The sequence below is a fragment of the Tatumella saanichensis genome (assembly GCF_000439375.1).
In the GTDB taxonomy this organism is placed as follows: Bacteria; Pseudomonadota; Gammaproteobacteria; order Enterobacterales; family Enterobacteriaceae; genus Tatumella; species Tatumella saanichensis.
Genome location: NZ_ATMI01000002.1, coordinates 1 through 57,671, shown reverse-complemented (window position 1 = coordinate 57,671; position 57,671 = coordinate 1). Strand labels below are relative to the sequence as shown.

Below are 57,671 nucleotides of genomic sequence, written 5' to 3'. Positions count from 1 at the left end.
ATGGCTGCGCAGGTAATGACCCTGTGCCGTATAAAGAATACTGACCGGTGACCAGGCAGCACAGGTGGCGACCTGAGTGGGTAACATGACCAATCTCACCCCTGCGGATTGCGCCGCTGCCGCTTTCGCGGTATCCATCACTTTTCCGCCACCGACCGCCAAAATAAGATTAGCCTCAGCAGTGTGCAGTGCACCCTTTACCCGCTGAATAGCCTGCTCGGTACAGTAGCCATCCAGCCACTGCACCTCACTGACGATCCCTTGCTGTTGCAAACTAAGCTGTAATGGCTGACTCACCGCTTGCCACGCTGAGGGAGTGGTCAGGATCAGGATGCGGCGGGCATAAGGCTGTAGGTAGTCTCCAACCCGAGCGGTAAGTCCTGCTTCCCGCAAATAATGCCCCGGTGATTTAATGGCTAACACATGACTGTCCTAATTTCTAAAATAAAGGTTTGCCTGACATGGTAAATATCCCCCCACGGTGATCGCGAGAGTCAGCCGAGAATAATAAGGCAGTGTTAATCTGACTGAAAGATAAAATCCGGACTCAGCAAGCTAAATAATGTCTTAGCAAAGCATTAATTTATATATCCGTTTTTTTATAACTTCTGATAGCCTGACCCAATAAATAAGCACTACTTCCACTGAATAATAACGGGGGCAATGATGCCGCTGACTTTCCGTCAAGTCACAGAGCAGGAAGCAGAAACCTATCAGGCACTGATCCTGGCCGCTTATGCTCCGACGAAAGCGCTCGGTATCCATTTTGATGCCGCCAGTACCACTCTGGAAAAAACCGTGCAACATCTGCGTGATCATGGTGTTTATGCGTTGTATGACCATGACATCATGGTCGCCTCGGTAACGCTACGTTACCCTTGGGGGCCATTACCGGGTCCCTTTGGATTGCCCCATATCGGCTGGTTTGCGGCACACCCTGACTTTCCCGGCCAGCACTACGGCAAGCAAATTCTTCAGCGACTGGAACAGGAGATCCTGACAGATCAGCTGCGAGCGCCGGCCGTGTCCCTTGGAACGGCAACCAGCCATCCGTGGCTAAAAAACATGTATCAGAAACGTGGTTTTATCCCTGCCCACACTGCCGACTTAGGCAAAGGGCATATCACCCTTTATATGACCAAAATCCTTAATCAGGCCGCCTATCAGCGCTGGCTAGCCGCACAGCCTAAGGCTGCTGAGGCGAGTCGACAGGAGTAACTATGACCCTTGCAACAGACTCGGACTTTGCTACCCGTCTGATCGCCTTTCGTCACGAACTGCACCGCTTCCCCGAACTGTCGAATCAGGAATTTGAGACCACTGCCCGCTTACGGGCTCAACTGGAACACCATCAGATTCGAATCCTCGATCTCCCTCTGAACACCGGATTGGTCGCAGAGATTGGCGATCCGCAAGGACCGCTGGTGGTGCTACGTTCGGACATAGATGCCCTGCCTATCGAAGAGCAGTCTGCGGTCGACTACCGTTCACAAAATCCCGGAGTAATGCATGCCTGTGGACATGACTTTCACAGTACCGCAGCCCTCGGAGCGGCGATATTTCTAAAAGAACAGGAAGCACAATTACCCGGCCGAGTACGGATCCTATTCCAAGCTGCCGAAGAGACCGGTCAGGGCGCGCCGGATGTGATCCGCAGCGGTGCACTGGAACAGGCTCGGGCTATTTTCGGCTTACACAACGATCCGACCCTACCCGCCGGGGTGATCGGCTGTAAAGCTGGGGCACTGACCGCTGCGGTCGACCGTTTTAGCATTACCATTCACGGGACCGGCAGCCATGCAGCTCGGCCTCAAGACAGCAATGATCCGGTGATCATTGTCGGGCAGGTGATCACTGCCCTGCAATCGGTGATCAGCCGTAATGCACCCTCCGCAGATAATGCGGTACTGTCAGTAACCCAAGTTCACAGTGGCAGCACTTGGAATGTGATCCCCGATAACGCCTGGCTTGAAGGCACGGTTCGGACCTTTTCCCCGCCGACCCGCCAGTTGATCGAACAGCGTCTACGGACACTGCTGGCCGGGATCGCCAGCGCATTTGGGGCAGAGATCACTGTCGACTGGCAAGCGGGTCCGCCACCGGTGATTAACGATGCCCACTGGGCAGAGGTCGCGTTATCCCAGGCCAGCCAAAGCGGATTTGAGGCCAGAGTGGTGGAAGCCAGCCCTATCGGCGAAGATTTCGCTTTCTATCAGCAGCAACTGCCGGGTGCCTTTGTGATGGTGGGCACCGGCCAGCCCTATGCCCTGCATCATCCCGCCTTTGTGGTCAATGATGAAGTGCTGCTGCCGACTGCCCGCTACCTGGCTGATCTGGCGAAAAATGTCCTAACCGACCCTCTGGTCAGAGAACCATGAGTCTTAGCGAAACGCTGGCCGGTTATCTACTACAGCGTCAGCCGGATGAGACTGCACGCCAGAATGCCCGGCGTGGTGTGTGGGATTTTATCGCCGCTTGCTGGCCAGTTCTTACCGGCCAGGTACCGGATTCCGGTTTACCCAAGCTGCGACAGCTTTATCCCGCAACCCATCCGGCCTCCAGCGCGCTGCTGCTCGGATATGCCGGCCATGCGTTGGATTATGATGATTTTCATGCCGGCTTTCACGGACACCCGTCAACGGTCATCCTGCCCGCACTGTTCGCTTGGTGTGAGTCTCGCGACGATTTTCCGCTGCATGCCTTTCTCGATGCCTATATTAGCGGTGTCGAAATGGCTGGCAGACTCGGCTTGGCTGTCACCTCACAGCACTACATTGCCGGACACCATAACACCGCTACCCTCGGTACCCTCGCGGCCACGGCAGCACTGGCAAGGCTCAGCGGTGCTACTATTCCGCAAACCGAGATAGCGCTGGGCATTGCCGCGACCCAGGCCAGTGGGCTACGGGCACAGTTCGGATCGCAGGTCAAAGCCCTCCATGCCGGTTGGGCGGCAGAGCGCGCTGTTCAGGCAGTGCAGCTGGCATTGGCCGGTTTTGAAGGCCAACAGCATGGGGTGATAGAAGCCTTTCTGCAGACCGCTAGCGGCGGTCAGGCGCAGCCCTTGCGGCTCACTGAACATTGGGGAGACCCTTGGCGCATCACATCTCCAGGGCTAGAGTTCAAACCATTTCCGGTGTGCAGTGGCACTCATAGTGCTGCCGAAGCAGCCCGCCAGTTGCGCAGTCAAGCATTAGCTCAGGGCTGTGACCTGCCACTCTGGCTGGCTTCCCTGCGCCGCATTGAGATTGCTTTTCCGCCCGGCGGAGACATTGCCCCCTCAATCCGTCAGCCGAGCAACGGCATTGAGGCCCGCTTCAGCCTTGAATATGTCACCGCGGCCATGCTGATATACGGCGAATTGAGGTTATCGGATTTTGCCGAAGGGCCGGTTAATCCGCAGATCATGGCACTGGCAGCCCGTGTAGAGCGCTGCCCAGATCTCAGCGCTCCGCCCGATGCTGTCGATCCGACACAGCGCTTTCATCAGATCACACTGTTATGCAATGACGGTACCTCACTGATCCAGCGTCGTACCCGTCGCCAGTCGCTGGCCGACCCGGTGGACGTGGCGCAAAAATTGGCTCAGGCGTTCCAGAATGAGCCAACTGCCATCCGGGAACGCCTGCTTCAGGACTGCACCCTCACCGACAGCGGGCAATTGCAGCGTCTGACGATAACATTAGCTGAGACGCTTAAACGGCCCCACGTGGAGGAATGAACGCCTGCACTGCCGGGACGTCACCCTGATACTTTTGCAGTCTGACCACCGTCAATTGCCCACTACAGCCCTGAGCCAAGGATGAAGTGCCAATATCCCGGGTCAGTACATTCGGATTACCGTGCCGACAAAATGGCCGCTCAGCCCGTGGGTCGATGGGATCGTACCAAGCACCGGTCGGTAGCTGCAGTACCCCACGGCGGATCCCATCACTAAGGCGAGCACAGGCCAGCAGTCTGCCACGGGTATTGCTTAATTCGATAATATCGCCCTCTTGAATTCCATAGTTATGGGCATCAGCCGGATGTAAAGTGCAAACTTCTCGCTGTTTACGTTTACCCCGCTGGCTATAACGGCCGAAATCAAGCTGACTGTGCAGACGAGTCGCAGGCTGATTAGCCACCAGCCAAAAAGACTGCCCGGGTATTGCCTGCTCAGTTGGGGCCAGCCAAACAGGATGTCCCGGACAATCCGCATAACCAAAGCGAGCAATCGTATCAGAATAAAGTGTTATTTTTCCCTGCGGCGTCGGTAACGGAAACCTCAGCGGATCTTCACGGAATCGTTTCATCATCATGCCGCTGTCAGTATGCTGAGGAAGTTGCAGGACCCCCAGCTCAAAAAAGGTGTCAAAGTCTGGAAGGCTCACCGAATGTGCCGTCAGTTTTTCCTGCAACTGCCGATACATCAGTTCCAGCCACTGCCTGACGGTACGCCCTTCGGTATACGCATCCTCACGTCCCAGATAGCGGGCTATACCACGAAAGATTTCATAATCATCTCTGGCCTCACCCGGCGGCTGGGCAACCTGAGCCATGGCAATAAGATGACGATCAGTGGGTGCACCGCCGATATCTTCTCTCTCCAAGGTCAAGGTGGCAGGCAACACAATATCGGCATGACGTGCCGTCGCCGTCCAAACACTTTCATGCACTATCAAGGTTTCAGTACGGCAGAAAGCACGCCGCAGACGAGCCAGATCCTGATGATGATGAAACGGATTTCCCCCCGCCCAATACACCAGCCGAACATGTGGATAAGTGAGTTGTTGACCATTGTAGTTAAACGTCTCTCCAGGTGAGAGCAGCATATCGACAATTCTCGCTACTGGAATAAACCGGTCAACGCTATTATGTCCTTGAGGGAGAGAGGGAAAGCTGACTAGATTATGAAATTTTCCGTAATGTCCCAACGCGCCAAGTGCATAGGTAAATCCCCCACCTGGTAGCCCCGGCTGCCCTAACGCAGCAGCCAACACCAACCCCAACCATACCGGTTGCTCACCGTATTCAGCCCGTTGTAGTGCATGGGCGACGGTCACCAGCACACGTTTGCCGGCAAGTTGACGGGCGAGCGCTTCAATCTGCAACGCATTAATTCCACAAATCGCCGCGGCCCAATGTGCATCACGGACGACTCCATCTTCACGCCCCGTAATATAGCTCACCACCTCCGGCCAACCGACGCAATACTGTGCCAGGAAATGCTCATCCGTCAGTTGCTCCGAAATCAATACCGATAATAGGCCCAGTATCAACGCGGCATCCGTACCTGGGATGATTGGCAGCCACTGTCCTTTGGCTTCCGACGGTAAATCACTGCGTAACGGACTGATAGAGATAAATTCGGCACCACGCGCTGCGGCCTGTTGCATCCACCCCCGCTCACTGTGTTCGCTAATACCCCCACTGGCAACCTGCGAATTTTTCAGAGCCAGTCCACCGAAGGCCAGCACGATATCACTGTGCTCGGCAATCTCCTGCCAACTGACGCCACGGCGAGCAATTTCGTCCATCGGCCCGATAATGTGTGGCAACAACACGGCTGCTGTTCCAGAGCTATAGCTGTTTACCGAACGAACATATCCCCCCAGAGTGGTATTCAAAAAACGGTGAACTTGACTCTGGGCATGATGAAAGCGCCCCGCACTGGACCAGCCATAAGAGCCACCAAATACTGCTTCCGGCCCGTAGTGTTCACTGACTCGGCGCAATTCGTCCCCCACCAACTGATGCGCTTTCTCCCAGCTGATCGGCAGATACTCATCCTCGCCACGGCGATCATCGGCTCCAGGTCCTTGCTCCAACCAGCCACGACGGACCATCGGTTGTGTCACTCTGACCGGATGCTTGAGCACATCGGTCATGTTTTCCAATAATGGACTGGGGTCAGGGTCCCCGGCAAAAGGGGTAATAGTCAGTTGATCGCCACTTAATGCAGCATGAAAAGCGCCCCAATGAGCGCTGTGCATTTTATTACGGTGAGGCATTACGTGATTTCCTACTAAAGGCGGTTACAGTACCCTATCGATAAAGGCTCTGACGCGGCTATTTTGCGGATTTTCCAGCATCTCTTGTACCGGACCGCTGGCCACGATATTACCGTCCTCCATAAACACGATATTATCCGCCACTTCACGGGCGAAACCGATCTCATGGGTCACAATCACCATGGTGATGCCGCTATGGGCCAACTGTTTGATCACTTGCAACACTTCACCGACCAGTTCCGGATCAAGGGCAGAGGTCGGCTCATCAAATAGCATCACTTCCGGATCCATCGCCAGTGCCCGGGCTATCGCCACCCGCTGTTGCTGGCCGCCGGAAAGATTCTGCGGCCATTCATCCTCACGCCCGGCTAGGCCCACCTGTTTCAGCAGATCTTTTGCCTGACGAATACTTTGCTCACGGGGCTGCTTTCTCAGACGGATCGGTGCATCAATAATGTTCTGTAACACGGTACGGTGTGGGAACAGATTAAACTGCTGAAACACCATACCAATACCACGACGTTGGCGGGCAATCTCACGTTGGCTCAGCTCGTGCAGGCTATTGCCTTTCTGGTAGTAGCCCACTAGCTCGTCACCGACCCTCAGGCTGCCGCCATCCGGTTTTTCCAAATGATTAATGCAACGCAGCAAGGTGGATTTACCGGAACCAGATGGCCCGAGGATCACCGTGACCGATCCGGCGGGGATATCCAGATCCACCTGATTAAGAATGACTTTTCCGGAAAAAATTTTGGTGAGCTTATGTAGCGAAATAGCTTCAGCCATGGGAGATTTCCTGAACAGATTTGCGAAGCTTTAACCGTGATAACCCTCGCACCAACGCTGGCGTCGGTCTACGGGTCACTCCGCGGGAAAAGTAAGCTTCAATATAGTATTGCCCTACCGAAAGGACTGATGTCATCAGCAGATACCAGAGCGTGGCCACCAGCAATAATGGGATCACCTGGTAGGTGCGCTGATAAATAATCTGTGCTGAAAACAGCACATCCTGCAGCGAGATGACGGACACCACCGCGGTGGTTTTCAACTGACCAATCACCTCGTTACCCGCCGGTGGCAGAATGGCACGCATCGCCTGCGGCAACACCGTATAACGGAAAATCTGCGACGGCCGGTAACCAAGAGCACGGGCCGCTTCGACTTGGCCCTGATTGACACTCTGGATCCCAGCGCGAACAATTTCTGCTGCATAAGCAGACTGATGCATCACCAAGGCGATCACTGCCGCAGTAAACGGACTGATCAGGGTATTTGATTGGACACTCCACAGCTCACCGATACCTGGCAGCGATAAGGATAAGGTCGGGTACAGTGCGGCGATGTTGTACCAGAGAAACAACTGAACCAGCATTGGCACGCCGCGGAAAAACCACGTATAGGCCCAACTGACCGTACTCAGCACCGGATTTGCCGACAACCGCATCAACGCCAATAGCGTGCCGAAAAAGAAACCCAAAATCACTGAGATAGCAGTCAGTTGTAGGGTCATAACGACCCCCTGCAAAATCGAGGAACCGGTAAAATTCTCGGCGATCACCCGCCATTCAAAGCGCGGATTTTCGACCATCGAATGTACCATCGCAACGACAACTAATAGTACTAGCAGAGCACTGAACCAACGCCCGTAATGGCGTTTAGCGACAATCGTCAGTTCCGCTGTGCGCTCCGTTGCGTGTGTCATTGAAAAATCTCTTCATTACGCAATGACTGTTTAACCGCACCAAAGCCGATCCCCCAGCGATCAAGGATCTTCTGATAACTACCGTCTTTAATCAGAGAGTTTAGTGCTGCCTGAACCGCCGGTTCGAGCGGTGAATTTTTCGGAAAAGCCACCGACACCGGCGCATCATTGACCGTCAACACACCACTGATAGTCGCCGGTGGGATCTGTTTCACCTGCCAACTCAGTCCTTCATAAGGCCCAAGGAACATCGGTACTCTGCCACTGACTACCGCTTGGACCCCAGACGGACGATCGGGGAATACCGCCACCTGGATTGGTTTTTTATGCTCGGTCTGACACTGTTTGCTGGCGTTTTCCAGTCGAGTTATCTGTGTCGTACCGGCGCCTGCACCCACAGTCAGGCCACACAGGGCATCAAATGAGGTAAAAGGCGTGATATGGGAGGACGTTAACGCAATAACCCCGAGGCGGCTAGCATCATAATAACTGACAAAATCCACCAATTTCAGTCGGGTTTTGGTGGCATTAATGTTCGATAACGCCACGTCATAACGTCCCGTGGCCAAACCAGGGATAATATTGTCAAAACCACCGCTGTCACGCCACTGCACCTTAATACCAAGGCGTTCAGCGACGGCATTCATCACATCAATCTCACGTCCTGCTAAGGTTTTATTATCACTCTCAAAGAAGGTCGTCGGTGGCGTGTTCGGGTTGGTCGCGGCGACGATATATCCCCGTTTAGCAACCTCTTCCGGCAACAATTTATGTAAGGCCGGATCAGCAGAGACTTGAAAGCTACTGTGAGAGGGAACAGATAATTCTGCAGCATTGGCTTCAGAAAGGCTGGCTAATGACACCAGTACGGCAATCGTTTTTAAATAGACGTTCACGCTATGCTTACTCCTGATTTGCTGCACAAAGAAATCGGACAAGAAAAACAAACGTACAGCACAGAGCCTTACTGGGAGTGCGTGGGAATACGCCCTCTTCGGCCCTTGAAACAGGTTACGTTTAGTATCAACAACATTGTGTTTTAAGAAGAATTAGATCGCAAATTCAAAAAAAAGCTAACAAAATCGAATAAGTTGCTATAGAAAGGCAGCAGAAAAACGAGAATAAAAGAAGGGGTAAATCAGGAAACAATTAGCCTTAACTAACCTCTCGGATCGGTGCCCCACAGCGCCAGGCCTGATAATTTTCGATAAGCTGCTGCACCGCCATCTGCCGAGCGTCGGTGGTGCCCCACGCGATATGTGGCGTGATCAACAGGTTGGGAATATCGTCCGCCAATAAGGGATGGTCCCGAGGCGGTGGCTCTTGGCTCAGTACATCCAGTGCTGCGCCTCCCAGTCTACCGCTCCGCAATGTTGCGGCCAGCGCCGGTTCGTCGATCAGCCCCCCGCGGGCGGTATTAATCAGTAGCGCTCCCGGTTTCATCATCGCCAGCCGCTGGCCGTTGATCATACCGGCCGTCTCATCGGTCAGCGGACAGTGTAATGATAAGATATCCGCCTGTGGCAACAGGCTGTCCAAGGGAAGTTTATCGGGCGTACAGGGGCGGCCAGGCAATGCCGCAAAGCGGACACTCAGGCCAAACACCCGTGCCATCTCCGCCACTTTATTGCCGAGCTCACCCTGACCAGCAATTACCAACTGCCGACCATTTAGCCCATTTAGCGGGTAATCGGTCAGGCAAAAACGGGGGGAGTCACTCCAGCGCCCGTCGCTCACCAAGCGGTGATAAGGGGCAACATGGTTAGTCAGTGCCAGCAACAGCGCCAGGGTATGCTGTGCCACCGAATGAGTGCCATAGCCACGACAGTTACACACCGTGATCCCCTGCCATCGTGCCGCTGGCAGGTCCACCGCATTGGTGCCAGTCGCTGCCAGTAAAATCAGTTTCAGAGCCGGTAACTGTTGCAGGATCTCCGCAGACAGGTGCAGTTCACTGATCAGCACCACTTCGGCTTCTCGCAGGCGCTCAACGATCTGCGAGGGTGCGGTCTCAGCGTAGAGGATCACTCCCGGAAAGGCAGCCTGTAACACTTGAGGATCGAGATCGCCAAAATCTAAAGATGCATAATCGGCAAACACATAGCGCCCAGACGATAACACGGCCATAACCCCTCCCACTCATTTCATTACTGCATAAAGGACGGGTCACTCTCCGTCAGCAACCGTTTCATTTCTTCAAAGTGCTGGCGGGAAAAGTCAGTGATTTTTTCCCAGTCCTGCGCCGTTTTTTCGGCCACCTCATCAGACAGTACCCGCAACGGTTTGCCCGTTGACCAGGCCGTCACCAGGATCTGGCAGGCGCGCTCCAAGGTATAAATATCATCAAAGGCTTCACCGACATTTTGCGCCGTCACCATCACACCGTGGTTACCCATCAGCAAACGGCTGCGACCTTGCAACAGTGCGGTCAGTCGCTGACCTTCCGCCTCGGTATCGGCCATGCCACCATACAGGGTATCCACCGCCACCCGACGGAAGTAACGGGCGGTATTCTGGTCTACAGGTGGAATTTCCGGATTTTCCATGCACGACACCGCAGTGGTATAAATCGGATGCAGATGTAACACCACTTTCGCTTCCGGCAGGCGCTGATGGATCTGACCGTGGATAGCCCAAGCCGTCGGGTCAACATCTTGTCGCTGACCATCTGCCGGGTTATCCGCATCCAGCAGTAATAAATCGCTGGCTTTGATGCGTGAAAAATGGACCCACTTCGGGTTAATCAGAAATTTTTTGCCGTCTTCAGAAACCGCTGCACTAAAATGGTTCGCCACTGCTTCATGCATATTTAATTGTGCACAAATACGGAACACCGCCGCCAGATCGCTGCGCAGTTGCTGCTCATCAGGTAACGCCATCTCTTTTCTCCATTTCGCAGAAAAACCGTCAGCCCACAAAGGCTGACGGAAAAGACTGAAGGATTACTGCGCCGTAGGCATCAGTGATTTAATATCATTCGCCGTCGGTGCGGTAAATTTATATTTCGCCAGCAGTGCTTGGTATTGCGGGGTCTGACTGAACTTGTGCAATCCTTCGGTGATCGCCTGCTTGACTTCCGGATCGTCTTTACGCACGCCGATACCGAGCAATTGCGGATACAGCAGCTTGTCAGAACTGATCACGACACGTCCTTTCAACTTATCTACCGCCGATAACGCCACCGCCACATCGGTGATCTGCGCATCGGCAGCATGGGACAACAGTGCCTGAGTAGCCTGTGGATCAGTGCTAAACTGGCTAATAGCGATCGGCTTCAGGTTATGTTTCACACAGTAGTCATCAGAGAAGTGTTGCAGGTTTTGCAGGAACGAGGTGCCGGCCTGTACCGACGCACGGTGACCACACAGATCTTCCGCCGTTTTAGGTTTAAAGCTACTGGAGGCCAGCACCACAATGCTCTGACCGGTTTTCAGGTAAGGGATCATATCCACCACTTTGAGACGTGCCGCAGTGATGTACATCGCCGAGTTAGTGACATCGAATTTTTTACCGCGTAACCCAGGGATCAGGTTTTCGAAACGGGTATCTTCAGTCACCAGTTGGCGCCCCATTGAGTGGGCGATACCACTCAGCATTTCAATATCAAAACCTGCCGGTTTGTCATTCTTCATATACTCATACGGGGCAAAGGTCACATCTGAACCGGCGACGATTTTACCTGGTTGCAAAAAGGCAGCGTGTGCGCCTGCCGCAACCATTCCCAATGCCACTGCTGTTAACTGAATTACTTTGATTTTTTTAGTCATCATCATCTCCGGATTAACCTGCCAGCGTAACGTCTTTAAGAAAATCAGCGACCCTTGCGTTGCTGCCGCTGCGTAACTGTGCCGGGGCAGCATCGACCACTACCCGCCCCTTCTCCATAAATACAATCCGGTCTGAAACCCCGAAAGCAAAGTTCATTTCGTGGGTAACGATCACCATAGTGATCCCTTCACGGGCTAGGCTTTCGATAACCCCTAACACTTCATTCACTTTCTCTGGGTCCAGCGCCGAAGTCGGCTCGTCAAACAACATCACTTGCGGACGCATCATCAAAGCCCGGGCAATCGCCACACGCTGCTGCTGACCGCCAGAAAGCTGATGCGGATATTTACAGGCATGTTCTAGCATCCCCACTTTATGCAGCAATGCACAGGCATGGTGCAGCCGTGAGGCACTGTCCCCCGCTTTATGGTAAGCCGGTGCCAACAGCAGGTTATCCATCACCGTCAGGTGCGGGAATAAGTTAAAGCTCTGGAACACCATACCGATATTCAGACGCAGTTTATGATCCTCGCTGAAGACCGCTGGGGCCGAGCCCTGCTGTTTTAGGCGGATAAAGGGCTTACCATTCATATCGATTTCACCCTGATCCAACTTTTCTAAACCATTGAGCAGACGGATCAGCGTGGTTTTCCCCGAACCGGAAGGGCCGATGACCGATACGACTTCACCCGCATTCACGCTCAGGTCAACCGCACCCAGCACTTCCACGTTGTTGTAGGCTTTATGCAAACGCCGCGCTTGTAAGGCCGCCACATCCTGATTCGCTGCCGTCGGACTGACCAGCGTCAGGGGCTGTTGTGCTAATCGCTGCCACTCCTGCGGCACCGATTGCCCTTTTTTGCGGGTCACATCAAGGTACTTTTCCAGTTGTTTCAATAGGAAATCGAATACGGTCACCACCAGGATGTAGTAGAACGCCACCGCGGTCATGGTTTCCATCACGAGGAAGTTTTCCGAGTACAACCGCTGTCCCACCAGCAGGATTTCGGTCAGCGATACCACCGATACCAGTGAAGTGAGTTTCACAATTGAGATATATTCGTTAGTTAACCCCGGTAAGGCGACGCGGATCGCCTGCGGGATAATGATCTTCCACTGGATCCCGCCGTAAGCCAGTCCCAGCGCTCTACCCGCTTCGTATTGTCCCTTGTTGATCGACAGCAGCCCACTACGGTGGATCTCCGCCATATAAGCAGTTTCACTCAGCACCAGCGAAATCAGCCCCGCATAGAAAGGATTACTCAGCACTACCGAGGTTGCAGGCACCGCCTGCGGCATGTTGTAGACAAAAATCAGTAATACCAACAGCGGTAAGCTGCGAAAAAACCAGATATACAGGTTCGCCGCACCACGCAGCAGCGGTTTACCGGATTGCTTTGCGAGCGCCAAGATAAAGCCCAGCACCATACTGATCCCCCAAGCCAGCAGGCTTAGGCGGATCACAGTCCAAGTCGCCCACCAGAAGTCAGTGTCTTTGAACAGGCTGAATAAATAATTCCAGTCAAACGTCATAGTCAGGCCCTTAGGTCATCGTTGAGCTCAGTCCCATCTGCCATCATTCAGAAACGGGAGAGGATCCTTTGAGCATTCATCCTCGGGGCTTTTGCTGACTATGAAAATTATTAAATATGTTGGCCCTGACACTAAAAAAACTAACCGCCAGATTTTTACCACTCGTCGCGATCCCAGCACCGTCACCAAGCTCAAGGTACACTGGGGAAAGGGGCGATACCCATTCTGTTTGCATGGTTTTTATGGCATGGCTCTTGCTTAGTCATAGGAAAGAGTGATGACTCATGAGGACCTATGGCTAACTATACCCTGCGTCAGTTGAAGTATTTTATTACCACCGTAGAGTGCGGCAGTGTCGCGGAAGCCTCACGTACCCTGTATATCGCCCAGCCCTCAATCTCTACAGCGATAAAAGGACTGGAGGACAGTTTCGGCGTACAGTTATTTATCCGCCATCATGCCCAGGGCGTCTCTCTGACACCCTCGGGGGCACGTTTTTACCGCAAAGCGCAGAAGCTGCTGCGCATGGCCCATGAATTTGAGCAGAATGCGCTGGCGGATAACGATATGGTTGCCGGTCAGATCGATATCGGCTGCTTTGAAACCGTAGCCCCCCTGATCCTGCCACGGCTGATTGCTGGCTTTAAACAACGCTATCCAGGGGTGGAGTTTATCCTGCGAGACGGTGAGCAACACGAACTGGTACAAGGCCTGACCGCCGGCAGCTTTGACTTGGCTCTGCTGTATAAACATGAACTGGATAACAGTATTACCACCGAACCGCTGATGCCGCCATCGAAGCCCTACGTGCTACTACCGGCGGATCACCGTTTTGCCGGCCAACAGTCGGTATCGCTGAAAGATCTTGCCGCGGAACCGATGATCCTGCTGGATGTACAGCCAAGCCGAAACTATTTTGTCGGCCTATTTACTCAAGCGGGTCTGACGCCGAACATTGTCTTCAGTTCACCCTCAATTGAAATGGTACGCGGTATGGTTGGACAAGGCTTTGGCTATGCGATCCTAGTGACCCTGCCACACAGCCCTTACAGTTATGACGGTCACCCACTGGTGACTCTGGCGATCCGCGAAGAAGTGGAAGGATCCGGGCTGTCTGCGGCCTGGCTGACGCGCACCCAACTCACCAAACCGGCACGGTTGTTTGTCGATTTCTGCAAGGAAATGCTGTCTCAGGAAGTCTGAGACAGATTTAACGAGCGGTAGCGTCATTCAGGTAGGTTGCCGCATCCAGGCACACAGGTTCTCCAGCATCTGACTACAGCTCTGAAGTTGATCGATGGCGACAAATTCATCCGCTTTGTGGCCCTGATCCATACTGCCGGGACCACAGACCATAGTGGCCACTCCGGCCTCATCAAACAATCCGCCTTCGGTGCCGTAGGGAACAGTGCTGGCCTCATTACAGCCGCTCCATTCCATCACCCAGCGGGCAATATCGGACTGCGGATCGGTATACAGCCCTGGATACCGGCTGATTGGTGTGAACTGAATGGCGGTTTCTGGCGATACTGCCTGCATCTGCGGCAGCAAACTATGCTGCGCATAATGGCTAATCGCCTCAATGGTGTCATCGGCAGACTGGTCCGGGAGATGACGCAATTCAAAGTCAAAACTGCACTCCGCTGGCACGATATTCAAGGCGCTGCCGCCACGTATCACCCCAGTTTGCAAGGTACTGTAGGCCGGAGCAAAACGGCTGTCCTGATGGCTGCTGAGCTGCTGCGACAGATCCCCCATATAGGCAATCAGCCGGCTAGCGTACTCAATGGCATTCACGCCCTGTGGCGCATAGGCGGAATGACACGCATATCCCTTCACCTGACAGCGCATCGCCACCTTTCCTTTATGGCCGAACACCGGACGCATCTCTGTGGGTTCACCGATGATACACAGCGCCGGTTTTTGCGGGTGACTGTTCAACATCTCTATCAGACTACGCACCCCGAGACAGCCCACTTCCTCATCATACGAAAAGGCCAGATGCAGAGGCATACGCAGTGGCTGTTGCAGAAATGCCGGTAGCGCCGCCAGCACACAGGCGAGGAAACCCTTCATATCCGCAGCGCCGCGACCGTAGTAGCGCCCCTGTTGCTCCGTCAGAGCAAACGGCTCCACAGTCCACGCTTGTCCGTCTACCGGTACCACATCGGTATGCCCAGAGAGCATCACGCCACCGGCCTGCTCAGGCCCCAACCACGCATGCAGGTTGGCTTTGGTGCCCTCGGGGTTATAAATCAGCTGATGGCTGATCCCAAGGGTAGATAGGTAATCAGCCACCTCACTGATCAGCGCCAAATTCGATTCCCGGCTGGTGGTATCAAAGGCCAGCAGCCGCGCCAGCCAGTTGCGTGCATTATCGGTCATCACCCGGTACCCCATAGCCCGGGGCCAGTGACGGATTGATCGCCCGCAGAATGTAATCGTCCATCTGTGGCTGATAACTGTCCCATAACCCACTCAGTACTCCAATAGGATCATCCTCAGCCCAGTCCACCCGCAGGTCAACGATTGGCCACACCAGATCACCCACCACTTTCAGTGCCGCCGAATGTACCGGTCCGGCTTCCCCTCCGGCGGCAATACCGGCCTGCATCGCGGCAATCAGCCGTGCTGCCAACTGACCGCTACTCTGCTCAAAAGCGGTGACCATCGATTCAATCACCCGCGTATCCGCCAGCATATTACCGGCGACCACACACTCTTTCCCCGCCAGCGCATGGTAGATCCCCAGGGTTTTACTGCCACTGAAGAAAGCGGTATTTCCCTGCGCATCAATCGCGGTCACCTGACGGTATTCGCTGTAGCCCTGACTGAATAAAATCTCATCAATACCCTGACGGGGGGCTGCGCCTTTCTCAAGCTGGCTGAGGATCTCTGGCCCCAGTGCCGGCAGGGTAATATTTTGGCTTGATACCGCGCCGACACCTGCCCGTAACCACGGACAGCGGGCGCCGACAGCAATACTGGAAGAACTGATGGCAATGCCTAACTGCCCGGTTTCCGGGCAACGTGCTGCAATAGAAAATGTCATTGTTTCTCCTCAAATTAAGCCGTCGTGTCCTGATCGGGGATCACCGCAATCACATCAATTTCCATCAGCCATTGTGGCTGTGCCAATGCCGATACCACCAGCCCAGTAGAGATAGGAAACACCCCTTTTAGCCATTTACCCACTTCTTGGTAGACCGGCTCACGGTAGCGGGGATCGGTCAGGTAGGTAGTGGTTTTGACAATATGGGACAGTTCACTGCCCGCTTCTTCAAGGAGCTGTTTCACATTTTTCATCGCCTGTTCCGCCTGTGCCCGCGGATCTCCTAGACCTACTAGGTTCCCCTCAAAATCGGTGCCGACCTGACCGCGTACATACACGGTATTGCCCGCTCTGACCGCTTGGCAGAGATCATTATCCAGCGTCTGATTCGGGTAGGTCTCTTTGGTATTGAACATACGAATCCGGGTATGGGTCGGTGTACTCATCGGGGTGTCCTTCCTTCAGTCAGTCATGGGTAAGCGGCTTACAACAGCCTTCTTTTACGAGTGACATCATCGCTACAGCTAAGCAACAGAGAAATTATTTTTTTTATACTGACTGCCTAGCTAAAAACTTATTAAGTTTTTTCTGAAGCAGGGGAGACGAAAACTACCGAGCGGAAAGGCAGGGGCCACGCCCTGCCCCTAAATTCAGAAGCGGAGTGACAGGCAGGTTAGGCTGCCATCCATTTTTTTAAATTCGCTGGTATCGATCTCAATAATCGGCATACCGATTTGCTGCAGTTTCGCCAAGGTCTGCGGATAGCCCTCTGGAGTGATCAGCGTCCCGTTTATCAGCAGGGTATTACCGGCGTAAGCTTCACTGTCAGGGATGACTATCCGCTGGTAGCCTGCAAACACCGGCAGATCATGGTAGGTAGCGGTCAGTAGCAGGGTATTGTTACCGATATAATTGACGACGCTTTTCAAATGTAAGCCCGCCGGGACCGTGACTTCACTGACCTGATAGCCAAAAGGCGTCACTGCTTGACGGAACTCATCAATACCGGCCTGATCAGTACGGGCAGTCAGACCGATAAAAAACTGACGTCCTGCCAGCAGCACATCACCACCGTCGAGGTGGCCGCCGCCCTGCATCCGATAGAGCGGCCGATACTTCTCCAGTTCTGCGGCCAAGGAAATCTCTTCCCCCTGACGGCTTTTAGCCCCTGGGTGGGTAATAATCGCCAGTTCCGGGATCACCACTGCCGGATCTTCAACAAAATGCGCATCGGGAAACTCTGGTTCCGCAGGCAAAATTGTCACCCTCAGGTTCAGTTCTAATAAAATTTCGATATAACGGAAGAATTGCTGTCGCGTCTGCAGGCTGTCCGGCTCCCCGGCAGTTGCCGTGGTTTCGCCATTGGCGCAGTTCAGAGAGGGTAACCGGGTAATAACCTGAGTGAAATCCATAACATCTCCTGTTCCGGAGACGCTTTCTCTCCGGCCTTAACCGTGATTAACGTTGCGAGGGAGTTCCCCGTAATACAACAAAGCCGCAGGCGAAGTGCCTGCGGCTTGAAACTTCTCCAGCAGCTTTAGCTACGAGTTTGCTGCAACACTCCCTTACTGCTGTATTGGCGGCGATGCACCAGCAGACCGGACAGTACCACAAGCACGGCCAGGATGCCCGTCGCGATAATTTCGCTGCGATGATCCGGCATAAACAACATAGCACAGAGAATACCGACGATAACCACGATGATGGCGTAGGTCAGACCCGGGAACAGCCACATTTTGTAGTCCGGTGACTCCCCGCGAGCTTCCATACGTTTACGCATCACTAAATGAGACAGCGCAATCACCAAGTAGACCAGTAACGCAATGGCTCCAGAACTGGCAAGCAGGAAATCAAACACCGCCGCAGGGGCAAAGTAGTTGGCAAATACCGCCAGGAATGCGGCAGCGGTAGACAGTAATACCGCCGCCCATGGGGTACCGCTACCACTGGTTTTCCCTGCTACTGCTGGCGCATCTTTACGTTTTGCCAGTGAGTAGAGCATACGAGAAGAGGTATAAAGTGCCGAGTTCAGGCAGCTACAAACCGCCGTCAGAACCACAATGTCTACAATCAGACGGGCATGCGGGATACCGATCAGTTCCAGCACTGTCTGATAAGATCCTTTATTGGCCAGGTCCGGGGTATTCCACGGCACCAGCGAGACGATAAACAGGATCGACAGCAGATAGAACAGCGAGATACGCCAGATCACCGAGTTAGTGGCACGAGAGATTTCACGACCTGGGTTTTTCGACTCTGCCGCCGCAATGGTCACAATTTCGGTACCCATAAACGAGAACATGGTGGTCAGTACTGCTGCCAACACTGCACCAAAACCGTGAGGCATAAAGCCACCGGTATCGTACAGGTGCGACATGCCACTGACTTTACTGCTTGGGATCAGACCGAAGATAGCGATACACCCCACCACCAGGAATGCCACAATGGCGACCACTTTCACCAGCGCCAGCCAGAACTCAAATTCACCGTAATGTTTAACGCTGAACAGGTTACTGGCGGTCAGTAATAGGGTGATAACCAAGGTAAACTCCCAGATGGCGACCTGCGGAAACCAGCTGTTGAGGATGGTGGCGGCAGCATTGGCCTCTAGGGGGATAACCAGTACCCAGAACCACCAGTACAGCCAACCGATGGTAAAACCAGCCCAGCGACCGAGGGCCTTCTGTGCATAGGTTGAAAATGAACCTGAATCAGGGGTGCTAACGGCCATTTCAGCCAGCATCCGCATAATCATAACCACCAGACCGCCCGCGATCAGGTAGGCGATCAGTACTGCCGGGCCAGCTTCGGCAATCGCATGCCCTGACCCGACGAATAAGCCAGCACCGATCACTCCAGCAATGGAGAGCATACGGATATGGCGGGATTTCAGCCCCGGAGATAAAGTGTCTGTACCAGAAGAAGTCACGCTCATGAATTCCCTCATAATAGTTTTTTGTCGGAGTCACCTCTGTGGACGGTGCCCCGCGGTTGATCGGGAAGTGATGCTTATCACTCCGGGGAGGAACGATCCCCGGAGCCTATTATCCAGAACGTCTGTTAGGCAGCGTGCTGTTTCAGTGCTTGCACCAGAATGGTCAATCCCTGACGGAACTGCTCAGTCGGGATAGTCAGCGGGTACAGGAAACGGATAACGTTACCTTTCTGACCACAGGTCAGCAGTAACAGCCCCGCAGCCATGGCCGTGGACTGCACCTGACGAGCAACATCCGCACTGCTCAGTTCTAGCGCGACCATGGAGCCGAGTCCACGGATTTCGCTGATAGCCGGACAGGCAGTTTGCACCTCTTGCAGGCAACTTACCAGCTCGCTACCCAGTTGCTGTGAACGCTGACACAGTTGCTCTTCTTCGATAACGTCCAGTACCGCGTGTGACGCAGCGATAGACAGCGGGTTACCCGCGTAAGTACCACCCAGTCCGCCTGGGTTTGGCGCATCCATCACCTCTGCACGGCCACAGACCGCGGATAACGGGAAACCACCGGCCAAGCTCTTCGCCATGGTGATGATGTCAGGCTTAACATCATAATTTTCCATAGCAAACAACTTACCGGTACGGCCAAATCCGGTTTGCACTTCATCGGCAATTAACAGAATACCGTGTTTGTCGGCCAGCTCACGCAGCGCACGCATAAACGCCGGTGGCGTGACGCGGAAGCCGCCTTCACCCTGTACCGGCTCCAGTACGATCGCGGCCACATTATGCGGGGCGATATCACAATGGAACAGATCATCAAGGCTGTTCAGTGCCTGTTCCACAGAAACGGTTTTCTCGTCAGGGAAACGGGCGTGGAACACAGACGGGACCATCGGGCCAAAGTCCTGCTTGTAAGGGGCCACTTTGCCGGTCATCGCCATGGTCATCATAGTACGGCCATGGAAAGAGGCATTGAAGGTGATCACACCGTGACGGTTGGTGTAGCTGCGGGCGATTTTCACCGCATTTTCTACCGCTTCAGCACCGGTTGAGAAGAAAGCCGTTTTAGCCGGACCTTCCACTGGCGCACGCGCATTGATGCGCTCAGCCAGCGAGATATAACTCTCGTAAGGCACCACTTGGAACGCAGTATGGGTAAACTTATCCAGCTGTTCTTTTACCGCCGCAACCACTTTCGGATGACGGTGGCCGGTGTTCAGTACCGCGATACCGCCGGCAAAATCGATGACATCACGGCCTTCGGTGTCGGTCAGGGTCGCATTTTCAGCTTTGCTGGCATACCAGTCGCACATCACGGCATTGCCACGTGGCAGAGCGTTTTGCTTGCGTTGGTTCAGGGAGTTTGTTGCGTCACTCATGGTGTATCTGCCTCGTTAATCTGATGGTTCTTTTCTTGTGATAAAACTCCATTTATTTATCCTGCCAATTAGGGTAGTTTCTAGTGCCATTTACTATCTAAATGAAGGTACCAATTGCGAACACTTTACGCGGATCACCTGTTGGAGCGCCTGCAATTCGACAGTCACGGGAAACTGCATCAGCGGCTGTTACGGGCATTACAGCAGGCCATAATTGATGGGGTTTTTCCCCCAGAGACACGTTTGCCGTCAACCCGCGACCTGGCGAAAGAGCTAGGAGTGTCCCGTAATACCGTCTTGAATGCCTACGACAGCCTGCTGGCGGAGGGCTATGTCACCTCGCGTACCGGCAGCGGCACTAGGGTGGCAAAAACCCTGCCGGAGTTCTGCCTAAACAGCGCCTTGCCAGATGGGCTGACCGCTGGTGAGCAGCAACTGCCCCCTAGTCTCTCCTCGCGGGGCGCGGCGTTGCTCGGCTATGCCACCGCCTCCCCTTTTCAATGGGGGGCCTTTGTCGCTGGCGCGCCGGATGTGACCGCCTTCCCCCATAAAACCCTGAGTAAGATCCAAGCCAAACTGAGTCAACAACCGGACCCAGTACAGCTGATTTACAGTAACGAGGGAGGATGTCGTTATCTGCGTCAGGCTCTGGCGGAATACCTGCGCGTTGCGCGTTCGATACGTGCCGATGCGGATCAGATCATCATTACTGAAGGGATCCACCAGGCAGTCGATCTGGTGTCGCGGGTTCTTTGTGATCAATCTGATCCGGTATGGATTGAAGAGCCCGGCTATTGGGGAACTCGAAATTTACTGCGGATGAATGGACTGGATGTCCATGCGGTACCGGTCGATGATCAAGGTATCATCCCTGAAATTAGCGCCCGTCGACCTGCCCCAAAACTGGTGTTTGTCACGCCATCGCACCAATATCCGCTGGGGGGACATCTCAGCCTCAGTCGTCGACAAACGCTGCTGGCCATGGCCCGCCGTCATCGCTTTTGGATAGTTGAGGATGACTATGACAGTGAGTTTCGTTTCTCTGGCAGTCCCTATCCCTCTCTTCAAGGATTAGAGGAGGATGCGCCGGTACTCTATATGGGCACCTTCAGTAAAACCCTCTACCCGGCGCTGCGTATCGGCTATTTGGTGGTGCCGAAAAACTTACAAGCACCGCTGCGCACCGCGGCGGCCGAGTTGTACCGTGGCGGCCACCTGCTGATGCAGCGCACGGTGTCTGAGTTTATCAGTCAAGGCCACTATGCCGCCCATATTCGTCGTATGCGGCTGTTGTATAACCAACGGCGCAAATTTCTACTGGGTCTGATCCAGCGCTATCTGGGAGAGGCGTTTATGCCCCCCTATCAGCATGATGCGGGGTTACATCTGGTGATGACCTTACCGGATAAAAGTGATGATGTGGCGATTGCCCGCGATGCTCTGCGCAAAGGAGTCAGTGTCCGGCCATTATCGCAATATTATATGCATCGTCAGAAAAAGCGGGGATTACTACTAGGATATGCCTGCGTAGATGAAAAACAGATCTTTACGGCGTTTAACTTATTACGTCAGTGCCTGATCAATGCCGGACTGTGCCGGCTGCGCCCGGCAAACGGGTCAGACAGTTAAAAAAGCCCTGTCAATGACAGGGCCTATTTCAGCGATTAACGGCGGTTGCGCCATACGGTCTGAATGTTACAGAATTCATGTAAACCGAAGTGGTTCAGCTCACGGCCGTAGCCGCTTTTCTTCACCCCACCGATGGTGACACGTGGGTCAGATGCACCGTAACCGTTGATAAACACTGCTCCGGTTTCCAGGGTCGCCGCAAAGTGATCGGCTACCGCTTCGTCAGCCGTCCATACCGTGGCGCTCAGACCAAACTCACTGTTGTTCGCCAATTCCAGCGCGTGGTCCGCATCTTTGGCGGTGATCAGTGCTGCGACCGGGCCAAAGATCTCTTGGCGGAAAACCGTCATTGATTCCGTTACATCGGCCAAGATAGTCGGTGCGTAGTAGTTACCTACACCTTCCACTTTCTCAGCACCGCACACCAGACGGGCCCCCTGCTGAAGACTTTCTTGAACCTGATTGTGCAGTTCGTCACGCAGATCATAACGTGCCATCGGCCCCAGGTAGTTAGCTTCGTCCAGCGGATCACCCATTTTCAGGGCCTTAACGGCGGCAGTGAAGCGAGCTTCGAATTCTTCCGCAATGGAGGCTTCGATAATGAAACGTTTCGCCGCCATGCACACCTGTCCGGTGTTCTGGTAACGACCGACTACTGCCGCTTTAACCGCTTCGTCGAGGTTAGCATCGGCCAACACGATGAAAGGATCGGAGCCGCCCAGTTCCAGTACGGTTTTCTTCAGTGCCGCTCCCGCCTGGGTCGCAATCGCCGCCCCGGCACGGACACTACCGGTCACAGCCACTGCCGCCACACGTGGGTCTTTAATCAACGTAGAAACACCGTCGTTATCCACGTTCAACAACTCAAACGTGCCTGCTGGGAAACCAACAGAATCCATCACATCGCGCATCAGGGTGGCACAGCCCATCACATTAGGCGCATGTTTCAGGATATAGGTGTTACCCGCCAGCAGCATACCTGCAGCACCGCGCAGCACTTGCCAGTACGGGAAGTTCCACGGCATCACCGCAAGGATAATGCCCAGTGGACGGAATTCCTGCCACGCCTGCTGGTTTTCAACCTGGGTCGGCTGAGCGGCTAGAACCGCTGGGCCATGCTCGGCATACCAGTCACAGACCTGAGCACATTTGTTCACTTCGCCGCGGGCCTGAGCAATAGGTTTACCCATTTCTAGGGTCATCATTTCCGCCAGTTCTTGGCAACGCTCACGCAGGGTTTCTGCCAGTTTACGCAGCACCGCCACACGGGTCTCCATGCTGCTGAGACGCCATTCGCTTAACGCTGTCGCACTGCGTTGCAGGCTGGCTTCGATGTCGGCGTCATTCTGGAAAGGATAACGGGCTATTTCTTCACCGGTGGTGGGGTTCAGGGATAATGCATAATCGGTCATAACAGATCCTTACGGCGTTCATTTTCTCGGGAATGCTGACACCATACGCCCTGTTATTACTGTTTGAAAATGAATATTTATAAAGAAGTTGATGATGAATTAAGAATAACTTTACGGCCGCAGACTGTGCCGAAACCGCCCTTTATGGCAGCAGAAAAAAGCGTGGCCGAGGAGAAATACTCCCCCGGCCAGCACGTCGATATGGCCTTAAGGAATGGTCGGTGGGGGCCGTGAGACCGGTGTCTCCTGCTCAGCCTCAGTACTTTCCGCCGCATCTGAATGCGGTTCTGACAGGCTGTCACCGTGGCCAGCCTGTTGAGCTTCACTCGGCTCTCCGTCAGCAGGGGATTCCGCTGCCGGGAACTCCTCGTCAGTATTGACCATGCTATTCTGGATATCCTCTTCATCCAAGGTTGGGTTCAAGGCCGCCGTTAGCGGCGAACTCACCAGACCATCGGTCAGCGGCACGTGCGGTACCTGATTATCACGCATCGCTTTCGGTACCGGACTTCTGAACCAAGTCAGCGCAATGATCATCGCCCCACAGAGTGCAAAAAACAGGTACAGCATATTGCCGCCCAGTGGCTGCATCACCGCACCGACCAATAACGGGCCGATACTGGCACCGATGCCGTAGGACATCAGCAGACAGGCAGTCAGGGAGACACGACGCTCTGCCACAATGCGATCATTGGCCATCGCCACCGCCAGCGGATAAAGCGCAAACTGCATCATGCTGACCACGAAGGAAATTCCGATAATGGCAGCAAAACTAAGGTGCTTCATAAACGCCAGCGGCAGCGAAGCCAGCGCAAACAGGATCACCGCAAAGTAGAGCAGGCGGCTACGCTGATAACGGTCTGATAACCAGCTCAGCGGGAACTGCACCACCAGCCCGGCAAATATGGTGGCCGCCATAAACACACCGGTCTGTGAGGTGGATAAGCCCATCTGACTTGCATAGACCGGGGCCATCCCGTAGAAGGCACCGATCACCATGCCAACCACTAGGATAATCACCAAAATTTTCGGGATATTTTTCAGAAAGTAACCCAGTTCCAGCGGTGCCGGTGACATCGGCTGCACTTTGGTTCGGGTAGTCAGCGCTATCGGTACCAGGCAGAGAGCAAAACAGAGTGCCACGATCAGTAACGGCACCATGCCAAAACCCGTTTCCACGGTCAGGATAATCTGCCCTGCCGACAATCCGAGATAGGTCGCCACCATATATAGCCCAAAAATCACGCCGCGCTGATCAGACTCTGCCTGATCGTTCAGCCAGCTTTCCAGCACCATATACTGACTCATCATGCATAGACCGATGATAAAGCGCAGCACAATCCACACCGGCACATAGTCGGTCAGGCCGTGACCGATCACCGAAGCGGTAATGATACCAGCACAGGCCACATAAGCTCGGATATGACCAACACGGGCAATCAGGTTGTGACCAACCTTGCCGCCAACCACCAGTCCGATATAGTTCGCTGCGGTAATAAGACCAATCAGCGTGCCACTCACCTGCTCATGCGCCAGACGCAATGAAACATAGGTCGTCAGCAGGCCGGATCCCAGCAGCATCAGCAATGTGGTGGTGTACAACGGCAGAAAGGTACTGAGGATTTTTTGCATTACATCTCCCTGATGCAGTTCACAGGACAGGCAACACAGGAAACCGTAAGAAACGGGGCCGAATGGCCCCGCTGTGGGAGACGACCGACGTTATCGATGTCGGGTCAATGCTCCTCAGAGGTGAGGAAAATTGATGTGATTTCCCGGCGCTTCCCGGTGCAAATGGATAAAGTTCAGATGGCGTTCATATTGATCAAGGATATCAATGATCACCTGCTCCTTACTGTAGTCCATTAAATCGTTACCCTGGCTACCTTCCAGTAAAAAAGTTTCCAGACGATAGTAGCTCGACTTACCGCTGCGTGCACGATAAGTAAATCCTGGGATCGAGTATTTCTGCGGCCAGATTTCATAGACAAAGTTCTGCTCTTCACCCAAGTTCACCGTCAGGGCCAGATGGCCAAGGGTTTCATCCCCTTCCGGTGGCAAGCTTTCAGAGACCACCTGCGCACCGCGCAACTCCAGCTCTTTGGCCACTTCCTGCATCGCAGGGAAGCAGGTATTGTCCAACATTTCCTGGGTATAACGCGCTCCCGGATAGTTCATCAGACGGGACAGACGCTTTTTCCAGCTACGACGGTCATTGGCAGAGGCCAGATACGGCGCGGTATCACGGCTGGCACTGACACGACGGTAATCTTCCACTTTCAGGGACTTATACAGGCCTGCCATCACAAAGAAGATCACGAAGCTGAACGGCAGTCCCATAATCACCGTGGTACTTTGCAGCGCGGAAATCCCGTTAGCCATCAACATGCCCAGGGTCAGTACCCCGATCACGACGGACCAGAAGATACGGATCCAGTTCGGTGCATCGCTGTTAATGTCTTTCAGGCGCGAGGTAAAGTTACCCAGAACCAGTGCCCCGGAGTCCGCAGAGGTCACATAGAACAGCAAACCGGTAATGGTGGCTACCGACGCACTGAAGGTGAAGCCAGGATACTGTGCCAGTAGGTTATAGAAACCGCGCTCTGGGTGCTGCAGCACGTCCTGAGCAAAAGCAACGTTACCGTGAATGATCTCGTAGAGTGCCGCATTCCCGAACACCGACAACCATAACAGGGTGAAGGTAAAAGGAATGATCAGGGTCCCGAGCACGAATTCACGGATGGTACGTCCACGAGAGATACGTGCCAAGAACAGGCCGACAAACGGCGACCAAGCAACCCACCAGGCCCAGAAGAACAGCGTCCAGTTGTTCATCCATTGGGTCGGACGGTCAAAAGCAAAGGTGTCCAGAGTCATGCCCATAAAACGGTTAATGTAGTCACCGACATTCAGTACCAGTGCATTTAACAGGAAACTGGTGTGACCGAAGCACAGCACGAAGACGATCAGCCCCAGTGCCAGCAGCACGTTCAGTTCCGACAGGAAACGGATACCTTTATCCACCCCAGAAGTCACCGAGATAGTGGCGATCACTACCGACAGCACGATCAGCGCCGCTTTAGTTCCCAAACTGTCTGGAATATGGAACAAGACGTTAAGACCATAGTTCAGCTGTACCACACCGATACCCAGGGTGGTAGCAATACCAAAGATGGTTCCCACCACCGCGGCGATATCTACCGTGTGACCAATAGGTCCGTTGACCCGCTTACCGAAGATTGGATAAAGCGCGGAACGGATGGTCAGTGGCAAGTTATAGCGGTAGCTAAAGTAGCCCAGCGCAATCCCCATCAGGGCATACATTGACCAACCGGTCACACCGTAGTGGAACAGCGTCCAGACCATCGCCTGACGGGCGGCTTCCAGCGTCTGGCCACTGCCCTGCGGCGGCTGCATATACTGCGTTACCGGTTCGGCGACCGAGAAGAACATCAGGTCGATACCGATACCGGCGGCGAACAGCATCGCGGCCCAGCTCATCAGGCTAAATTCAGGTTTCGAGTGTTCGGGTCCTAATTTGATGGCACCATAACGGGAGGTTGCCATATACAAGACAAATACGATGTATAGCGTGGCTGCCAGCATGTAGTACCAGCCGAAGGTCGCCGATACCCAGTCTACGGCGGATTGGATAATTCTTGCAGATGCGTCACTGAAGAAAAATGTCATCAGGGAAAACAACAAAATCAGCCCAGCGGAGGTGTAAAACACCACAGGGTTGATTTTGTCTTTTTCACTCGCAGGCGGATTGCTCATGAGTTACCTCGGGTTAACTTAACGATGGAAACAATAGCAGTAGGAAGCCTTTCCCACTGATACCTCCGGTGGCGTCTTTGATAACTTCTCACCAGGGACTACTGTTTTTAGAACATAAAGCATTCCTTTGCCAGCTAACACAGCCGCCTTCCGTAGCAATAATTCCTTGCTGCATTCCCTTAAGCATAACAATTTTCTTTTTTATATTGAACAATCAATCAAAAAAAGTTTTAATATGGTCTATCATTAAGTTGGGAGTTAACAGTATGCCCAAAGTTGGTATGCAACCCATTCGGCGGCGTCAGTTGATCGATGCCACCCTGCAGACGATTAACGAAGTTGGCCTGCATTACGCCACCATTGCGCAAATCGCCAAACGCGCCGGCGTATCTACCGGCATCATCAGTCATTACTTTGGTGATAAGAACGGATTGCTGGAAGCCACGATGCGTGACATCACCACGCAGTTACGTATCGCGATTTTAGAACGGCTACGGCAAGTTCCTGAACAGAAGACGGCGGCACGCCTGTCGGCGATTGTTGACGGTAACTTCGATGACACGCAGGTACACAGTGCCGCAATGAAGGCCTGGCTGGATTTCTGGGCCAGCAGCATGCATCAACCCATGCTGAACCGGCTGCAGGTTGCCAGCAGCCGCCGGCTACTCTCAACACTGGTTGCCGAATTTCGCCGTGAACTGCCGAGGGATAAGGCACGCACTGCAGGCTATGGATTAGCCGCCCTGATTGATGGCATCTGGTTACGCGCCGCATTGAGCGGTAAGCCGTTTAACCAGCAGATTGCTAAACAACTCACGGCCCAATTTATCCGCCAACAGCTGGCGGAAACAACATTAACTGACGGAGAATAAACGATGTCACGATTCGCAGAACAGTTGCTGTATATCAACGGTGCCTATGTACCTGCCCGCAGCGGCTCGACGTTTCAGACGGTAAACCCCGCCAACGGTGAAGTGCTGGCCGATGTTCATGAAGCCGGCCAAGAAGACGTGGATCTGGCGGTCGCCGCTGCCCGCGAAGGACAAAAAGCCTGGGCGGCACTGACCCCCGTTGAACGCGCCCGTATCCTGCGTAAAGCCGTCGATATTCTTCGTGAGCGTAATGATGAGCTGGCAGCCCTGGAAACCCTGGACACCGGTAAACCGCTAAGCGAAACCGAAGCCGTTGATATCGTCACCGGGACCGATGTGCTGGAATACTATGCCGGTCTGGCGACCACGCTGGAAGGGATCCAGATCCCACTGCGTGACACCTCTTTTGCCTATACCCGCCGTGAACCCTTAGGCGTGGTCGCGGCTATCGGTGCTTGGAACTACCCGATCCAGATCGCCCTGTGGAAATCGGCACCGGCACTGGCAGCAGGTAACGCCATGATCTTTAAACCGAGCGAAGTCACGCCGCTGACCGCGCTGAAACTGGCGGAAATCTATACCGAAGCCGGTGTCCCGGCAGGCGTATTTAACGTTCTGCCAGGTACCGGTCCAGTGACCGGTCAGGCGCTGACCGAACACCCTGGCATTGATAAAGTCTCCTTTACCGGTGGCGTCGTCAGCGGCCGTAAAGTGATGGCCAATGCGGCAGGATCTACCCTTAAAGAAGTGACCATGGAACTGGGCGGCAAATCACCGCTGGTTATCTGTGATGACGCCGACCTGGATCTGGCGGCGGATATCGCCATGATGGCCAACTTCTACAGCTCCGGTCAGGTCTGCACCAACGGTACCCGTGTGTTCGTCCCTGCCGCCCTGAAAGCTGAGTTTGAGCAGAAGGTCCTAGAGCGTGTTGCCCGCATTAAAGCCGGTAACCCGCAGGATCCGGCCACTAACTTTGGCCCATTGGTCAGCTTTGCCCATCGCGATAACGTAATGCGCTTTATACGTTCTGGCATTGAAGGTGGCGCGAAACTGCTGTGTGGCGGTGACACCCTGTCCGGTGCTGACTTTGATCACGGCGCCTGGGTGGCACCTACCGTATTTAGCGATTGCACCGATGATATGGAAATTGTCCGCGAAGAAATTTTCGGACCGGTGATGTCCATTCTGAGTTATCAGAGTGAAGAAGAAGTGATCCGTCGTGCTAACGACACTGATTTTGGCTTGGCGGCCGGCGTAGTAACCCCTTCGCTGAACCGCGCACACCGCATTATCCACCAGTTGGAAGCCGGAATTTGCTGGATCAATACCTGGGGAGAGTCTCCGGCTGAGATGCCGGTTGGCGGCTACAAGCATTCAGGGATTGGCCGTGAGAATGGCCAAATGACACTGCAAAGTTATACCCGGGTGAAATCTGTTCAGGTCGAACTGGAAACCTTCCAGTCGGTATTTTAAGCATCCAACCTGAGGAATAATGATGGAATTTGATTATATTGTAATCGGTGCCGGCTCGGCCGGTAACGTACTGGCGACCCGCCTGACCGAAGATAAAGACGTAAAAGTCCTGCTGCTGGAAGCCGGCGGCCCGGACTACCGCGCGGATTTCCGTACCCAGATGCCTGCGGCACTGGCCTATCCGCTGCAGGGTAAGCGCTATAACTGGGCCTATGAAACCGACCCCGAGCCGCATATGAACAACCGCCGCATGGAGTGTGGCCGTGGTAAAGGTCTGGGCGGCTCGTCGCTGATCAACGGTATGTGTTACATCCGTGGTAACGCCATGGATCTGGATAACTGGGCGAAAGCACCAGGTCTTGAAAACTGGACCTATTCAGACTGTCTGCCTTATTACCGTAAAGCGGAAACCCGCGATATCGGTGCCAACGACTACCATGGTGGTGATGGCCCGGTCAGCGTAGCTACGCCGAAAGAAGGTAAAAACCTGTTATTTGATGTGATGGTCGAAGCCGGTGTTCAGGCAGGTTATCCGCGCACCGATGACCTGAACGGTTATCAGCAGGAAGGTTTTGGCCCGATGGATCGTACCGTTACCAAAAACGGTCGTCGTTCCAGTACTGCCCGTGGTTACCTGGACCAGGCCAAATCACGCAGTAATCTGACTATTGTGACCCATGCGGCCACCGACCGGATTCTGTTCGAAGGTAAGCGTGCCGTCGGTGTGGAATACCTGCAGGGTGACAGCAAAACGCCGATTCGTGCCACCGCACGGAAAGAAGTGTTGCTGTCTGCCGGGGCGATCGCCTCGCCACAGATCCTGCAACGTTCAGGAGTTGGTCCAGCGGCACTGCTGCAGAAATTCAACATCCCTGTGGTCCATGACCTGCCGGGTGTCGGTGAAAACCTGCAAGACCACTTAGAAATGTACCTGCAGTACGAGTGTAAAGAACCGATCTCTCTGTATCCGGCCCTGAAGTGGTGGAACCAGCCGAAAATTGGCGCAGAGTGGATGTTTAACGGCACCGGTATCGGCGCTAGCAACCAGTTCGAAGCGGGCGGTTTTATCCGTAGCCGTGAAGAGTTCGAGTGGCCAAACATTCAGTACCATTTCTTGCCAGTAGCGATTAACTATAACGGGACTAATGCTATCGAAGCACACGGTTTCCAGTGTCACGTCGGCTCCATGCGCTCACCGAGCCGTGGCCGTGTACAGCTGAAATCCCGTGACCCTCATGAGCATCCGTCGATCCTGTTCAACTATATGTCTCATGACCAGGACTGGCAGGAGTTCCGTGACTGTATCCGCCTGACCCGTGAGATCATCAACCAGCCAGCGCTGGATAAGTATCGCGGTGAAGAGCTGAGCCCAGGCATGGATTGCCAGAGCGATGAGCAGCTGGATGAGTTCGTACGTACCCACGCAGAAACCGCCTACCACCCTTGTGGTACCTGCAAAATGGGTAACGATGAGATGGCCGTTGTGGATGCAGAAGGTCGCGTACATGGTCTGGAGAGCCTGCGCGTGGTAGATGCGTCCATTATGCCGGAAATCATTACCGGTAACCTAAACGCCACCACCATCATGATCGGTGAGAAAATGGCCGATGTGATCCGTGGCCGTCAGCCGCTGCCACGCAGTACCGCGCCATACTATGTGGCCGGTGACGCGCCAGCCCGTACCGAGCCGATGCGTAAATAATCGCTATAGATCTTCTCAAGGGCAGCTTTCGCTGCCCTTTTTTTATAGATTTTTCTCTGCCCTATCCCTCGCCACCTGCCCTGACTGGCTTTTCCTGACATATCTGTTTACATCCCTTTACCTGATCCTAAAAAAATATATAATGCGAATGATCATGATAACAATTCTCATTAGCGTATAGCAGTAAGGGCTACACTTCGTGAAAAAACAACATACCATTGCGCCGTCTTTCCCCGTGTCCAGTTCTCTGTCAGTATTCGCCAGTCTCTGTGTCGGCTTATCGACACCGGCAATCGCTGCCGTGACCACCACCGCCCCGCAGCAGAGCACCGCGACACCCAAAACGGCCGATACAGCCGCGCCCACCTTGGTGGTTAACGGTACGCTACCGTCCTTGTATGTGCCACAGCTGCTTGCTGATCCCAAATTTAACCAACCACTGGCCGATACCACCCGCACTGTCACGGTGGTGCCGGAAAAAGTGATACAGGAACAGCATGCCACTACCCTCACCGATGCCTTGAAAAACGTCGCCGGTGCAGGGGCCTTCTTTGCTGGTGAAAATGGCAGTACCTCTACCGGCGATGCCATTTATATGCGCGGTGTCGATACCTCTAACAGTATTTATCTGGACGGTATCCGCGATCTGAGCTCCACCAGCCGTGATACTTTCAACACCGAAAGTGTTGAAGTGATCAAAGGTCCTTCCGGCTCTGACTATGGACGCAGCGCCCCGTCCGGCTCGATCAACCGTATCTCTAAGCAGCCGGGCCTTTATACTGGCATCGACGGGTCACTCAGTTATGGTAGTGGCTCGCAGCGCCGTGTCACCGCCGACTATAACCAGATGATTAGCGATAACAGTGCCTTTCGTATCAACTTGATGGGCGATAAGGGCAATACCCCAGGCCGCGATCGTATCGGCCATGAAAAATACGGTATTGCGCCGTCATTGGCCTTTGGTCTGGATACACCGACCCGACTGTTTCTGAATTATGAACACCTACACCAGCACAGCACCCCAGATGGTGGCATCCCGACCGTTGGCCTGCCTGGCTACAGTGCCCCGGCTGGCTTTGAAGCACTGAATCATAGCGGTAAGGTCAACACCCATAATTATTATGGTACCGATTCCGATTTTGATGACTCCACCAGTGACACCGCCACCCTGCGCTTTGAGCATGATTTCTCAGATAACACGACAATACGGAACACCACCCGCTGGTCAGAAACTCGACAGAAATACCTGCTGACGGCGATCATGGGCGGTAATAGCCAAATCAATACCCAAGGTTCCAGCGACCCGGGGGACTGGACGTGGTCGCGGCTGATCAATACCAAAGATGTGGTCAATAAAATCGTCACTAACCAGACTAACCTGACCTCGCGTTTTGATACCGGCCCCGTCAGCCACGATATCAGTACCGGTATCGAACTGACCCATGAGACCCAGACCAGCTATGGCCTCAAGTCACTGACGGCACCGGCGGTGAACATTTATCATCCAGACAGTGATCTGTCGATTAGCGGCCTGACCCGTAGCGGTGCGAATGCTAACGGTAGTACCGACACTTTAGGCATTTACGCTTTCGATACCCTGACCCTAACACCGAAGTTTGAACTGAACGGTGGCGTGCGCCTCGATAATTATCACACCACCTACGACTCTGCCACCGCCTGCGGCGGTACTGGGCGAGGGGCTATTAGCTGTCCCGCAGGCGTAGCGACCGGCACCCCGGTAACCACCGTAGACACGGCCAAATCCGGTACCCTGTTTAACTGGAAAGCCGGTGCCCTCTATCGCTTGACCCCACAGGGTAATCTATATGTGAACTACGGCGTGTCACAACAGCCGCCGGGGGGCAGTAACTTCCAGCTGGCACAGAGTGGCAGCGGCAACAGTGCCAACCGCACCGATTTCCAGCCACAGAAGGCCTCTAACGCTGAAGTGGGCACCAAGTGGAACCTGCTTAATGACAGGCTGCTATTGACCGCAGCCCTGTTCCGCACGGATATCCGTAATGAAGTGACACAAGATGCCACCACCCTCAATTATGTGCAGACCGGCCGTAAAGTAGTCCAGGGCTATGAACTGACCGCCAGCGGTAATATCACTGATAAATGGCAACTGATGCTGGGTTATACCTTGCAGAACGCCAGCGTGAAATCCGGGACGACGGTTAGCAACGACGGCTCTTCAGCCCTCAGCTATACCCCGAAACATGCCTTTACCAGTTGGACCACCTATCAGCTGACCGAGCGACTGCTCGCCGGTGCTGGGGCACGTTATATTGGCAGCATGCATCGCGGGTCTGATGGTGCCGTCGGTACCCCGAACAAAACCGACAATTACTGGGTAGCCGATGCCATGGCCGGTTACCGGGTGACCCAGAACCTCGACCTGCAACTGAATGTCTATAACCTATTTGATACCCACTACGTGGCGTCTATCAATAAAAGCGGCTATCGCTATTACCCAGGGGCGGAACGTAGCTGGATGCTGACCGCAAACGTCCATTTCTAATGCCTTACCCGCCACCTGTTGATCAGGTGGCGATTTCTAGGAACTAACATAATGATGCAAACTCTCTCCGGTCTGCTGACCCCGCAGGAAGTAAATTGGCTGCGGGAAAAATTGGCTAACTGTCCGTGGGTCGATGGTCGGGTGACCACCGGTCATCAAGGTGCCGCGGTAAAATCGAATATGCAGGTCGATACCCGCAGCGACGACTATCAGGCGCTACAGCAGTATCTGTCAGACAAGCTGAACAGCCATGCGCCGTTTTTCTCTGCCACCTTACCGGTCGGCCTGTCGGCTCCATTGTTTAACTGTTATCAGCAGGGCGGCAGCTATGGTTTTCATGTCGATGGCGCCGTGCGCCGCGAAGGCGATCAATGGCTGCGTGCCGATATCTCCGCCACCCTATTTCTATCAGAGCCGGACGAATACCAAGGCGGTGAACTGGTGATTAAAGACACCTATGGTGAGCACCGGGTAAAACTGCCTGCCGGAGATATGCTGCTTTATCCTTCCGGTAGCCTGCACGCTGTCACACCAGTGACCGCCGGTAGACGATTGGCCTCCTTTATGTGGATCCAATCGATGATCCGCGATGACAGGCAACGAGCAATGTTGATTTCACTGGATGATAATATCCGCCAGCTGAATCAAAATACGGGCGTACAAGAAGTCAGTGTGTCGCTACTACACCTCTACCACAATCTGCTGCGGGAATGGGCCCATAAATAATAGGGAATTACGTTGTCTGAAAAATGTCTGACCTGCCGCCGAATCACGAGCAACACTGTTGTCCCCCTGCGCTGCATGGTATGTTGTCGGTTTGTACCAGGCTATTCAGGCAAACCAGAATGACAAAACAACGTGTAGGAATTATTTTTGGCGGGAAATCGGCTGAACATCAGGTCTCTTTACAGTCGGCCAAGAATATTATTGATGCCATCGACAAAACGAAATTTGAAGTTGTACTTCTGGGGATTGATAAGCAGGGACACTGGCAGATTAACCAGCAGTCTGATTTTCTGCTGCACGCCGCCGATCCATCACAGATAGCATTAACCGCATCTTCACAGAAAGTTGCGCTGGTGCCTGGTCAGGCGCAACAGCAACTGATTGAACGTCACCAGTCGACGTCGCTGCCGCAGGTCGATGTGATATTCCCTATTGTCCACGGGACGCTAGGGGAAGATGGCTCTCTGCAGGGGCTGCTGCGTATGGCCAACCTGCCATTCATCGGTTCCGGGGTACTGGGTTCAGCGGTGAGTATGGATAAGGAAGTCGCAAAAAGGCTATTACGGGATGCCGGATTACAGGTCGCTCCCTTCATCACCGCCCACCGCAGCCGCCAACATGAGATTAATGCAGAAGCCGTCATTGCCGAGCTGGGTCTGCCGCTGTTTATCAAACCGGCTAATCAAGGGTCATCGGTCGGTGTCAGCAAAGTCCATAATCTGGAAGAGTTCCAGCCTGCGCTGGAAGAAGCCTTCCGTTATGACCGCAAGGTACTGATTGAGAAAGGGATTGTCGGACGTGAAATCGAGTGTGCGGTGCTGGGCAATGATGAGCCACAAGCCAGCCATTGTGGTGAGATCGTCCTGAGTGACGAGTTCTACTCCTACCAGACCAAATATATTAACGAACAGGGTGCGCAAGTTGTGGTACCGGCGCAGATGGACGCGCAGATGGATGACCATATTCGTGATATTGCCCTGCAGGCATTTCGCGCCCTAGAGTGCTGTGGCATGGCCCGTGTTGATGTGTTCCTGACCGCCGATAATCAGGTCATCATCAACGAGATCAATACCCTACCTGGCTTCACGAATATCAGTATGTACCCCAAACTGTGGCAGGCCAGCGGCCTCGGTTACCAGGATCTGATCACCCGTCTGATTGAATTGGCGCTCGAACGCCATCAACAAGATACCGAAATGACCCTCGCCTTTGACCACTAAAGGCTAACCACCCCGGCTTGGCCGATCTCCAGCCAGGCCGGGGAGGTTTTATTCCTGCCATTACGTTTCGAGATATACAGATTTTTATCCGCCCGGGTCACCAGGCGGTTCATCACCGTGATCCACGAGTTATCACAGTCAGCAATTTCCACTGCTGTTCCCAAGCTAACAGTAACATTGATCGCCCCCTGGGACAGAGCAAAAGGCGTCGCCGCCACACATTGACGTAGCGCTTCTGCACGCACATAGAGATAAGCCTCATCACAGCCAAAAATCACGAGAGCAAACTCTTCACCTCCGAAGCGCGATAAGCGTTCGTGGGGTTGGATCTGCTTATTCAGCCGTTGGCCAATTTCCCGTAATACCTGATCGCCACCATCGTGGCCGTAGTTGTCGTTGATAGATTTAAAAAAGTCCACATCCAGCAAGATCAGCCCCAGGGTGCCATTACGGATAAAAGGCTGGCTACTGAGGCTGTCAAACAAACCGGCGCGGGACAGCAACCGAGTCAGAAAATCATAATTGGCACGGATCGCCAGCTGACTGTTGAGCTTGCGGATGGCATCCATACTTAACGCCACCATATACGGCGCCAACGCCAGCGCCGCAATTCCTAGGCGGATAGAGACAAGCGGAGTGAGATCAGAATGAATAAATCCGGAACCTACCCTAATAATATTCATATAAATCAGTATGATCTCAATGGCGCCGATCAGACAGGTGATTAAGCAGGTCAGTGATAGCGGCAAGATCAGTGCACACCAGATAAGCCCTGGTAACGGGATCGACAGACTGCCCGGCCCACCGAACATCACTGCCATCATCAGCAGAAAAATGACCGTGCCTAACGGCAGCAGTGAGCTAAATCGCCATTGATAGTTGTTTTTTAGGGTAAAGGTTAGCATTAACGGTAGCAGTAGGATCCCAGTGGAGAACTGCTCGCTGGTCCAAGCACTTAATGTTACCCAGAAGACCTGACCATCGGTGATACCTGTAGAGAAAATCGCCCCCCAGCAGCCGGAGACCAACGCTGCCAGTAAACAGATCGGTAGGATCATCATTACATTACGTATATTGGCCTGTCCGGTCTGATAAGGAGGCAGACGGCTGAGGAGCATCACTGTGATAAAGATAAAAATGATATTGGCGAGGTTGACGCTGAACGAGGCCATCGCCCAGCCGGAAAACAGAAAATCATTGGCGACCATGCCGGCATAACAGGCAAGATAGTTAGGCAGGGTATGCAGCCAGGGTTTACGCAGAAATAGGCCTGCAATAATAGCATTGACGATCCAGAACAGTGACAGCACCATCGGTAATCGCATATTACTACCCAATGAACAAAGAAGCAGGGTTAATACAAATACAATCACCGGATTGGCAATTTTCTTTTTCTCACTGAATAGCCTAAATGTCATGCAAATTACCCCACTGTCGCCGGCCAGATGTCTGTCAGCGCTGGAGGTCATCGTTTCGTAGGGATGAAGCGTCCTGTTAATATGCTGAACCATTGCCGGGCGATGTACTGTCTGAAAATATCTGTATGGTTCGGGCTCCACTCTTGTTCAACGGTTAACCTGTCTGTCACCGCTGTCCCGTGTCAGGCACAAGCCATAGATCAGATATAAGATTTTTCCTTAAAAACAGCACTATTCTGGCAGGATTAACATTAATTTACATCAACAGTTAAGAAAAAATGTCGGTACTCGGGCGAGCACCGACAAAGAGATACCCGAATTATTTACCGTCCCAGGCACGCAGTTGCTGCTCACGCACCTCAATTTTTTGCTGGTCTGTCAGTTTGTTATAGCCTGGAGCCAAACCGCTTTCCCAGTCACCGTATTCTGCATTCGGCAAAATAATGAATTGAGTGCCAAACAGCCGGTGATTCTTGCTGACAAAGGCGCGACGGGTTGCATTATCTTGATGCCAAGTCGCTCCGCCAAAATCATTTAGATTATCACCGATATACAGCACGACATTCACGCCAGAGGCGAGGATTTGGTTGAAACGTGCCTGCTTGTTGCTGGTATCAGTGCTGAGACGCAGAGTGTTCTGGTTAACCCCCGGGAAGCCGAGAGCATTAAGGTTATCCACCGTCGCTTGGTAATCTTTCTGATCACGGTTGGAAACGTAGAACACCGTCCCGCCTTCACTGTCGACGTGGCGGGCAAACTCTACCGCTCCAGGAATAGCGCGGGCTTGACGCGCTTGGGTCCACGCTGACCAGGTTTTATCACTGAATGACTGACCGGTTTTCGCCTGCCAAGCAGAATAGGCACTGTTATCCAGCATGGTTTCGTCGAGGTCGACAATCACCGCTTTAGGTTTGCCGGTCAGGGAAGCCGCATGATCATAGGCTTGAGTGGCCAGATTAAAGGCCTGCCAGGTCAGTGCCTGATATTCACCGGACTGCTGGGTCCAGTTCACTGCCGTGACCGTCTGATCATTGAGGCGTTGTTGGGCATTATTATTACTGGCACAGCCGGTCAGTCCTAAAACCACCAATGCCGGTAAGCTCATCAGTAAGTGCTTATTCATCAGTTATCCTCATTATTTTGTTGTGAATTGTCATCATTGACCCGCTCCTGAATATCACAGTATCTTGATGAAAAATGCAAATACTGCCCCGCCACCTTATCACAGGAAATCCCTATGTCTGCTCTGCCCCCTGACGCTCGCCAGTCGATTCTGCTTAATGCCCTGGACTGGGTTGAACATGGATTTCTGCCATCGGGTGTGCGCCCACCAGCCGCCCCCGCTAGGGGGACAACAGCGTCACACCCCACTGATCAGTGAAGCAGAAGAAAATTACCCACCCAAGCAAGGGGTTTCTGATGGAATCTTTAGCCGTTATGGCCGGCCGGTAGTGGTCTACACCGCAGACGGCCTGCCGGTGCTGATTGGGGACCGTTTGGACATCGGAAATTATTGTACGTTAAGGCTAAAATCTAACCTTCAACCGAAAATACCTAAAGATAAAAAAACTACGCGACAGCGTAGTTTTTATGGAAAACAGAGGAGACTATCATTGGTCGTTAATAAACTTAACAACCAGTGGATTCAACTGGGTCGGACATTCCTCGGGTAGCCAGTGCCCACCTCCAGCCAATACATGTCCTTCGACATTCGTTGCATATTCTTTCATTTGATCGACCTGGAACTGTCCCATTCCGCCATGCCCACCACCGCCAATGGCCATCACTGGTATGGTAAGTTTCTCTTTAGCCAGCGTTTTGTTCTGTTCAATAGACTGATTTAATGCCCTGTAATATTCGAACGACGCCGTAAGAGTATGCGGTTTCGCATAAGACTTTGCATACATATCAAGCAGATTAGGTGTAAAAGCCTCTTTATTACTGGCATGTTCTTTAATGAAATGAGTCAGGAAGAATTTTTCGTTTCCTTTAATCAGTTTTTCAGCCAGTTGCTGTTTGGCCGCAAAAAAACTGAAGTGCCATACCAGCGATTCCCCTTCAGGAGAAAATGCAGGGAAATCATACATACGTTTATCCGGGATTGGTGCTTCCATAAAGATAAGTTTGTTTATTTTATCTTGGTGTTTTACCGCCATTGGATATGTGTTCCAGATACCGATATCATGGGCAACAAGCGAGAACTTTTTATCGCCACTAAAGTTAATTGCCAGTTTATAAAGATATTCAGATACATCCTCACCAGTATACGAACTGGCAGGCGGCTGTGACAATCCCAGACCCGGCAGGTCGACAGCCACTACGGTATGTGTTTTTGCCAGTTCTGGCATCAACTGATGCCATTCATACCAAGATTGCCCAAACCCATGAACAAGATAAACCAGTGGGCCCTGCCCTCCTTTGACATAATGCAATTGAACCCCATCGATAGTCTCGTATCCACTATAAAACCCCTGCGGTAACGGGAACTCTTCGGGCTGTGCTGAAGCTACGGCCATTGAGCTGACCATGTCAGAACTGAACGGTGCGTTGCGGGTAAACTTTTCCGTGATACTCATTTTTAAGACCTCTGATAAGAAAATAACGTGAGGTTCAATCGACCCTCACCTGAAAAATAAAGTTAAATGGCTTAAGAAGGACGGCTCCCTGCGGGGAATTCATGGCTCTTGGCACGAAAGCCAATAATCAGAACAACGATCAACAGGGTAACCAGAGCCCAAGGTAAAGAGCTGGCCCCTTCATGTCTAAGCAGAAGCCCGCCAATAAGACCACCTAGAGCGATAGCGCTATTCCAGGTCACAACATTCATCGAAAGCACAATATCAACATGCTCACCCGCGGTATCTGCCAGGGCTGTTTGCAGTAATGTCGCTGCGCCTCCGAACGTGAGGCCCCAGGCAGCTATTCCGAGATAAATCACGACAAGGGACGTGGAAGAAATACCAAAGATGATTGAAACAAGGGTGAATACTGAAAGTGAAAGCAGCACGGCGATCCCCAGGCCGGAGCCAACCATTTTTCCTGTCATGAAAATTCCGACCATTGCTGACAGGCCAAAAACCAGCAGAACAACATCCACGCTAGATGAAAGGCCTGACTGATACAGGAAAGGGGCTAGATAGGTGTACAGAATAATGGCGGCCAGAAGTGAACCCGCCGCATAAGCGCTAACCATCTGCCCAGCAATAGATGGGGATATATTAAGACCGGCACTTATGCTGGGCAAAAGCCCCGCAGGGATCATTTCGGTCAATATACAGATGAAACCGGTCATCGCCAGTGCCAGTAACGTCAGAACGGGTAACCTTTCTGTCCCATCAGCTTTAATTTCTTTCATATCAAATAAACCTTTAATTTATATGTTTCTTTGAATATGGGCTTATCGTGGTGGATATTTTTGCTAAATATTGTATCGATCGGTACATATATTGTCTTCGCAAGTTCGGGCTGTCAACATTTTTTATATCGATCAGTATATATTGAGGGGGGGCAACACGATGAGAACAGGCAGACCAAGGCAATGAGAGAGATAACGCAGTTATAGCGCCAATTCATCTTTTCTGGGAGCAGGGCTATGAGGATACATCACTTGCGCAACTAAAAGCGGTGATGGGGAAAGGGATCACTGCGCCCAGTTTTTATGCTGCTTTTGGCTCGAAAGCATCCCTTTTTGGCGAGGCGGTTGAGGAGACTATTACAGACGGCGCTGGCGACCTTTCAGCAAGCCGGTTCGGCGAGGGGCGATGAGATTAAGGATGTCTATGGGTGGGCCTGCCGGAACCGCACACGTCACAGCCACGGTCAAACCCAGCGTCTGTGCGTGAAACTGCGCCGATCACTCAGCCCGGTTTTTGGTTGGATCTGCCGGCGATGGCAACCGCCATGCTGATCCGCGCAGGGGTACCCGCGACGCACATCGATAATCTGAAGTACTGTACCTACTGTATGGCTAGCCCCGGCTCAAGTTACCGGCGCAATACCCATACTGACGAAGGCTATCAGTTACGCTTTTCATGGATTGGTCATCAGCCCCAGCCAGGCACATAAAGTAGGTCGCAGCATCTGCGGGGCTGTCACATCCCCCGCAGACAGCCTGTTAGCGCAGTCTCACTGAGCGCAACACCACAAATTTGCTATCAGAGCCAACCACTTCACAGTTACCAAACAGCTTTTTCAGTTTGGCCTGATGGTCAAGATGCCGGTTCGCGACGATACGCAGTTCACCGCCGTAGTGCAGACAACGGAAAGCGTCTCGGAACATCTGCCATGCAACGTGCTCGGTAATGGCATTCTGCTGGTGGAACGGCGGGTTGCACAGTACCGCCGAGTAACTGTCGGCAGCAAACCCACTTAGCACATTATTGACCGTAAACTCACAACGCTCACGCTCATGGCCGAGGTTGGTGTCAACATTCAGGCGCGCTGAGGCCACTGCCATCCAGGATTCATCGACAAAGTGCATGCGCGCATCCGGGTTCAATGCCAGCGCCGTCATACCAATTACCCCATTACCACACCCCAAGTCGATTATGTCACCACTCAGCCCTCGCGGCAGATGACGCATAAAGAAGCGCGCCCCAATATCCAGCGACTGGCGGGAGAACACATTGGCATGGTTATGGATCACATACGGGGTGCCTTCCAACGGCCAACTGAGGGTAATCTCCCGCAGTTTCACCTGCTCAACCGTCAGGGTGCTGAAAATCAGCCGAGCCTTTTTCTTCGCAAGCGAAGTGCGGGTGTCACCGATAATACGTTCAAACAGTGCCAGGGTAGAGTTATGGATATCTTTGGCTTTTGCACCGCCGATAATCACGGTCTCGGCAGTGATCACCGTGCGCAGCATACCCAGTTGCTGTTCCAATAACGCTAGGGTTTTAGGGACTTTGATCAGCACGGCCGCCGGAGTAATTGGCAATGCCGACAGGCTATCGATATAGGTCACCAAACTGCTGTCCAACTGGTTTTCTGCTAGGTTTTTTTCGGCTGCCTGCTGACTGTTCAATGAATCACTGATATTCCAGACCTGACGTCCCTGCTGTACCAGTGCACAGGTCAGCGCTCCGAAGCTGTCATTCAGCACAAACACAGGACCGGTGGGGATCTCCTGATCTAACAGATATTCATCCGCCGCATCCCAGGCCTGTAGCGCATTATCATCACCGGTACGCGGGAAACGGTGCAGGGTAAGTGAATAATCACTCATTTCGAATAGGGTCATGATGGCTCCGGTCAGATCAGGTTCAGCAGGGGGTGCAGAAAAGGGGCGCAGTATACTGGCTTTAGCGTATAAACCCAACTGCCTGCTCCCCACCAGCTCACAGAAAAGCTTCCGCTTTGCGCACCAAGCTGGTTTTGGTCAGTGCTCCGAGAAAGTAGCGATCAGTCTCATTAGTCAGTACCGGCAGACGCTCCAACGTCACTTGGGCAAATGCCTCCCAGCCTTGCCGCAGGCTCTGGTGCTGACAAACAAAAGGAAACTCATGGTCCATCACTTCACTGACCGGCGAATCCGGAGTGATTTTCTGCGCCAGTACCCCCGCGGCAATGTCATGTACCGACACCACGCCGAGGAAACGCCCGCTCTCGTTGATCACATACACATAGCGCTCTCGACGCAATGAACTCAGCGCCAACGCATCACTGACCGCCGATCCAGGCAATACCGCCGCGCCGGGAATAATCAGTTCATCAATGGACGTATTATCAAAATCGAACTTGGCCTCTGCCCGCGAGAAGTGAGTGGTGATCAACGGATAAGTCGCCGCTGACTGAAGGCGATAGGTCACCATGGTTGCCAGCACCGTGGCAATCATCAACGGGAACAGTAAGCTACTGTTGAGGGTCATCTCCATCACCATCAGCATCGCCATCAGTGGAGCTTGGCTGATCGCCGCTAGCACTGCACCCATGCCGACGGCGGCATATAACCAGCCCGACTCGATACCGATCCCCAACTGGGCCGCCAATACATTAAACAGCGCACCGAGCAATGCGCCAATCAATAGCGAAGGGGTAAACATCCCGCCGACCGCTGAGGAGCCGATAGAGCAGCAGGTCGCCAACAGTTTCAGTACCAGCAACAGTAACAGGCCGCTAAACAGATACTGGCCGCGAAAAATATTAAGGATCACATCATAGCCATTGCCCAAAATATCCGTGGAGATAATCGCCAGTCCGCCCACCAAGAGGCCGCCGACGCCCAGTCGCCAAGGCAATGAACGGATACGGGCAAATTGTTTTTTACTCAGTCCCGCCAGAGTAATAAATCCGGCTCCGGTCAGACCACCGATCACGCCCAGCGCAATCACCCACCCGAGGCTGGAGAAACTGATGACAAACTGTACATCAGACAAGGGATATAAAGGGGAGCGGTAGCCTAGCAGCCACATGGTCATCACCGAGGTCCCGGCAGCGATCACCAACGGGATCAGCCGTTGCAAGGCAGAAATACCAAAGGCCACCTCAGCAACAAAAATCGCCGAGGCCAGCGGCGCATGGTACACCGAAGCCAGTCCCGCCGCCGCGGCCATCGCCACCAGGTCTGTGTTTTTCAGTTGCAGGGCAGCCGGTACCAACCGGCCAAGGATACTGCCGCACAGCGCAGACAACTGCACCATCGGCCCCTCTTTACCTACCGAGGCACCGCTAGAAATACTGGCAATAGAGGAGAACGCCCGGAACAGCGACGTCCGAGTCGGTACCGCATCAAGCCGAGCATTGATCACATCCAGATAGTCGGTTTTGACCGATTGCGTCTTTTCCACACTGACGGCATAGCGCAGGAACAGACCGGCAATAACACCGCCTGTACCGACGATCAGTGGCCAGACAAACCATGGCCAGACATGCATCGCTCGGGTGATATCATCACTGCGACCAAACACCAGTTGGTTAAAAAACTCTAGGGTATAGCGGAAGCCAAGGGTGACCATCGCCCCCGCGACTCCTGCAGGGAGCGCAATCAGTAATGCACTCCAGTTAAGTGCGTGTCGGGTGTCTTTCACGGTATCCCCGGGGCAAAACAGACAAGGGGTTATGATATGTCGCCAGCCAGTTGCTGGCAATCTGTAGCCAGAACTGTGCCAATCATCACCTTAATATGTCCATATATTTCATAACGTATCTTGATTTTTCAACAGAACATGCCAGTCTTAAAAAGCAAAGGGGAGTAACTTCAAAGCTGAGCGATCGTCATTACGTTGTTTGCGCAACCGGTCGTCAGGCAACTCGGATATCCGGCGTTGTGAGTGAGACCTTGCCGGAAGGTAAGGTTTGCTTATGATGCAATAACGCAGCCGCTGTCTTCTGACTCCGGCTGTTTTTTATTTGAGGATATAAATATGCAGACTGTAGGCACACCTCTGTTGTGGGGTGCTTTTGTGGTAGTGATACTGGTGATGTTAGTGCTCGACCTGTGTCTACAGGGGCGGCGCAGTCAGCGGGGAATGACCTTTAAACAGGCGGCTATCTGGTCGTTGGTCTGGGTACTGCTCTCGCTGGCATTCAGTGCCGCATTGTGGGGCTATCTGCGCATGCACGCCGGAGCAGAGGTGGCCTCTGCCCAAACCTTGTCGTTCCTCACCGGGTATCTGCTAGAGAAAGCGCTGGCAGTGGATAATGTCTTTGTCTGGCTGATGTTGTTCAGTTACTTTGCGGTGCCCCCTGCCCTGCAACAGCGGGTACTGGTGTACGGCGTCTTAGGTGCCATCATTCTGCGCACCGCCATGATCTTCGCCGGCAGTTGGTTGGTCAGCGAGTTCAGTTGGGTCCTCTACCTGTTCGGTGCTTTGCTGGTGATAACCGGCATCAAAATGGCGCTGCCTGGTGGCAGTGACCACAGTTCACCCAGTGATAAGCCCCTGATACGCTGGTTGCGTCGGCGTCTGCGTGTCACCGATACCTTAGAAGGTGAGCGCTTTTTTGTTTACCGGCAGGGCGTGCGCTACACCACACCACTCTTTCTGGCACTGATTATGGTGGAGCTTAGCGATGTAATCTTCGCCGTGGACAGCATTCCAGCGATTTTCGCGGTCACCACCGACCCATTTATTGTTCTAACTTCTAACCTGTTCGCTATCCTCGGACTGCGAGCCATGTATTTTATGCTGTCAGGGATCGCGAAACGGTTTTCGTTATTGAAATACGGGCTGGCGGTGATATTAGTGTTTATCGGCATCAAAATGCTGCTGCTGGATCTCTGGCATATTCCGACGGCACTCTCATTGTTAGTGATTGCTGGCGTTTTACTGGTGACCTTGGCGATTAATCACTGGAAAAACCGTCGCACTGAACAAAACTTTCAATAACATTATTTACTACAGGGGAATGAAATCCCCCTGTATAATTTCGTCTGTTTTAATTACTTGCTGATTTTATCCTATCAATATCATCATTTTTGTCATTTTCTGTCTCGGGAAAAATTCCACTCGGGGATTTCTGCTTTATTCTCAATAGGTTTTACTTATACTTTCGGGCGACACACAGTTTCTTACGCTCGGTATCGCCGGACTAAGAAAGATAACGCCATAAAAAATAAGTAAAATTACTATGACTAAAACTTCTCATCGAGCGATGCGTTGGCTGACCTCGGGCAATCTAGTTGGACAGATCATCATCGGCTTGCTGGCAGGGATCCTGCTGGCGATCATTTCTCCGGACAGCGCAAAGGCCATAGGCCTGTTAGGAGAGCTATTTGTCCGAGCCCTAAAAGCGGTAGCACCCATACTGGTGCTGGTGCTAGTCATCTCCTCAATTGCTAACCATGCCAAAGGGCAGAAAACCAGTATCCGCCCTATTGCTACCCTCTATCTATTAAGCACTTTCTTCGCGGCCGTCGTAGCCGTGGTCGCCAGCTTCCACTTCCCGCAACAACTCAGCCTGAATGATATTCATCAGGGGATTGCCCCGCCACGCGGCATTGAGGCTATCCTGCAGGGCCTGCTACTGAGCATTGTGGTGAACCCGCTGGATGCACTGCTGAATGCCAACTATATCGGCATCCTGGTCTGGGCGATTGGCCTAGGACTGGCATTCCGCCACGGTAGCAACACCACCCGAACCGTCCTCAATGATCTCTCTGCTGCGGTAACCTGGCTGGTACGCAAAGTCATTCGCTGTGCACCGATAGGTATTTTTGGACTGGTCGCCTCAATTCTGGCAACCAATGGTTTCGCAGCTCTGTGGAGTTACGCTTCACTGCTGGCCCTACTGCTGGGCTGTATGCTGATCATGGCCCTGGTGGTCAATCCGATGCTGGTGTATTGGAAAATCCGGCGAAACCCTTATCCGTTGGTGTTCTTATGCCTACGGGAAAGTGGGGTGACCGCATTCTTTACTCGCAGCTCTGCCGCCAATATTCCAGTCAATATGGCTATTGCTAAACGCCTGAATCTGGATGAGGATACTTACTCCGTGTCTATCCCACTCGGCGCGAATATCAGTATGGCTGGAGCATCGGTGACCATTACCGTTCTCACATTAGCGGCGGTCCATACCCTGAATATCGCCGTCGACTTACCGACTGCGGTGATGCTGAGTCTGGTCGCCTCACTGTGCGCCTGTGGTGCATCCGGTGTGGCCGGTGGATCACTATTACTGATCCCGGTAGCCTGTAATATGTTCGGTATTCCTAATGATACAGCCATGCAGGTGGTGGCGGTTGGCTTCCTGATAAGTGTGCTGCAGGATTCCGCAGAAACCGCCCTTAACTCTTCCACTGATATTCTGTTCACGGCAGCGGTCTGCCAAGCAGAGGCCGCCGCAAAAGCGACTTCCGATGCTAACATCGCGGCTGAAGCTGACAAAGTCGTCGAATAAACACCCCATGGGGAGGGTCATCGACTCTCCCCATGTTCCTGTCTCCACCTGCTGGCCCACTCTGATTTCCCTTCAATTGTCAGTCCTTGTAAATATTGCGATTTACTGGCGTTAGACTGACGAAAACCCTGAGCAGAGCCCCTGTCGGGTATATTGTCACTGATAATTATTTGTTACACTTATTCCGCCTTTGTCATGCCTGCCACCAGGCCTCAGGGCGCTGTCAAGAAGTCGGCGAATTCATCCCCCCAGTTCGTGGGAATGCGTTATCTTTAAGACTTCTTCTGGGAATTACTATGAGGGTCAGGAACCATTGATGGATACCTTACAAGCCTTACTGCATGCACTCTGGCAACAAGATTTTGAAACACTGGCCGATCCCTCACTGGTGTGGGCGATTTACGGCATCTTATTCGTTATTTTGTTTCTGGAGAACGGTCTGCTCCCCGCGGCCTTTTTACCTGGGGACAGTTTACTGATCCTAGTGGGTGTGCTGATTGCAAAAGGTACCATGGGTTTTCCGCTGACACTCTGTGTGCTGACGGTGGCCGCCAGCCTCGGTTGCTGGGTCAGCTATATCCAAGGACGATGGCTCAGTAATACGCCGTTGGTCCGAAAATGGTTGTCCCATCTGCCGGCACAATACCATGAACGAGCCCACCGTCTGTTCCACCGCCACGGCCTATCGGCCCTGCTGGTGGGCCGTTTTATTGCTTTTGTGCGTACCCTGCTGCCGACTATTGCCGGAATTTCTGGTTTGAGCAGTGCCCGCTTTCAATTCTTCAACTGGATCAGTGGACTGCTGTGGGTACTTATCCTGACCAGTGCCGGTTTTGCGCTGGGGAAAACGCCGCTGTTCCAGAAATATGAAGATCAGCTGATGTTTTGTCTGATGTTACTGCCCTTAGTGTTGTTGGTGTTTGGCCTGTTTGGATCGTTATACGTATTATGGCGTAAACGCTCTCAGCAAGGGGGCAAGCCACTGTAATGCAATGGCATCACCGCATCGCCCGCCCATGGCTGTTGCCTGCCATCACCTTAATTCTGCTGGCTGCCATGACCAGCCGCCACCTAGTACCGGATTTCAGCCGTGAGAATCCGGTACTGCGTATCCGCATCACTCAGAAAGGCGCTAGCCTGCCAGACGGTTTTTATCTCTACCAGCAGTTAACCTCACAGGGTATTTTGATCAAAAGTATCATTCCGGCAGCAGACGGTTTGGTGATCTGCTTGGAGGATGAAAGCCAGCGCTCGCAGGCTGAATCCATCCTTAAAGATATCCTTACCACCGACTACTCGACTCAGTGATCCCTTCCCCGAAGCCGTGAGCGCCGGCTTTGTCTGGAGGTAACTTTGAAGTTTCCCGCCAGGCTATCTATACTCATATAACTATGTAAAACAGTCAGAAAATGTGCACTGAATCTGCCCCCTGTCAGTCACCGACTTTATCAGGGATTGCCGCGTACAGGCTGTTGCGGCCCGATAGCAGGACATGCACAGCATCCCGTTTATTTGTGGAAACGGAACCAACTCACATTCATCATAAGGAATTTAAAATGGCTGATCTTCCAAATTCTAAGGACCTGCGCGCTGAACTGTCTGCTCTGGCAGATACACTGGAAGAAGTATTGAGTGGTGCTGGCAGCAAATCCAAAACTGAAGTCGACAAACTGCATAAAAAAGCTCGCGAGACGCTGAAATCTGCCCGGGGTAGCTTGGGCGAATCCGGCCAGCAAGTGGCGGAAACCACCCGCGAAGCGGCACAGAAAGCCCATGACTATGTGCAGGAAAACCCTTGGCACGGTGTCGGTATTGGTGCCGCTATCGGTGTGGTGTTCGGCATCCTAATTTCCCGTCGATAATTATGGATAATACTCCACACAACGAAGGGCCGGGCAAAAGCATTATCAGCGTCGGTCAGCGCATGGTCACCACTCTGGTCAGCATTGTTGAGACGCGCGTGCGTCTGGCAATTGTTGAGCTGGAAGAGGAAAAGGCCAATCTGGTTCAGATGTTAATGCTGGTCGGGCTGACCATGCTGTTTACCGCATTTGGTCTGATGAGCCTAATGATCTTGGTGATTGTCGCCGTTGACCCGCAGTATCGTCTGATGGCCATCGGTATCACTACCGGCGTATTATTTGCCTTGGCACTGATCATGGGGATATGGGTCATCGTGAAGTCACGGCGTTCAACCCTGTTGCGTCATTCTCGCGATGAACTGTCCACCGACCGTAAATTACTGGAGGATCGCCAGTCATGAGCCGTCGCGATATTGAACGGCGTAAGCAGCGGTTGCTAGAGGAAATCCAGCAGCAACGCCTGGATCTGAAAGCCAGTGAACGCGACTGGTACCGGCTGACCAGCCGCTATGACAGTCTGTGGCATACCGTAATTGGCCTGCGCCGTTATATCGTGGTCGGCAGCGGCATCGCGGCAGCTTGGTCGTTGCGTCATCCTAAATTTCTAGTCCGCTGGGCGAAACGAGGTTTCGGCCTGTGGAGCAGTTGGCGAATGATCCGCAAAGCGCTACCCCGCCATTAAATGAGTCATCGAACAGCCAGCCACGCGCTGGCTGTTTTTTTATCGCACCCTGAGCGGCGCGATACACCTATTTGGTATTGCCTTAGACTCCCCCATTTCAGGAGAACTTCATGGGAATGCTTCAGCAAGGTAAGTGGTTAGATGTCGGCTACGACACCAAAGCCAGTGGCGGTAAGTTTGTCCGCTCTCAGTCTCAGTGGCGTCATTGGGTCACTGCCGATGGCAGTGCTGGCCCGACCGGCCAAGGTGGCTTTCGCGCCGAAAAAGACAGGTATCATCTGTATGTATCACTGGCCTGCCCGTGGGCACACCGAACCCTATTAATGCGTGAATTAAAACAGCTGCAGCAGGTGTTCACGGTCTCCTCCGTTCATCCTCTGATGCTGGAAAATGGCTGGACCTTTGACCGCGACTTTCCCGGCGCGGAGGGTGACCCCAACTACCACCTGAATTATCTCTATCAGCTCTACCTCAAAGCTGACCCACAGGCTACTACCCGCGTCACGGTGCCGGTACTGTGGGATAAACAACAGCAGACCATCGTCAGCAACGAATCCGCCGATATACTGCGGATGCTCAACAGCGCCTTTGCAGCCTGCGGGGCGGAGAATACTGATTATTACCCTGACGCTTTGCGGGCAGAGATTGATGACATCAATGACTGGGTTTACCCACAGATCAATAACGGCGTTTACCGAGCAGGGTTTGCCACGACCCAGCAAGCCTATGATGAAGCAGTCAGTGGCGTCTTTGCTGGCTTGGATCGAGCCGAGGCATTACTTACCACTCGGCGCTATCTGACCGGTGACCAGCTGACCGAAGCGGATATCCGCCTTTGGACTACCTTGATTCGTTTTGATGATGTGTATGTGACACACTTTAAATGCCAGCAACGGCGGATCGTCGATTATCCGGCACTGTACGACTTTCTGCGGGATGTTTATCAAATGCCAGGCATTGCCAGTACCGTCAGTTTGGCGCACATTCGCCAACACTATTACGCTAGCCACCGCCAGATTAATCCTTACGGTATTTTGCCTTGTCCGCCGGTCCATGATTGGTTGGCCCCGCACCAACGAGATGCCCTATAATCACCTGGCGGGCCGCTTATACGGCCCGTTCACTCACCATAAAGCAGAGGTTTGGTATTTGGTCAGCAAGCGTGGGATTTCGCGCAGTGCCCAAGCTTTGGCTTCCCCCATACTGTCGCGTCGCCACGCCATAATGATGTTAATTTCCCCTTTGTACTCCGGACTGACCACTTTAAGGCGGCCTTCAGCAACATCCTTTTCCACCCATGGCCAGGGCATGGTTGCGACCCCAAGACCTGCCAATAGGGCTTTACGTTTATCGGCCAGCGAACTGACGGTCAAACGTTGCTGCTTATCCAGTAACTGTACGGTGATGACCGGCCGCTCACGGGCAGTATCTGCCACCGCAATCCCACGGTATTTCACCCGCGTGGTTTCCGATAACGGCTCTGGCTCTTGGTGGATCGGGTGGTCTGGGCTGGCTACGTAAACACTCATCATGCTATAAAGCTTGCGAGTATTCACTTCACTTGAAGTCCGAAAATGCATGGCCGGGGCCACGACAATATCGGCTTTACCCTGATCAAGACGTTCCCAAGCACCGGCCAAGACCTCAGTCTGTAAAGAAAGCTGCGTATTGGCTTTTTCCGCCAGTCGATTTACCAGCGGGAACAGGTGTTCGCAGGGCACTAGCGCTTCGGTAACGATGGTGAGCTGCGTTTCCCAACCTCGGGCCAGTGCTTCGGCATCGTTGGTCAGCTTATCCGCTGCCTCCAGCAGTACCCGTCCCCGCTCTAACAGCAGACGACCAACATTGGTAAATTTAGTTCGATGACCGGAGCGATCAAAAAGCACCACATCCAGCTCTTCTTCAAGCTTTTGCATGGTATAGCTCAATGCCGAGGGGACTCTACCCAGTTCGTCCGCCGCCGCCGCAAAACTGCCACGGCGTTCGATCGCATCCATCACGCGTAGCGCTTCCAGAGTCAATGCCCGCTCTCTCACCATCAGAGTCTCTTTCAGTAAATTTGAACAGAGCAGGCAGATTAACTGGCTAACAATCCATCGTCCAGCCCTTTAAGATAAATGAGAGTAACCATTCCGGGAGGCGCAATGTTAACCTTACGACAGGCAGAAAAATGCGGGACCGCTGATTACGGCTGGCTGAAGGCCCGATACAGCTTCTCTTTCGGCCATTACTTTGACCCGGAATTACTCGGTTTCAGTCACCTGCAGGTTCTTAATCAGGAAGTGCTGGCACCGGGGGCCACTTTCCAGCCGCGCAGTTACCCTAAAGTCGACGTGTTAAACCTGATCCTGCAAGGGGAAGCGGAATACCGCAGCTATGATGGGCAAATCGCCCACGCCGCTGCCGGCGATGCTCTGCTATTGTCAGCCTCCGGCAACAGTATTTGGCAGGAAAGCAATGCTAGCCAGACACAAGAGCTGGTTCGTCTACAGCTGTGGTTGGCCACCTGCCCGCAGCAGAATGCGCCTGCCGTACAACAGCGCCATCTGCCGGAAAATAGACAAAGCGTATTGATTGCCTCACCACAGGGGCAGGACGACAGTTTACAACTGCGTCAGCAAATCCACATCAGCCAGATCACCTGCGTACCTGGGGAAACCCGCCAACTACAGATCGGTGGTCATCATTGTTATTTGCAATCGGTGTTTGGGGGACTGACGGTCACGACCCCTCAGTCATCGCAGTCTTTGCAATGTGGTGATGGGTTGTTGGTAAGGGAAGAACCAATGTTGACGATTGTCGCCCGCGAAAAGACACAGATACTGCTGATTGACTGCGGAGAAAATGACGAGGCAGCCTGAGCGGCTGCCTCGGGTCAGGTTATTTTGGCGCAGTAAATGCAGTAGTAACGTGAGTCACTCCACTGACTTTACTGGCAATTTCCGCCGCAGCCTGTCCTTCCTGGGCTGTCACTAGCCCCATCAGGAAGACTTCACCTTGTTCTGTCGTCACTTTAACATTTGACGACTTCACTTTATCACTGGTCAGCAACTGTGAACGAACCTTGGTGGTGATCCAAGTATCCGTCGACGAGGTGCCCAAAGAGGCATTTGGTCCAATACGGATTTCATTGTACACCTCAACGGCCCCGTCCACCTTCGCGGCAAGATCTTTGGCGGTATCCGCCACTGCCTGAGTCGGCGCTTCGCCGGTCAGTAGTACTTTGCCTTGATAAGCCATCGCATTCACGTGGGCCGCTTTTACTTGGGCATTAGTGGCTAAGGCATTAGCAACACGCAACTCTAGGGTTCCATCATCAACCTGCGTTCCCACGGTACGTGGATCAGTCGCCGATTTTGTCGCAACCGCCGCACTTCCTATCACAACAGCAGCACATCCCTGAAGCATTAGGGCAGCCAGCACCAGCGCTAACGCTGAAAATATTTTCATGAAGACTCCTTAATTATTCCTGCTGAGGAAATAACGTGTTATCGATCAGCTCACACAAGCAATTAACCGTCAGCATGTGCATTTCTTGGATCCTTGCACTGCGGTGCGAAGGAATACGTATTTCAACATCATGAGGTCCGAGTAAGCCCGCCAGTTCTCCCCCGTCATAACCGGTCAAGGCCACAATGGTCATATCACGGGTCACTGCGGCTTCTACCGCTTTGACGATATCACGACTGTTACCCCGGGTGGAGATCGCCAGTAACACATCACCGGCCTGGCCTAACGCCCGGACCTGCTTGGCATAGATCTCGTCATGCTGCCGGTCGTTGCCGATGGCGGTCAGCATAATATTATCCGCACTGAGTGAGACTGCCGGTAGGCTGGGGCGTTCATTTTCAAAATGATTAATCATGGTGGCCGTAAAATGCTGTGCATTGGCCGCCGAAGCGCCATTACCGCAGCTCAGGATCTTATGCCCGTTTAGTAATGACTGAACCAGCGTCAATGCCGCCCGGGAAATCGCATCCGGTAAGGCTTCGGCTGCCGCTATCTGCGTCTGAATGCTCTCAGTAAAACATGCTTTAATTCTTTCCTGCACAGTACCACCTGGTAATTACTCATCGGTATCGAAGGCGTTTTGCAGCCATTGCAGTTCATTCCCTGTGACTGCAATGATGTCAAAACGACAATCACTTGTCGCAAAACTTTGTTGCCGTGCGGACAGCCAGACTGCCGCTGCGCGCCGCAAACAACGGCGCTTATGGGGGGTAATACTGGCCGCTGCGTCGCCGAAATGCGCACTGCGTCGGTACCTGACCTCGACAAATACCCAGCACAGTTTATCGCGCATTATCAGGTCAATTTCACCGCCACGATAACGTACATTACCGGCAACCCATTTCAGACCGGCCTGCTGGAGAAAGCGCCGAGCACGGCGCTCATACCACCCGCCGGTCAGTATCCGGCTTAATGTACCGGCACAATTTCCCCATGAGAATACTGGTTCCATGACAACGTCCTGTTGATCACACAATTCTGACTGGCGCTCAGAATACCAGTATTGCCATTTATCTGATAACTGCTGCTCTGACGCAACTGACTGAAGTGATTCGCCAAGGTCCAGGCATCGACACCCATTGCGTACAGACGGGCCAGTGAGTAGTCATTATTAAACTTCGCCACCGCCTGTTGCATCAGGGCCGGGTTGGCGCCAGAGAGCAGAGGAATATCACTGAACTGAAGGCCATCCATTTCCAGACGAAAATCAGGACCTGCCCCAGACTGGGCGCTGCGCGAGCTGGCATAAAGCGCGATAGTGCTACGAGAGCCAGTGCTCATGGTGATCATCGGTTTTAGCAGCGCCAGTTCACTTTGGCTCGCCACGATATACACAGAATCGATTGGACCACTGGCCGTTCCGCTGCTAGCGGGTGCAGTCTGTGGTGCATCAAAGGTCATACCGGCAACTGACACTGCAGACGATGACGTCGAAGCGGATGGCAAGGTCACCGGGGTACCGGTCATTGAGATGCCAGAGTTGCTGTTAATCCGCGCTTTGAGATCCGCAACCGAGCCAAAAGTCTGTTCATCGACCTGGCCGCCGCCCAGTTTTTGCCACTGTTGGGTGAAAGCTACGGCGACACGGTTACCATAGTTGTTGGACGGTACCAGCAGCAACGGCATACGTTTATTTTGTGCCCACATATGGTTAGCGGCATCACGGGCTTCATCTTCCGGTGACAGCGCGAAATAGCACATATTAGGGTGATTCTGTAGCCCATCTGGCTCATTGAGGGCCAAGATATTCAACGGTGTTTGCGCTGTTGCGACAGACTGCACATTCTCTTTCAGCAGTGGACCGACGACCAATGTCGCACCATCACTCTGTGCCTGCTGCAGAAGCTGCGCCACCGGCTGACTGTTAGTGTCATACACTTTGATCTGAGCTTGGTTATTCGCCGGTGCCGCCTGAATACCCGCCCCTGACGTCACCGGTGTTGCGGTTGCAGGCGGGGTCGCGGCAGGGGCGGCATTGGCCGTGCTCACCGGTGCCTGAGTTGGAGTGCCCGGTAAAGACGTGGCTGACGGGCTGACCGCCGCGCCAGAAGCTGCGTTGGTCTCAGTAGCACCGTTACTGCTACCGTTAGTCGGTGCCGTGGTAGTAGGTGCCGGTGACATGGCACTGATTGGCGCGTTGGCGCTGCCTACTGGGGCAGTATTTACGGCACCGTTGTTCTGTGCGAGTACGCCATTACGAGCATCCTCAAACCCTTGTTCGATAGCCTGCGAGAATACCGCTGCAGGCCCGGTGAGTGGCAGCAATAAGGCAATGGTATTAGTCGAAGCCGGTGTCATATTCATGCTTTGCAGCAGACCAACAGGTAAGTGCGCGGCGGCAGGGTTATCTGGGTAGCGGGTCTGCCAGTCTTTCACACCGGCTTTCAATGCATCCTGATCACTGTTGCTGCGTTCATAAACACCGAGCAAATCCAACCAACCCTGAAGTACATTCTCATTGGCATTGATCATGAAATTACTGGATTGCTGCTGTGGAATGGTACGCAGAGCCTGCCAAGTGGCATCAATGTTTTTCTGCTGTTCAGCACCATTGGTCAACAACGGCTGGCGGGCAATATAGGCCCGTACCGTTTCCAGTGTCGGCTGTGAGCCGGTGGCGGCAATCACCGTACTGTAATAACGGTTTTTCTGATCAGCGGATAACTGACTGATATCCGTCGTTTTCAGGGCCTGCATCGCGGCGACACTGTTATGGGTAGATACCGCATACTGCGCTTTCAGTAAACTGAGCTCCTGCTGCTGCGTCGCGGTCAGAGACTGTGGCAATGCACTGAGCTGTTTGCCGGCATCAGCCACTTTCCCCTCGTTGATTAACGCGCGGATTGCGAGTAATTGCCAGTCGGTCTTGCTATCATCACTGCTATGCTGCATCTGTTGCAGATAGAAAGCAGAGCTGCCCGTCTGAGGCCCCTGAAGATTGACTGGCGGGGTCTGAGGTGCCTGAGGGGTACTACAGGCCGCCAGGATTAACCCGGCCAGAACGACAGGAACAAAACGCCCTGCTTTACGACGATTCACTTTTGAAAGAAGCATACGGTATCCGGTTATGTTTTTTTCAGAACGCCTAATATTAAATCGGCAATTCGGATGAAACAATGAAACAAAACGATCAGACAGAGATTTCTGCCGGCACGCTTTATATTGTCCCAACCCCTATCGGGAACTTGGGCGATATCACACAACGTGCGCTGACGGTTCTGTCAAATGCAGACTTGATTGCCGCAGAAGATACACGCCACACTGGCATGTTACTACAACATTTCGCAATCAATGCGCGCCTGTTCGCACTCCACGATCACAATGAACAGCAGAAAGCAGAGTATCTGATAAGCCGCTTACAGGCTGGTCAAAGTATAGCGCTGGTTTCCGATGCCGGTACTCCGCTGATTAACGATCCTGGCTATCACTTGGTTACCCAGTGCCGTGCGGCAGGGGTAAAAGTGGTGCCGTTGCCTGGAGCCTGTGCGGCGATCACCGCCCTAAGCGCTGCTGGGCTACCTTCTGATCGATTCTGTTACGAAGGGTTTCTGCCGGCTAAAACCAAAGGACGCTGTGACACCCTACGGGCACTGGTTCAGGAACCACGAACCCTGATTTTTTATGAATCTACCCACCGGTTGATAGATTGCCTGCACGATATGGTGCAGGAGTTGGGGGCGGATCGTTATGTAGTGCTGGCCCGGGAGATCACCAAAACGTGGGAGAATATCCACGGTGCGCCGGTAGCAGAATTGTTGGCTTGGGTACAGGAAGATGACAATCGCCGTAAGGGTGAGATGGTGCTGATTGTTGAAGGTTATCATGCCGATGCAGAAGCTCTGCCGCCGGAAGCCCTGCGCACCCTGGGGCTGTTACAGCGCGAGTTACCGCTGAAAAAAGCGGCCGCCCTGACCGCAGAAATTCACGGTGTGAAGAAAAATGCGCTCTACCGTTATGCCCTTGATCAACAGGAAGATCCCCAAGACGCGTGACAAACGGTGGCAAATGCCCTATCATCCGCCGCCGAAGCTGACCAGACAGTCGCCGCTTCGTCGTCGTCCTTTCGGGGAGACGGGCGGAGGGGAGGAAAGTCCGGGCTCCATAGGGCAGGGTGCCAGGTAACGCCTGGGAGGCGCAAGCCTACGACCAGTGCAACAGAGAGCAAACCGCCGATGGCCCGTTTTACGGGATCAGGTAAGGGTGAAAGGGTGCGGTAAGAGCGCACCGCGCGGCTGGCAACAGTCCGTGGCACGGTAAACTCCACCCGGAGCAAGGCCAAATAGGGGTTCACATGGTACGGCCCGTACTGAACCCGGGTAGGCTGCTTGAGCCAGTGAGCGATTGCTGGCCTAGACGAATGACTGTCCACGACAGAACCCGGCTTACCGGTCAGCTTCAACTTTTTCTGTAAAAACCCGCTTCGGCGGGTTTTTGCTTTTCTGCTTCCGAAAAAAGACTGCGTGGCCTGCCTGTCGTGGACCTGTCCACGACACTCTTCATGAAAGAATGCGGCTTACCGGTCAGCTTCAACTTTTTCTGTGAAAACCCGCTACGGCGGGTTTTTGCTTTTTGCAATTTAGCAGCAACGAACCCGTCTGGCTGTCGTGGACCTGTCCACGACACTCTTCATGAAAGAATGCGGCTTACCAGTCAGCTTTAACT

General features: G+C 53.2%; 51 protein-coding genes, 1 other RNA gene and 1 pseudogene (1 of these 53 running past the window's edge). 24 read left to right on the top strand and 29 right to left on the bottom strand.

Going from position 1 to position 57,671, the window contains the following annotated elements:
• Positions 1–423, bottom strand: partial view of an iron-containing alcohol dehydrogenase family protein gene (locus DW47_RS0101405; RefSeq protein ID WP_051150793.1) — the start only. Its footprint begins 678 nt before the window's first position; only the first 423 of its 1,101 coding nucleotides appear in the window; its start codon is at positions 421–423; its stop codon lies beyond the left edge, outside the window.
• Between the two features lie 243 nt (positions 424–666).
• On the opposite strand from DW47_RS0101405, the gene DW47_RS0101400 reads away from it, so the two are divergent.
• From DW47_RS0101400 to DW47_RS0101390, 3 genes are read left to right on the top strand one after another with little or no spacing between them, the layout of a single operon-like run.
• Complete coding sequence (locus DW47_RS0101400) at positions 667–1,218, top strand: GNAT family N-acetyltransferase (protein WP_029684539.1); 552 nt, start codon at positions 667–669, stop codon at positions 1,216–1,218.
• A 2-nt stretch (positions 1,219–1,220) separates the two neighbouring features.
• On the top strand, positions 1,221–2,378 hold the full coding sequence (locus DW47_RS0101395; protein WP_029684538.1) for an amidohydrolase: 1,158 nt from the start codon (positions 1,221–1,223) through the stop codon (positions 2,376–2,378).
• The gene (locus DW47_RS0101390; protein ID WP_051150792.1) at positions 2,375–3,721 is read left to right on the top strand and encodes an MmgE/PrpD family protein; all 1,347 of its coding nucleotides are present in this window, start codon (positions 2,375–2,377) and stop codon (positions 3,719–3,721) included. Before DW47_RS0101395 ends, DW47_RS0101390 begins: the two co-directional genes overlap by 4 nt.
• On the opposite strand, the gene DW47_RS0101385 is transcribed toward DW47_RS0101390, so the two are convergent.
• The 8 genes from DW47_RS0101385 to DW47_RS0101350 form a co-directional block, all read right to left on the bottom strand.
• Positions 3,696–5,990, bottom strand: a complete 2,295-nt coding sequence (locus DW47_RS0101385; RefSeq protein ID WP_029684536.1) for a molybdopterin-dependent oxidoreductase — start codon at positions 5,988–5,990, stop codon at positions 3,696–3,698. The genes DW47_RS0101390 and DW47_RS0101385 overlap by 26 nt on opposite strands.
• A gap of 24 nt (positions 5,991–6,014) precedes the next feature.
• On the bottom strand, positions 6,015–6,776 hold the full coding sequence (locus DW47_RS0101380) for an amino acid ABC transporter ATP-binding protein (protein ID WP_029684535.1): 762 nt from the start codon (positions 6,774–6,776) through the stop codon (positions 6,015–6,017).
• Positions 6,769–7,692 (bottom strand): amino acid ABC transporter permease, encoded by a 924-nt coding sequence (locus DW47_RS0101375; protein ID WP_029684534.1) that lies wholly within the window; start codon positions 7,690–7,692, stop codon positions 6,769–6,771. Before DW47_RS0101375 ends, DW47_RS0101380 begins: the two co-directional genes overlap by 8 nt.
• Positions 7,689–8,588 carry an ABC transporter substrate-binding protein gene (locus tag DW47_RS0101370; protein WP_241430668.1) on the bottom strand — a complete coding sequence of 300 codons (900 nt, stop codon included), beginning with the start codon at positions 8,586–8,588 and terminating at the stop codon, positions 7,689–7,691. The genes DW47_RS0101375 and DW47_RS0101370 overlap by 4 nt, the downstream gene beginning before the upstream one ends.
• A 259-nt stretch (positions 8,589–8,847) precedes the next feature.
• Positions 8,848–9,819, bottom strand: coding sequence for an NAD(P)-dependent oxidoreductase (locus DW47_RS0101365; protein WP_206537840.1), 972 nt, complete (start codon positions 9,817–9,819; stop codon positions 8,848–8,850).
• 20 nt (positions 9,820–9,839) lie between these two features.
• Complete coding sequence (locus DW47_RS0101360; protein ID WP_029684531.1) at positions 9,840–10,571, bottom strand: class II aldolase and adducin N-terminal domain-containing protein; 732 nt, start codon at positions 10,569–10,571, stop codon at positions 9,840–9,842.
• A 63-nt stretch (positions 10,572–10,634) separates the two neighbouring features.
• On the bottom strand, positions 10,635–11,411 hold the full coding sequence (locus DW47_RS0101355) for an ABC transporter substrate-binding protein (RefSeq protein WP_241430669.1): 777 nt from the start codon (positions 11,409–11,411) through the stop codon (positions 10,635–10,637).
• Between the two features lie 61 nt (positions 11,412–11,472).
• On the bottom strand, positions 11,473–12,993 hold the full coding sequence (locus tag DW47_RS0101350) for an amino acid ABC transporter permease/ATP-binding protein (protein WP_029684529.1): 1,521 nt from the start codon (positions 12,991–12,993) through the stop codon (positions 11,473–11,475).
• Between the two features lie 294 nt (positions 12,994–13,287).
• Here DW47_RS0101350 and DW47_RS0101345 point away from each other — a divergent pair, with 294 nt between their 5' ends.
• Entirely contained in the window at positions 13,288–14,196 is a 909-nt protein-coding gene (locus tag DW47_RS0101345; RefSeq protein ID WP_029684528.1) for a LysR family transcriptional regulator, read from the top strand.
• A gap of 27 nt (positions 14,197–14,223) precedes the next feature.
• Here DW47_RS0101345 and argE read toward each other — a convergent pair whose 3' ends face one another.
• The 6 genes from argE to gabT all read right to left on the bottom strand — a co-directional run bounded on the left by argE (position 14,224) and on the right by gabT (position 20,362).
• A complete protein-coding gene (argE, locus tag DW47_RS0101340; protein ID WP_029684527.1) occupies positions 14,224–15,378 on the bottom strand; it encodes an acetylornithine deacetylase in 1,155 nt (384 codons plus the stop codon).
• Positions 15,368–16,045, bottom strand: a complete 678-nt coding sequence (locus DW47_RS0101335; protein ID WP_029684526.1) for a DUF1028 domain-containing protein — start codon at positions 16,043–16,045, stop codon at positions 15,368–15,370. Before DW47_RS0101335 ends, argE begins: the two co-directional genes overlap by 11 nt.
• Positions 16,046–16,059: 14 nt before the next feature.
• Positions 16,060–16,491 carry a RidA family protein gene (locus DW47_RS0101330; RefSeq protein ID WP_029684525.1) on the bottom strand — a complete coding sequence of 144 codons (432 nt, stop codon included), beginning with the start codon at positions 16,489–16,491 and terminating at the stop codon, positions 16,060–16,062.
• A 204-nt stretch (positions 16,492–16,695) separates the two neighbouring features.
• The gene (locus DW47_RS0101325) at positions 16,696–17,457 is read right to left on the bottom strand and encodes a dimethylarginine dimethylaminohydrolase family protein (RefSeq protein WP_029684524.1); all 762 of its coding nucleotides are present in this window, start codon (positions 17,455–17,457) and stop codon (positions 16,696–16,698) included.
• A gap of 125 nt (positions 17,458–17,582) precedes the next feature.
• Positions 17,583–18,980: a GABA permease gene (gabP, locus tag DW47_RS0101320; RefSeq protein ID WP_029684523.1), complete on the bottom strand. Its 1,398-nt coding sequence runs from the start codon at positions 18,978–18,980 to the stop codon at positions 17,583–17,585.
• A 125-nt stretch (positions 18,981–19,105) separates the two neighbouring features.
• Entirely contained in the window at positions 19,106–20,362 is a 1,257-nt protein-coding gene (gabT, locus tag DW47_RS0101315) for a 4-aminobutyrate--2-oxoglutarate transaminase (protein ID WP_029684522.1), read from the bottom strand.
• 114 nt (positions 20,363–20,476) lie between these two features.
• On the opposite strand from gabT, the gene pdxR reads away from it, so the two are divergent.
• Positions 20,477–21,991, top strand: a complete 1,515-nt coding sequence (gene pdxR, locus DW47_RS0101310; RefSeq protein ID WP_029684521.1) for a MocR-like pyridoxine biosynthesis transcription factor PdxR — start codon at positions 20,477–20,479, stop codon at positions 21,989–21,991.
• Positions 21,992–22,026: 35 nt separating this feature from the next.
• Here the strand turns inward: pdxR and DW47_RS0101305 are convergent, their stop codons facing one another.
• The 3 genes from DW47_RS0101305 to DW47_RS0101295 all read right to left on the bottom strand — a co-directional run bounded on the left by DW47_RS0101305 (position 22,027) and on the right by DW47_RS0101295 (position 27,180).
• Positions 22,027–23,403, bottom strand: coding sequence for an aldehyde dehydrogenase family protein (locus DW47_RS0101305; protein WP_029684520.1), 1,377 nt, complete (start codon positions 23,401–23,403; stop codon positions 22,027–22,029).
• A 207-nt stretch (positions 23,404–23,610) separates the two neighbouring features.
• Complete coding sequence (locus DW47_RS0101300) at positions 23,611–25,035, bottom strand: MFS transporter (RefSeq protein ID WP_029684519.1); 1,425 nt, start codon at positions 25,033–25,035, stop codon at positions 23,611–23,613.
• Between the two features lie 114 nt (positions 25,036–25,149).
• The gene (locus tag DW47_RS0101295) at positions 25,150–27,180 is read right to left on the bottom strand and encodes a choline transporter (protein ID WP_029684518.1); all 2,031 of its coding nucleotides are present in this window, start codon (positions 27,178–27,180) and stop codon (positions 25,150–25,152) included.
• 266 nt (positions 27,181–27,446) lie between these two features.
• On the opposite strand from DW47_RS0101295, the gene betI reads away from it, so the two are divergent.
• The 6 genes from betI to ddlA all read left to right on the top strand — a co-directional run bounded on the left by betI (position 27,447) and on the right by ddlA (position 35,700).
• The gene (gene betI, locus DW47_RS0101290; protein WP_029684517.1) at positions 27,447–28,052 is read left to right on the top strand and encodes a transcriptional regulator BetI; all 606 of its coding nucleotides are present in this window, start codon (positions 27,447–27,449) and stop codon (positions 28,050–28,052) included.
• 3 nt (positions 28,053–28,055) lie between these two features.
• Positions 28,056–29,528: a betaine-aldehyde dehydrogenase gene (gene betB / locus DW47_RS0101285; protein ID WP_029684516.1), complete on the top strand. Its 1,473-nt coding sequence runs from the start codon at positions 28,056–28,058 to the stop codon at positions 29,526–29,528.
• Between the two features lie 22 nt (positions 29,529–29,550).
• The gene (betA, locus tag DW47_RS0101280; RefSeq protein ID WP_029684515.1) at positions 29,551–31,230 is read left to right on the top strand and encodes a choline dehydrogenase; all 1,680 of its coding nucleotides are present in this window, start codon (positions 29,551–29,553) and stop codon (positions 31,228–31,230) included.
• 199 nt (positions 31,231–31,429) lie between these two features.
• Positions 31,430–33,754: a catecholate siderophore receptor Fiu gene (locus tag DW47_RS0101275; protein WP_051150791.1), complete on the top strand. Its 2,325-nt coding sequence runs from the start codon at positions 31,430–31,432 to the stop codon at positions 33,752–33,754.
• A gap of 51 nt (positions 33,755–33,805) precedes the next feature.
• The gene (locus DW47_RS0101270; protein WP_029684513.1) at positions 33,806–34,480 is read left to right on the top strand and encodes a Fe2+-dependent dioxygenase; all 675 of its coding nucleotides are present in this window, start codon (positions 33,806–33,808) and stop codon (positions 34,478–34,480) included.
• Positions 34,481–34,599: 119 nt separating this feature from the next.
• On the top strand, positions 34,600–35,700 hold the full coding sequence (gene ddlA / locus DW47_RS0101265) for a D-alanine--D-alanine ligase (protein ID WP_029684512.1): 1,101 nt from the start codon (positions 34,600–34,602) through the stop codon (positions 35,698–35,700).
• On the opposite strand, the gene DW47_RS0101260 is transcribed toward ddlA, so the two are convergent.
• The 4 genes from DW47_RS0101260 to DW47_RS0101245 all read right to left on the bottom strand — a co-directional run bounded on the left by DW47_RS0101260 (position 35,697) and on the right by DW47_RS0101245 (position 40,473).
• Positions 35,697–37,118, bottom strand: coding sequence for a GGDEF domain-containing protein (locus DW47_RS0101260; RefSeq protein WP_029684511.1), 1,422 nt, complete (start codon positions 37,116–37,118; stop codon positions 35,697–35,699). The genes ddlA and DW47_RS0101260 overlap by 4 nt on opposite strands.
• A gap of 319 nt (positions 37,119–37,437) precedes the next feature.
• Complete coding sequence (locus tag DW47_RS0101255) at positions 37,438–38,241, bottom strand: 5'-nucleotidase, lipoprotein e(P4) family (protein ID WP_029684510.1); 804 nt, start codon at positions 38,239–38,241, stop codon at positions 37,438–37,440.
• 487 nt (positions 38,242–38,728) lie between these two features.
• Entirely contained in the window at positions 38,729–39,694 is a 966-nt protein-coding gene (locus DW47_RS0101250; protein ID WP_029684509.1) for an alpha/beta fold hydrolase, read from the bottom strand.
• 71 nt (positions 39,695–39,765) lie between these two features.
• Positions 39,766–40,473 (bottom strand): MFS transporter, encoded by a 708-nt coding sequence (locus tag DW47_RS0101245; RefSeq protein WP_029684508.1) that lies wholly within the window; start codon positions 40,471–40,473, stop codon positions 39,766–39,768.
• A gap of 160 nt (positions 40,474–40,633) precedes the next feature.
• On the opposite strand from DW47_RS0101245, the pseudogene DW47_RS16765 reads away from it, so the two are divergent.
• Positions 40,634–40,820 (top strand): annotated as a pseudogene (locus DW47_RS16765) (TetR/AcrR family transcriptional regulator); the annotation flags it as partial.
• A gap of 81 nt (positions 40,821–40,901) precedes the next feature.
• Positions 40,902–41,183 carry a laccase domain-containing protein gene (locus tag DW47_RS17625; RefSeq protein ID WP_029684507.1) on the top strand — a complete coding sequence of 94 codons (282 nt, stop codon included), beginning with the start codon at positions 40,902–40,904 and terminating at the stop codon, positions 41,181–41,183.
• Between the two features lie 49 nt (positions 41,184–41,232).
• Here DW47_RS17625 and rlmG read toward each other — a convergent pair whose 3' ends face one another.
• Positions 41,233–42,357 (bottom strand): 23S rRNA (guanine(1835)-N(2))-methyltransferase RlmG, encoded by a 1,125-nt coding sequence (rlmG, locus tag DW47_RS0101230; RefSeq protein ID WP_029684506.1) that lies wholly within the window; start codon positions 42,355–42,357, stop codon positions 41,233–41,235.
• A 97-nt stretch (positions 42,358–42,454) separates the two neighbouring features.
• A complete protein-coding gene (locus tag DW47_RS0101225) occupies positions 42,455–44,143 on the bottom strand; it encodes a chloride channel protein (protein ID WP_029684505.1) in 1,689 nt (562 codons plus the stop codon).
• A 336-nt stretch (positions 44,144–44,479) separates the two neighbouring features.
• On the opposite strand from DW47_RS0101225, the gene DW47_RS0101220 reads away from it, so the two are divergent.
• From DW47_RS0101220 to DW47_RS0101185, 8 genes are all read left to right on the top strand, one after another.
• Complete coding sequence (locus tag DW47_RS0101220) at positions 44,480–45,445, top strand: TerC family protein (protein WP_029684504.1); 966 nt, start codon at positions 44,480–44,482, stop codon at positions 45,443–45,445.
• Between the two features lie 241 nt (positions 45,446–45,686).
• Positions 45,687–46,955, top strand: a complete 1,269-nt coding sequence (gene sstT / locus DW47_RS0101215) for a serine/threonine transporter SstT (protein WP_051150789.1) — start codon at positions 45,687–45,689, stop codon at positions 46,953–46,955.
• A gap of 316 nt (positions 46,956–47,271) precedes the next feature.
• Positions 47,272–47,943, top strand: coding sequence for a DedA family protein (locus DW47_RS0101210; protein ID WP_029684502.1), 672 nt, complete (start codon positions 47,272–47,274; stop codon positions 47,941–47,943).
• Positions 47,943–48,263 carry an EnvZ/OmpR regulon moderator MzrA gene (mzrA, locus tag DW47_RS0101205; RefSeq protein ID WP_084689013.1) on the top strand — a complete coding sequence of 107 codons (321 nt, stop codon included), beginning with the start codon at positions 47,943–47,945 and terminating at the stop codon, positions 48,261–48,263. Before DW47_RS0101210 ends, mzrA begins: the two co-directional genes overlap by 1 nt.
• A 248-nt stretch (positions 48,264–48,511) precedes the next feature.
• Complete coding sequence (locus tag DW47_RS0101200; RefSeq protein WP_029684500.1) at positions 48,512–48,817, top strand: ElaB/YgaM/YqjD family protein; 306 nt, start codon at positions 48,512–48,514, stop codon at positions 48,815–48,817.
• 2 nt (positions 48,818–48,819) lie between these two features.
• Positions 48,820–49,218 carry a phage holin family protein gene (locus tag DW47_RS0101195; RefSeq protein WP_029684499.1) on the top strand — a complete coding sequence of 133 codons (399 nt, stop codon included), beginning with the start codon at positions 48,820–48,822 and terminating at the stop codon, positions 49,216–49,218.
• Positions 49,215–49,499 (top strand): YqjK-like family protein, encoded by a 285-nt coding sequence (locus tag DW47_RS0101190; RefSeq protein ID WP_029684498.1) that lies wholly within the window; start codon positions 49,215–49,217, stop codon positions 49,497–49,499. The genes DW47_RS0101195 and DW47_RS0101190 overlap by 4 nt, the downstream gene beginning before the upstream one ends.
• A 110-nt stretch (positions 49,500–49,609) precedes the next feature.
• Positions 49,610–50,590: a glutathione S-transferase family protein gene (locus DW47_RS0101185; protein WP_029684497.1), complete on the top strand. Its 981-nt coding sequence runs from the start codon at positions 49,610–49,612 to the stop codon at positions 50,588–50,590.
• Between the two features lie 33 nt (positions 50,591–50,623).
• On the opposite strand, the gene DW47_RS0101180 is transcribed toward DW47_RS0101185, so the two are convergent.
• On the bottom strand, positions 50,624–51,538 hold the full coding sequence (locus DW47_RS0101180) for a LysR family transcriptional regulator (protein WP_029684496.1): 915 nt from the start codon (positions 51,536–51,538) through the stop codon (positions 50,624–50,626).
• A 105-nt stretch (positions 51,539–51,643) separates the two neighbouring features.
• Between DW47_RS0101180 and DW47_RS0101175 the strand changes: the two genes are divergently transcribed.
• Positions 51,644–52,360 (top strand): pirin family protein, encoded by a 717-nt coding sequence (locus tag DW47_RS0101175; RefSeq protein WP_029684495.1) that lies wholly within the window; start codon positions 51,644–51,646, stop codon positions 52,358–52,360.
• Positions 52,361–52,379: 19 nt separating this feature from the next.
• On the opposite strand, the gene dolP is transcribed toward DW47_RS0101175, so the two are convergent.
• The 4 genes from dolP to DW47_RS0101155 are packed head-to-tail and all read right to left on the bottom strand — an operon-like array spanning position 52,380 to position 56,063.
• Entirely contained in the window at positions 52,380–52,949 is a 570-nt protein-coding gene (gene dolP / locus DW47_RS0101170; RefSeq protein WP_029684494.1) for a division/outer membrane stress-associated lipid-binding lipoprotein, read from the bottom strand.
• 13 nt (positions 52,950–52,962) lie between these two features.
• On the bottom strand, positions 52,963–53,550 hold the full coding sequence (diaA, locus tag DW47_RS0101165) for a DnaA initiator-associating protein DiaA (RefSeq protein WP_029684492.1): 588 nt from the start codon (positions 53,548–53,550) through the stop codon (positions 52,963–52,965).
• Positions 53,551–53,565: 15 nt separating this feature from the next.
• The gene (locus DW47_RS0101160) at positions 53,566–53,961 is read right to left on the bottom strand and encodes a YraN family protein (RefSeq protein ID WP_029684490.1); all 396 of its coding nucleotides are present in this window, start codon (positions 53,959–53,961) and stop codon (positions 53,566–53,568) included.
• Entirely contained in the window at positions 53,919–56,063 is a 2,145-nt protein-coding gene (locus DW47_RS0101155) for a penicillin-binding protein activator (protein WP_029684489.1), read from the bottom strand. Before DW47_RS0101155 ends, DW47_RS0101160 begins: the two co-directional genes overlap by 43 nt.
• Positions 56,064–56,125: 62 nt before the next feature.
• Here DW47_RS0101155 and rsmI point away from each other — a divergent pair, with 62 nt between their 5' ends.
• Positions 56,126–57,001 carry a 16S rRNA (cytidine(1402)-2'-O)-methyltransferase gene (rsmI, locus tag DW47_RS0101150; RefSeq protein WP_029684488.1) on the top strand — a complete coding sequence of 292 codons (876 nt, stop codon included), beginning with the start codon at positions 56,126–56,128 and terminating at the stop codon, positions 56,999–57,001.
• A 33-nt stretch (positions 57,002–57,034) separates the two neighbouring features.
• Positions 57,035–57,410: RNase P RNA component class A (rnpB, locus tag DW47_RS16610), an RNA gene on the top strand.
• Positions 57,411–57,671 lie beyond the last annotated feature (261 nt).

Excerpts from the sequence above, each read along its gene's own strand:
- DW47_RS0101355 (WP_241430669.1), bottom strand. The coding sequence starts at position 11,411 with ATGGTTGCGGCAGGCGCACACGCTGCCTTTTTGCAACCAGGTAAAATC.
- betA (WP_029684515.1), top strand. The coding sequence starts at position 29,551 with ATGGAATTTGATTATATTGTAATCGGTGCCGGCTCGGCCGGTAACGTA.
- DW47_RS0101305 (WP_029684520.1), bottom strand. The coding sequence starts at position 23,403 with ATGACCGATTATGCATTATCCCTGAACCCCACCACCGGTGAAGAAATA.
- DW47_RS0101195 (WP_029684499.1), top strand. The coding sequence starts at position 48,820 with ATGGATAATACTCCACACAACGAAGGGCCGGGCAAAAGCATTATCAGC.
- gabT (WP_029684522.1), bottom strand. The coding sequence starts at position 20,362 with ATGAGTGACGCAACAAACTCCCTGAACCAACGCAAGCAAAACGCTCTG.
- rlmG (WP_029684506.1), bottom strand. The coding sequence starts at position 42,357 with ATGACCCTATTCGAAATGAGTGATTATTCACTTACCCTGCACCGTTTC.
- DW47_RS0101175 (WP_029684495.1), top strand. The coding sequence starts at position 51,644 with ATGTTAACCTTACGACAGGCAGAAAAATGCGGGACCGCTGATTACGGC.
- argE (WP_029684527.1), bottom strand. The coding sequence starts at position 15,378 with ATGACCGATAATGCACGCAACTGGCTGGCGCGGCTGCTGGCCTTTGAT.
- gabP (WP_029684523.1), bottom strand. The coding sequence starts at position 18,980 with ATGAGCGTGACTTCTTCTGGTACAGACACTTTATCTCCGGGGCTGAAA.
- DW47_RS0101365 (WP_206537840.1), bottom strand. The coding sequence starts at position 9,819 with ATGGCCGTGTTATCGTCTGGGCGCTATGTGTTTGCCGATTATGCATCT.
- DW47_RS0101295 (WP_029684518.1), bottom strand. The coding sequence starts at position 27,180 with ATGAGCAATCCGCCTGCGAGTGAAAAAGACAAAATCAACCCTGTGGTG.
- betI (WP_029684517.1), top strand. The coding sequence starts at position 27,447 with ATGCCCAAAGTTGGTATGCAACCCATTCGGCGGCGTCAGTTGATCGAT.
- sstT (WP_051150789.1), top strand. The coding sequence starts at position 45,687 with ATGACTAAAACTTCTCATCGAGCGATGCGTTGGCTGACCTCGGGCAAT.
- rsmI (WP_029684488.1), top strand. The coding sequence starts at position 56,126 with ATGAAACAAAACGATCAGACAGAGATTTCTGCCGGCACGCTTTATATT.
- DW47_RS0101260 (WP_029684511.1), bottom strand. The coding sequence starts at position 37,118 with ATGACATTTAGGCTATTCAGTGAGAAAAAGAAAATTGCCAATCCGGTG.
- DW47_RS0101160 (WP_029684490.1), bottom strand. The coding sequence starts at position 53,961 with ATGGAACCAGTATTCTCATGGGGAAATTGTGCCGGTACATTAAGCCGG.
- DW47_RS0101385 (WP_029684536.1), bottom strand. The coding sequence starts at position 5,990 with ATGCCTCACCGTAATAAAATGCACAGCGCTCATTGGGGCGCTTTTCAT.
- DW47_RS0101345 (WP_029684528.1), top strand. The coding sequence starts at position 13,288 with ATGGCTAACTATACCCTGCGTCAGTTGAAGTATTTTATTACCACCGTA.
- DW47_RS0101245 (WP_029684508.1), bottom strand. The coding sequence starts at position 40,473 with ATGAAAGAAATTAAAGCTGATGGGACAGAAAGGTTACCCGTTCTGACG.
- DW47_RS0101270 (WP_029684513.1), top strand. The coding sequence starts at position 33,806 with ATGATGCAAACTCTCTCCGGTCTGCTGACCCCGCAGGAAGTAAATTGG.
- DW47_RS0101325 (WP_029684524.1), bottom strand. The coding sequence starts at position 17,457 with ATGGATTTCACTCAGGTTATTACCCGGTTACCCTCTCTGAACTGCGCC.
- DW47_RS0101350 (WP_029684529.1), bottom strand. The coding sequence starts at position 12,993 with ATGACGTTTGACTGGAATTATTTATTCAGCCTGTTCAAAGACACTGAC.
- DW47_RS0101155 (WP_029684489.1), bottom strand. The coding sequence starts at position 56,063 with ATGCTTCTTTCAAAAGTGAATCGTCGTAAAGCAGGGCGTTTTGTTCCT.
- DW47_RS0101190 (WP_029684498.1), top strand. The coding sequence starts at position 49,215 with ATGAGCCGTCGCGATATTGAACGGCGTAAGCAGCGGTTGCTAGAGGAA.
- ddlA (WP_029684512.1), top strand. The coding sequence starts at position 34,600 with ATGACAAAACAACGTGTAGGAATTATTTTTGGCGGGAAATCGGCTGAA.
- DW47_RS0101380 (WP_029684535.1), bottom strand. The coding sequence starts at position 6,776 with ATGGCTGAAGCTATTTCGCTACATAAGCTCACCAAAATTTTTTCCGGA.
- DW47_RS0101250 (WP_029684509.1), bottom strand. The coding sequence starts at position 39,694 with ATGAGTATCACGGAAAAGTTTACCCGCAACGCACCGTTCAGTTCTGAC.
- DW47_RS0101180 (WP_029684496.1), bottom strand. The coding sequence starts at position 51,538 with ATGGTGAGAGAGCGGGCATTGACTCTGGAAGCGCTACGCGTGATGGAT.
- DW47_RS0101360 (WP_029684531.1), bottom strand. The coding sequence starts at position 10,571 with ATGGCGTTACCTGATGAGCAGCAACTGCGCAGCGATCTGGCGGCGGTG.
- DW47_RS0101220 (WP_029684504.1), top strand. The coding sequence starts at position 44,480 with ATGCAGACTGTAGGCACACCTCTGTTGTGGGGTGCTTTTGTGGTAGTG.
- DW47_RS0101335 (WP_029684526.1), bottom strand. The coding sequence starts at position 16,045 with ATGACATTTTCTATTGCAGCACGTTGCCCGGAAACCGGGCAGTTAGGC.
- DW47_RS0101400 (WP_029684539.1), top strand. The coding sequence starts at position 667 with ATGCCGCTGACTTTCCGTCAAGTCACAGAGCAGGAAGCAGAAACCTAT.
- dolP (WP_029684494.1), bottom strand. The coding sequence starts at position 52,949 with ATGAAAATATTTTCAGCGTTAGCGCTGGTGCTGGCTGCCCTAATGCTT.
- DW47_RS0101395 (WP_029684538.1), top strand. The coding sequence starts at position 1,221 with ATGACCCTTGCAACAGACTCGGACTTTGCTACCCGTCTGATCGCCTTT.
- DW47_RS0101300 (WP_029684519.1), bottom strand. The coding sequence starts at position 25,035 with ATGCAAAAAATCCTCAGTACCTTTCTGCCGTTGTACACCACCACATTG.
- DW47_RS0101255 (WP_029684510.1), bottom strand. The coding sequence starts at position 38,241 with ATGAATAAGCACTTACTGATGAGCTTACCGGCATTGGTGGTTTTAGGA.
- DW47_RS0101330 (WP_029684525.1), bottom strand. The coding sequence starts at position 16,491 with ATGAGTACACCGACCCATACCCGGATTCGTATGTTCAATACCAAAGAG.
- betB (WP_029684516.1), top strand. The coding sequence starts at position 28,056 with ATGTCACGATTCGCAGAACAGTTGCTGTATATCAACGGTGCCTATGTA.
- DW47_RS0101210 (WP_029684502.1), top strand. The coding sequence starts at position 47,272 with ATGGATACCTTACAAGCCTTACTGCATGCACTCTGGCAACAAGATTTT.
- DW47_RS0101185 (WP_029684497.1), top strand. The coding sequence starts at position 49,610 with ATGGGAATGCTTCAGCAAGGTAAGTGGTTAGATGTCGGCTACGACACC.
- DW47_RS0101200 (WP_029684500.1), top strand. The coding sequence starts at position 48,512 with ATGGCTGATCTTCCAAATTCTAAGGACCTGCGCGCTGAACTGTCTGCT.
- mzrA (WP_084689013.1), top strand. The coding sequence starts at position 47,943 with ATGCAATGGCATCACCGCATCGCCCGCCCATGGCTGTTGCCTGCCATC.
- DW47_RS0101375 (WP_029684534.1), bottom strand. The coding sequence starts at position 7,692 with ATGACACACGCAACGGAGCGCACAGCGGAACTGACGATTGTCGCTAAA.
- DW47_RS0101390 (WP_051150792.1), top strand. The coding sequence starts at position 2,375 with ATGAGTCTTAGCGAAACGCTGGCCGGTTATCTACTACAGCGTCAGCCG.